The organism is Limosilactobacillus kribbianus (assembly GCF_026413145.1).
GTDB classification, from domain to species: Bacteria; Bacillota; Bacilli; order Lactobacillales; family Lactobacillaceae; genus Limosilactobacillus; species Limosilactobacillus kribbianus.
On record NZ_JAOVYZ010000001.1, the window covers coordinates 57,672 to 113,420 of the forward strand.

64 protein-coding genes, 5 tRNA genes, 2 pseudogenes and 1 riboswitch (2 of these 72 running past the window's edge) are annotated in these 55,749 nt (G+C 50.1%); of the genes and pseudogenes, 65 read left to right on the plus strand and 6 right to left on the minus strand.

Going from position 1 to position 55,749, the window contains the following annotated elements; genetic code table 11:
* Nucleotides 1-149 carry the final stretch of a VIT1/CCC1 transporter family protein gene (locus tag OCT58_RS00260; protein WP_267200816.1) on the plus strand. The gene continues 535 nt to the left of window position 1, outside the view, so the window shows 149 of its 684 coding nt (coding positions 536-684); its start codon lies off the left edge, out of view; its stop codon occupies nucleotides 147-149.
* 14 nt (nucleotides 150-163) lie between these two features.
* Complete coding sequence (locus OCT58_RS00265; RefSeq protein ID WP_267200817.1) at nucleotides 164-850, plus strand: VIT1/CCC1 transporter family protein; 687 nt, start codon at nucleotides 164-166, stop codon at nucleotides 848-850.
* A gap of 58 nt (nucleotides 851-908) precedes the next feature.
* Here the strand turns inward: OCT58_RS00265 and OCT58_RS00270 are convergent, their stop codons facing one another.
* Nucleotides 909-1,847, minus strand: coding sequence for a cation diffusion facilitator family transporter (locus OCT58_RS00270; protein WP_267200818.1), 939 nt, complete (start codon nucleotides 1,845-1,847; stop codon nucleotides 909-911).
* Between the two features lie 201 nt (nucleotides 1,848-2,048).
* Here OCT58_RS00270 and OCT58_RS00275 point away from each other — a divergent pair, with 201 nt between their 5' ends.
* From OCT58_RS00275 to OCT58_RS00340, 15 genes and pseudogenes are all read left to right on the plus strand, one after another.
* Nucleotides 2,049-2,702, plus strand: coding sequence for a metal-dependent transcriptional regulator (locus OCT58_RS00275; RefSeq protein ID WP_267200893.1), 654 nt, complete (start codon nucleotides 2,049-2,051; stop codon nucleotides 2,700-2,702).
* A gap of 89 nt (nucleotides 2,703-2,791) precedes the next feature.
* Nucleotides 2,792-3,547, plus strand: a complete 756-nt coding sequence (locus tag OCT58_RS00280; protein WP_267200819.1) for a threonine/serine exporter family protein — start codon at nucleotides 2,792-2,794, stop codon at nucleotides 3,545-3,547.
* Nucleotides 3,548-3,558: 11 nt separating this feature from the next.
* Complete coding sequence (locus OCT58_RS00285) at nucleotides 3,559-4,026, plus strand: threonine/serine exporter family protein (RefSeq protein WP_267200820.1); 468 nt, start codon at nucleotides 3,559-3,561, stop codon at nucleotides 4,024-4,026.
* Nucleotides 4,027-4,250: 224 nt separating this feature from the next.
* Nucleotides 4,251-5,405, plus strand: a complete 1,155-nt coding sequence (locus OCT58_RS00290; protein ID WP_267200821.1) for an RNA-guided endonuclease InsQ/TnpB family protein — start codon at nucleotides 4,251-4,253, stop codon at nucleotides 5,403-5,405.
* Nucleotides 5,406-5,605: 200 nt separating this feature from the next.
* Complete coding sequence (locus OCT58_RS00295; RefSeq protein ID WP_267200822.1) at nucleotides 5,606-6,280, plus strand: phosphatase PAP2 family protein; 675 nt, start codon at nucleotides 5,606-5,608, stop codon at nucleotides 6,278-6,280.
* Nucleotides 6,281-6,325: 45 nt separating this feature from the next.
* Nucleotides 6,326-6,793 carry a GNAT family N-acetyltransferase gene (locus tag OCT58_RS00300; RefSeq protein WP_267200823.1) on the plus strand — a complete coding sequence of 156 codons (468 nt, stop codon included), beginning with the start codon at nucleotides 6,326-6,328 and terminating at the stop codon, nucleotides 6,791-6,793.
* A 12-nt stretch (nucleotides 6,794-6,805) separates the two neighbouring features.
* Nucleotides 6,806-6,979, plus strand: a riboswitch (Lysine riboswitch).
* Between the two features lie 82 nt (nucleotides 6,980-7,061).
* Entirely contained in the window at nucleotides 7,062-8,546 is a 1,485-nt protein-coding gene (locus OCT58_RS00305) for an amino acid permease (RefSeq protein WP_267200824.1), read from the plus strand.
* 112 nt (nucleotides 8,547-8,658) lie between these two features.
* Nucleotides 8,659-9,300: a deoxynucleoside kinase gene (locus OCT58_RS00310; RefSeq protein ID WP_267200825.1), complete on the plus strand. Its 642-nt coding sequence runs from the start codon at nucleotides 8,659-8,661 to the stop codon at nucleotides 9,298-9,300.
* A 64-nt stretch (nucleotides 9,301-9,364) separates the two neighbouring features.
* Nucleotides 9,365-9,437 (plus strand) — tRNA-Val (locus tag OCT58_RS00315).
* A gap of 3 nt (nucleotides 9,438-9,440) precedes the next feature.
* Nucleotides 9,441-9,522: transfer RNA gene (locus OCT58_RS00320), tRNA-Leu, on the plus strand.
* A gap of 90 nt (nucleotides 9,523-9,612) precedes the next feature.
* Nucleotides 9,613-9,684, plus strand: a tRNA-Gly gene (locus tag OCT58_RS00325).
* A 5-nt stretch (nucleotides 9,685-9,689) separates the two neighbouring features.
* Nucleotides 9,690-9,763 (plus strand) — tRNA-Arg (locus OCT58_RS00330).
* Nucleotides 9,764-9,815: 52 nt separating this feature from the next.
* Nucleotides 9,816-9,889 (plus strand) — tRNA-Pro (locus tag OCT58_RS00335).
* Between the two features lie 295 nt (nucleotides 9,890-10,184).
* Nucleotides 10,185-10,271: pseudogene (locus tag OCT58_RS10440) on the plus strand (KxYKxGKxW signal peptide domain-containing protein); the annotation flags it as partial.
* Between the two features lie 81 nt (nucleotides 10,272-10,352).
* Entirely contained in the window at nucleotides 10,353-11,705 is a 1,353-nt protein-coding gene (locus OCT58_RS00340) for a hypothetical protein (RefSeq protein WP_267200826.1), read from the plus strand.
* A 57-nt stretch (nucleotides 11,706-11,762) separates the two neighbouring features.
* On the opposite strand, the gene OCT58_RS00345 is transcribed toward OCT58_RS00340, so the two are convergent.
* Complete coding sequence (locus OCT58_RS00345) at nucleotides 11,763-12,386, minus strand: histidine phosphatase family protein (protein ID WP_267200827.1); 624 nt, start codon at nucleotides 12,384-12,386, stop codon at nucleotides 11,763-11,765.
* Between the two features lie 290 nt (nucleotides 12,387-12,676).
* Between OCT58_RS00345 and serC the strand changes: the two genes are divergently transcribed.
* Both serC and OCT58_RS00355 read left to right on the plus strand, forming a co-directional pair.
* Nucleotides 12,677-13,750 (plus strand): 3-phosphoserine/phosphohydroxythreonine transaminase, encoded by a 1,074-nt coding sequence (serC, locus tag OCT58_RS00350; protein ID WP_267200828.1) that lies wholly within the window; start codon nucleotides 12,677-12,679, stop codon nucleotides 13,748-13,750.
* Between the two features lie 16 nt (nucleotides 13,751-13,766).
* Nucleotides 13,767-14,939 (plus strand): phosphoglycerate dehydrogenase, encoded by a 1,173-nt coding sequence (locus OCT58_RS00355; RefSeq protein ID WP_267200829.1) that lies wholly within the window; start codon nucleotides 13,767-13,769, stop codon nucleotides 14,937-14,939.
* 51 nt (nucleotides 14,940-14,990) lie between these two features.
* Here OCT58_RS00355 and OCT58_RS00360 read toward each other — a convergent pair whose 3' ends face one another.
* Nucleotides 14,991-15,485: a cupin domain-containing protein gene (locus tag OCT58_RS00360; RefSeq protein ID WP_267200831.1), complete on the minus strand. Its 495-nt coding sequence runs from the start codon at nucleotides 15,483-15,485 to the stop codon at nucleotides 14,991-14,993.
* 161 nt (nucleotides 15,486-15,646) lie between these two features.
* Between OCT58_RS00360 and OCT58_RS00365 the strand changes: the two genes are divergently transcribed.
* Nucleotides 15,647-16,315, plus strand: coding sequence for a matrixin family metalloprotease (locus tag OCT58_RS00365; RefSeq protein WP_267200832.1), 669 nt, complete (start codon nucleotides 15,647-15,649; stop codon nucleotides 16,313-16,315).
* Between the two features lie 257 nt (nucleotides 16,316-16,572).
* Nucleotides 16,573-17,595, plus strand: a complete 1,023-nt coding sequence (gene adhP / locus OCT58_RS00370) for an alcohol dehydrogenase AdhP (RefSeq protein WP_267200833.1) — start codon at nucleotides 16,573-16,575, stop codon at nucleotides 17,593-17,595.
* A gap of 126 nt (nucleotides 17,596-17,721) precedes the next feature.
* On the opposite strand, the gene OCT58_RS00375 is transcribed toward adhP, so the two are convergent.
* The gene (locus tag OCT58_RS00375; protein WP_267200834.1) at nucleotides 17,722-18,492 is read right to left on the minus strand and encodes an SDR family NAD(P)-dependent oxidoreductase; all 771 of its coding nucleotides are present in this window, start codon (nucleotides 18,490-18,492) and stop codon (nucleotides 17,722-17,724) included.
* 291 nt (nucleotides 18,493-18,783) lie between these two features.
* On the opposite strand from OCT58_RS00375, the gene OCT58_RS00380 reads away from it, so the two are divergent.
* From OCT58_RS00380 to OCT58_RS00405, 6 genes are all read left to right on the plus strand, one after another.
* On the plus strand, nucleotides 18,784-19,251 hold the full coding sequence (locus tag OCT58_RS00380; RefSeq protein ID WP_267200835.1) for a CtsR family transcriptional regulator: 468 nt from the start codon (nucleotides 18,784-18,786) through the stop codon (nucleotides 19,249-19,251).
* Nucleotides 19,252-19,264: 13 nt separating this feature from the next.
* The gene (locus tag OCT58_RS00385; RefSeq protein ID WP_267200836.1) at nucleotides 19,265-21,754 is read left to right on the plus strand and encodes an ATP-dependent Clp protease ATP-binding subunit; all 2,490 of its coding nucleotides are present in this window, start codon (nucleotides 19,265-19,267) and stop codon (nucleotides 21,752-21,754) included.
* A gap of 133 nt (nucleotides 21,755-21,887) precedes the next feature.
* Nucleotides 21,888-22,493 carry a TetR/AcrR family transcriptional regulator gene (locus OCT58_RS00390; protein WP_267200837.1) on the plus strand — a complete coding sequence of 202 codons (606 nt, stop codon included), beginning with the start codon at nucleotides 21,888-21,890 and terminating at the stop codon, nucleotides 22,491-22,493.
* 206 nt (nucleotides 22,494-22,699) lie between these two features.
* Entirely contained in the window at nucleotides 22,700-26,305 is a 3,606-nt protein-coding gene (gene rpoB / locus OCT58_RS00395; protein ID WP_267200838.1) for a DNA-directed RNA polymerase subunit beta, read from the plus strand.
* A 49-nt stretch (nucleotides 26,306-26,354) separates the two neighbouring features.
* Entirely contained in the window at nucleotides 26,355-29,990 is a 3,636-nt protein-coding gene (rpoC, locus tag OCT58_RS00400; protein ID WP_267200839.1) for a DNA-directed RNA polymerase subunit beta', read from the plus strand.
* A gap of 185 nt (nucleotides 29,991-30,175) precedes the next feature.
* Complete coding sequence (locus OCT58_RS00405; protein ID WP_267200840.1) at nucleotides 30,176-31,360, plus strand: DUF998 domain-containing protein; 1,185 nt, start codon at nucleotides 30,176-30,178, stop codon at nucleotides 31,358-31,360.
* A gap of 34 nt (nucleotides 31,361-31,394) precedes the next feature.
* Here OCT58_RS00405 and OCT58_RS00410 read toward each other — a convergent pair whose 3' ends face one another.
* Nucleotides 31,395-31,826: a prepilin peptidase gene (locus OCT58_RS00410; RefSeq protein ID WP_267200841.1), complete on the minus strand. Its 432-nt coding sequence runs from the start codon at nucleotides 31,824-31,826 to the stop codon at nucleotides 31,395-31,397.
* A pseudogene (locus OCT58_RS10445) lies at nucleotides 31,827-32,081 on the minus strand (prepilin peptidase); the annotation flags it as partial.
* 253 nt (nucleotides 32,082-32,334) lie between these two features.
* Here OCT58_RS10445 and rpsL point away from each other — a divergent pair.
* From rpsL to truA, 38 genes are all read left to right on the plus strand, one after another.
* Entirely contained in the window at nucleotides 32,335-32,748 is a 414-nt protein-coding gene (gene rpsL / locus OCT58_RS00415; protein ID WP_267200842.1) for a 30S ribosomal protein S12, read from the plus strand.
* A 20-nt stretch (nucleotides 32,749-32,768) separates the two neighbouring features.
* Nucleotides 32,769-33,239 carry a 30S ribosomal protein S7 gene (gene rpsG, locus OCT58_RS00420; RefSeq protein WP_267200843.1) on the plus strand — a complete coding sequence of 157 codons (471 nt, stop codon included), beginning with the start codon at nucleotides 32,769-32,771 and terminating at the stop codon, nucleotides 33,237-33,239.
* Between the two features lie 125 nt (nucleotides 33,240-33,364).
* Complete coding sequence (gene fusA, locus OCT58_RS00425; protein ID WP_267200844.1) at nucleotides 33,365-35,455, plus strand: elongation factor G; 2,091 nt, start codon at nucleotides 33,365-33,367, stop codon at nucleotides 35,453-35,455.
* 169 nt (nucleotides 35,456-35,624) lie between these two features.
* Nucleotides 35,625-36,959 (plus strand): amidohydrolase family protein, encoded by a 1,335-nt coding sequence (locus tag OCT58_RS00430; protein WP_267200845.1) that lies wholly within the window; start codon nucleotides 35,625-35,627, stop codon nucleotides 36,957-36,959.
* 34 nt (nucleotides 36,960-36,993) lie between these two features.
* On the plus strand, nucleotides 36,994-38,325 hold the full coding sequence (locus OCT58_RS00435; RefSeq protein WP_267200846.1) for a uracil-xanthine permease family protein: 1,332 nt from the start codon (nucleotides 36,994-36,996) through the stop codon (nucleotides 38,323-38,325).
* Between the two features lie 322 nt (nucleotides 38,326-38,647).
* Nucleotides 38,648-38,956 carry a 30S ribosomal protein S10 gene (gene rpsJ, locus OCT58_RS00440; protein ID WP_267200847.1) on the plus strand — a complete coding sequence of 103 codons (309 nt, stop codon included), beginning with the start codon at nucleotides 38,648-38,650 and terminating at the stop codon, nucleotides 38,954-38,956.
* 50 nt (nucleotides 38,957-39,006) lie between these two features.
* Complete coding sequence (rplC, locus tag OCT58_RS00445; RefSeq protein WP_267200848.1) at nucleotides 39,007-39,666, plus strand: 50S ribosomal protein L3; 660 nt, start codon at nucleotides 39,007-39,009, stop codon at nucleotides 39,664-39,666.
* A 21-nt stretch (nucleotides 39,667-39,687) separates the two neighbouring features.
* Nucleotides 39,688-40,311 carry a 50S ribosomal protein L4 gene (rplD, locus tag OCT58_RS00450; protein ID WP_267200849.1) on the plus strand — a complete coding sequence of 208 codons (624 nt, stop codon included), beginning with the start codon at nucleotides 39,688-39,690 and terminating at the stop codon, nucleotides 40,309-40,311.
* Entirely contained in the window at nucleotides 40,311-40,607 is a 297-nt protein-coding gene (gene rplW, locus OCT58_RS00455; RefSeq protein WP_267200850.1) for a 50S ribosomal protein L23, read from the plus strand. Before rplD ends, rplW begins: the two co-directional genes overlap by 1 nt.
* Before the next feature lie 25 nt (nucleotides 40,608-40,632).
* A complete protein-coding gene (gene rplB, locus OCT58_RS00460; RefSeq protein WP_267200851.1) occupies nucleotides 40,633-41,478 on the plus strand; it encodes a 50S ribosomal protein L2 in 846 nt (281 codons plus the stop codon).
* A gap of 34 nt (nucleotides 41,479-41,512) precedes the next feature.
* On the plus strand, nucleotides 41,513-41,791 hold the full coding sequence (gene rpsS, locus OCT58_RS00465; RefSeq protein ID WP_267200852.1) for a 30S ribosomal protein S19: 279 nt from the start codon (nucleotides 41,513-41,515) through the stop codon (nucleotides 41,789-41,791).
* Between the two features lie 16 nt (nucleotides 41,792-41,807).
* The gene (gene rplV, locus OCT58_RS00470) at nucleotides 41,808-42,155 is read left to right on the plus strand and encodes a 50S ribosomal protein L22 (protein ID WP_267200853.1); all 348 of its coding nucleotides are present in this window, start codon (nucleotides 41,808-41,810) and stop codon (nucleotides 42,153-42,155) included.
* Between the two features lie 12 nt (nucleotides 42,156-42,167).
* A complete protein-coding gene (gene rpsC, locus OCT58_RS00475; protein WP_267200854.1) occupies nucleotides 42,168-42,833 on the plus strand; it encodes a 30S ribosomal protein S3 in 666 nt (221 codons plus the stop codon).
* A 3-nt stretch (nucleotides 42,834-42,836) separates the two neighbouring features.
* A complete protein-coding gene (gene rplP, locus OCT58_RS00480; RefSeq protein ID WP_003664555.1) occupies nucleotides 42,837-43,271 on the plus strand; it encodes a 50S ribosomal protein L16 in 435 nt (144 codons plus the stop codon).
* A complete protein-coding gene (gene rpmC, locus OCT58_RS00485; RefSeq protein WP_003664552.1) occupies nucleotides 43,261-43,467 on the plus strand; it encodes a 50S ribosomal protein L29 in 207 nt (68 codons plus the stop codon). The genes rplP and rpmC overlap by 11 nt, the downstream gene beginning before the upstream one ends.
* 24 nt (nucleotides 43,468-43,491) lie before the next feature.
* A complete protein-coding gene (gene rpsQ / locus OCT58_RS00490) occupies nucleotides 43,492-43,758 on the plus strand; it encodes a 30S ribosomal protein S17 (RefSeq protein ID WP_057805827.1) in 267 nt (88 codons plus the stop codon).
* A 64-nt stretch (nucleotides 43,759-43,822) separates the two neighbouring features.
* A complete protein-coding gene (gene rplN, locus OCT58_RS00495; protein ID WP_003714461.1) occupies nucleotides 43,823-44,191 on the plus strand; it encodes a 50S ribosomal protein L14 in 369 nt (122 codons plus the stop codon).
* A gap of 33 nt (nucleotides 44,192-44,224) precedes the next feature.
* Nucleotides 44,225-44,533, plus strand: coding sequence for a 50S ribosomal protein L24 (gene rplX, locus OCT58_RS00500; protein WP_267200855.1), 309 nt, complete (start codon nucleotides 44,225-44,227; stop codon nucleotides 44,531-44,533).
* A gap of 28 nt (nucleotides 44,534-44,561) precedes the next feature.
* Nucleotides 44,562-45,104, plus strand: a complete 543-nt coding sequence (gene rplE, locus OCT58_RS00505) for a 50S ribosomal protein L5 (RefSeq protein ID WP_267200856.1) — start codon at nucleotides 44,562-44,564, stop codon at nucleotides 45,102-45,104.
* 15 nt (nucleotides 45,105-45,119) lie between these two features.
* Nucleotides 45,120-45,305 carry a type Z 30S ribosomal protein S14 gene (locus OCT58_RS00510; RefSeq protein WP_003664547.1) on the plus strand — a complete coding sequence of 62 codons (186 nt, stop codon included), beginning with the start codon at nucleotides 45,120-45,122 and terminating at the stop codon, nucleotides 45,303-45,305.
* 31 nt (nucleotides 45,306-45,336) lie between these two features.
* The gene (gene rpsH / locus OCT58_RS00515) at nucleotides 45,337-45,735 is read left to right on the plus strand and encodes a 30S ribosomal protein S8 (RefSeq protein ID WP_267200857.1); all 399 of its coding nucleotides are present in this window, start codon (nucleotides 45,337-45,339) and stop codon (nucleotides 45,733-45,735) included.
* A 28-nt stretch (nucleotides 45,736-45,763) separates the two neighbouring features.
* A complete protein-coding gene (gene rplF / locus OCT58_RS00520; RefSeq protein ID WP_267200858.1) occupies nucleotides 45,764-46,300 on the plus strand; it encodes a 50S ribosomal protein L6 in 537 nt (178 codons plus the stop codon).
* Nucleotides 46,301-46,365: 65 nt separating this feature from the next.
* Nucleotides 46,366-46,731, plus strand: a complete 366-nt coding sequence (gene rplR, locus OCT58_RS00525; RefSeq protein ID WP_368669242.1) for a 50S ribosomal protein L18 — start codon at nucleotides 46,366-46,368, stop codon at nucleotides 46,729-46,731.
* A 22-nt stretch (nucleotides 46,732-46,753) separates the two neighbouring features.
* Entirely contained in the window at nucleotides 46,754-47,263 is a 510-nt protein-coding gene (gene rpsE / locus OCT58_RS00530) for a 30S ribosomal protein S5 (RefSeq protein ID WP_267200860.1), read from the plus strand.
* Between the two features lie 15 nt (nucleotides 47,264-47,278).
* On the plus strand, nucleotides 47,279-47,461 hold the full coding sequence (gene rpmD, locus OCT58_RS00535) for a 50S ribosomal protein L30 (protein ID WP_047767366.1): 183 nt from the start codon (nucleotides 47,279-47,281) through the stop codon (nucleotides 47,459-47,461).
* A gap of 32 nt (nucleotides 47,462-47,493) precedes the next feature.
* A complete protein-coding gene (rplO, locus tag OCT58_RS00540) occupies nucleotides 47,494-47,928 on the plus strand; it encodes a 50S ribosomal protein L15 (RefSeq protein WP_267200861.1) in 435 nt (144 codons plus the stop codon).
* Between the two features lies 1 nt (nucleotide 47,929).
* The gene (gene secY, locus OCT58_RS00545) at nucleotides 47,930-49,249 is read left to right on the plus strand and encodes a preprotein translocase subunit SecY (protein ID WP_267200862.1); all 1,320 of its coding nucleotides are present in this window, start codon (nucleotides 47,930-47,932) and stop codon (nucleotides 49,247-49,249) included.
* Nucleotides 49,246-49,902: an adenylate kinase gene (locus OCT58_RS00550; RefSeq protein WP_267200863.1), complete on the plus strand. Its 657-nt coding sequence runs from the start codon at nucleotides 49,246-49,248 to the stop codon at nucleotides 49,900-49,902. The genes secY and OCT58_RS00550 overlap by 4 nt, the downstream gene beginning before the upstream one ends.
* Before the next feature lie 130 nt (nucleotides 49,903-50,032).
* Nucleotides 50,033-50,251, plus strand: coding sequence for a translation initiation factor IF-1 (gene infA / locus OCT58_RS00555; RefSeq protein WP_003664537.1), 219 nt, complete (start codon nucleotides 50,033-50,035; stop codon nucleotides 50,249-50,251).
* Nucleotides 50,252-50,290: 39 nt separating this feature from the next.
* The gene (gene rpmJ / locus OCT58_RS00560) at nucleotides 50,291-50,410 is read left to right on the plus strand and encodes a 50S ribosomal protein L36 (protein ID WP_003714521.1); all 120 of its coding nucleotides are present in this window, start codon (nucleotides 50,291-50,293) and stop codon (nucleotides 50,408-50,410) included.
* A 30-nt stretch (nucleotides 50,411-50,440) separates the two neighbouring features.
* Complete coding sequence (gene rpsM / locus OCT58_RS00565; protein ID WP_267200866.1) at nucleotides 50,441-50,821, plus strand: 30S ribosomal protein S13; 381 nt, start codon at nucleotides 50,441-50,443, stop codon at nucleotides 50,819-50,821.
* A 27-nt stretch (nucleotides 50,822-50,848) separates the two neighbouring features.
* A complete protein-coding gene (gene rpsK / locus OCT58_RS00570) occupies nucleotides 50,849-51,235 on the plus strand; it encodes a 30S ribosomal protein S11 (RefSeq protein ID WP_267200867.1) in 387 nt (128 codons plus the stop codon).
* Nucleotides 51,236-51,317: 82 nt separating this feature from the next.
* On the plus strand, nucleotides 51,318-52,262 hold the full coding sequence (locus OCT58_RS00575; RefSeq protein WP_267200869.1) for a DNA-directed RNA polymerase subunit alpha: 945 nt from the start codon (nucleotides 51,318-51,320) through the stop codon (nucleotides 52,260-52,262).
* Between the two features lie 32 nt (nucleotides 52,263-52,294).
* The gene (rplQ, locus tag OCT58_RS00580; protein WP_267200870.1) at nucleotides 52,295-52,678 is read left to right on the plus strand and encodes a 50S ribosomal protein L17; all 384 of its coding nucleotides are present in this window, start codon (nucleotides 52,295-52,297) and stop codon (nucleotides 52,676-52,678) included.
* Nucleotides 52,679-52,896: 218 nt separating this feature from the next.
* A complete protein-coding gene (locus OCT58_RS00585) occupies nucleotides 52,897-53,721 on the plus strand; it encodes an energy-coupling factor transporter ATPase (protein WP_267200871.1) in 825 nt (274 codons plus the stop codon).
* Nucleotides 53,700-54,563: an energy-coupling factor transporter ATPase gene (locus OCT58_RS00590; protein WP_267200872.1), complete on the plus strand. Its 864-nt coding sequence runs from the start codon at nucleotides 53,700-53,702 to the stop codon at nucleotides 54,561-54,563. The genes OCT58_RS00585 and OCT58_RS00590 overlap by 22 nt, the downstream gene beginning before the upstream one ends.
* Nucleotides 54,556-55,374 (plus strand): energy-coupling factor transporter transmembrane component T family protein, encoded by an 819-nt coding sequence (locus OCT58_RS00595; RefSeq protein WP_267200873.1) that lies wholly within the window; start codon nucleotides 54,556-54,558, stop codon nucleotides 55,372-55,374. Before OCT58_RS00590 ends, OCT58_RS00595 begins: the two co-directional genes overlap by 8 nt.
* Nucleotides 55,361-55,749 carry the 5' portion of a tRNA pseudouridine(38-40) synthase TruA gene (gene truA, locus OCT58_RS00600; protein WP_267200874.1) on the plus strand. 367 nt of this gene lie beyond the right edge of the window, so only the first 389 of its 756 coding nucleotides appear in the window; it begins with the start codon at nucleotides 55,361-55,363; its stop codon lies off the right edge, out of view. Before OCT58_RS00595 ends, truA begins: the two co-directional genes overlap by 14 nt.

A 55,749-nucleotide genomic window follows, 5' to 3' on the forward strand; every position in this document is an offset into this window, starting at 1 on the left:
CGGCAGTTCTGGTGGCCCTGCTAATTACCGGTTACTGCGCGGCGATCTTGAGCAAGGCTGACCGGGTCAAGTCAATGCTGCGTAACGCCACGGCCGGTTTGCTAACGATGGGCGTGACCTACTTGATCGGTCAGCTCTTTGCGCGCTAAGGGGGTGCAGGTAAATGGCAAAAATTAAACGCCAAAAGCAAACGATGGAGGAAAAACTGAATACTCTTCGTGCCGGGGTGTTGGGATCTAACGACGGGATTTTGACCGTCGTTGGGGTTCTGGTTTCCGTGGCGGCGGCGACCTCCAACCGCTTTACGATTTTTATCGCCGGCCTATCCGACCTGCTCGCCTGTGCCTTTTCGATGGCCTGCGGGGAGTATGCGTCGGTTTCTACTCAGCGGGACACCGAAGAATCCGCCGTGGCCAAAGAAGAACGCCTGCTCAAGACCGACTTTGCCGGTGAGCTAGCGGCGGTCCAGCAGTACTATGTCAATAAGGGGGTCACGCCGGAAACCTCTATGGCGATTGCCAAGGATTTGCTAAACAAAAAGTCACTGCAGACAATGGTCCGGATCAAGTATGACATTGAACTTGGCCACTTCCTGAGCCCCTGGGACGCGGCCTGGTCGTCTCTTTTCAGTGCGGCCGCCGGTGGACTCTTCCCACTGATGGCGATGACCTTTGCACCAGATGCCCTGAAATGGTACGCGGTGATTCTCGCTGTCGTTCTCACCAGCGCTCTGACCGGGTTTATCAGTTCAAAGCTGGGGAACGGTCTGGTAAAGGTGGCGGTGATGCGTAATATCATCATCGCCTTGATTACCGTTGCCATCCACTATGGCGTAGGGAAACTGTTTTAAATAATATTGAAAAAGGGTATCCGTCGAGCAAACGGATACCCTTTTGAGTTGATCTGAATTATTTTTCTGGTTCTGACGAAGCCTTATAGCCGCCCGGCCGGATAACGTGTTCTTCGTCGACCGGGGTGTTGAAGAGCTCCTCGTCCCTTCCCCGTGCACATTCGGCTTGGAGGGTGATATGACAGATCCCGTATTTGTGGCGGAGGATATCCTCAACCTGGGCGTAGATCGGCTCCACCTGGCTTAAGAGCAGGTCTTGGCAGTTGAGGTGGGCGGAGAAAATGATCCGGTGTTCATCGATCATCCAGGCGTGAACGTGGTGGACGGCCTCGACACCAGGCACCTGCTTAATATCTGCGGCGATCTGCTCGTAGTCAAGGTCTGGTGACGACTGCATCAGGATCTTGATGGTCTGGACGATGATCGGCCAGGATTCGTAGCCGATGTAGAGGGCCACACCGATCGTCAGGGCCGGATCGAGCCACGGGACGTTGACAAAGGTCAGAATCACCCCACCGATGATCACGGCTACTGAGGAGAGGGCGTCGCTTAAAACGTGCAGGTAGGTTGCCTTGACGTTCAGACTGTCATGGCTGCCAGAATGCAGTAGGAGGGCGGAGACTAGGTTGGCTACCAACCCGACGATGGCCACCGTCAGCATGATGCCCCCGTTGATGTGCTCGGGGTGCCCAAGTCGTTGAATTGCCTCGCCGATCAGGAAGATGGCGATGATGATCAGGAGAAGACTGTTGGTCAAAGCAGACAAAATTTCCGCCCGCCGGTAGCCATAGGTCCGCTGCTTGGTTTCTGGCCGCGAGCCAAGGTGCTGGGCAAAGTAGCCGAGGACGATCGAAAACGAATCGCCCATGTTGTGGAAGGCGTCCGAGAGCAGGGCTAGACTGCCGGAAACCAGTCCCCCAACGATTTCGACAATGGTAATCAGAACGTTAAGCAGGGTCACCGCTAAGAAGCGTTTCCCGGTGATCTTTTCTTCCATTTTAGTGGTCTCCTTGTTTTAAGAATTGCAATTGTTTACCCAAACGGCTTATAATTACTAAATGTTGCTGAATTAAAAAGTTAGGGTTTCCAAATCACACTTTTATGATATGCTATAATATTCCTAGATTCAACTTAGGACTAAATTAATGTTTTCGTGACCGTTCGCAGGCCAGATTCTTACTGTAGAGGTGAATTAATGTTGACTCCAATGAAGGAAGACTATTTGAAGATCATTTTTGAGCTGGGGGGCAGCTACAAAAAAGTTTCTAATAAAGAAATTTCCCTTGGATTGGGAATTGCTGCCGGTTCCGTGACCGAAATGATTTCCAAGCTGTCTGATGAGGGGCTGGTCATCCATGAACCGTATGCGGGCATTTCACTAACCAAGAAGGGGCAGCGCTATGCGGCCGAATTGGTCCGCAAGCACCGTCTCTGGGAAACCTTTTTGGTTAATAAGCTAAATTATAATTTCGCCGATGTGCATTCTGAGGCTGAGGTCCTGGAGCACCAGACCAGTGACCGCCTGGCAACGGCCCTGGATGACTTTCTCCAGCACCCGAAAACCTGCCCGCATGGTGGGGTGATCCCGGCTGCCAATGGCCACTTTCCAGACGTCAGTCACCGTCTGCTGGCGGACGCCAAGGATGGCGAAGAGGTCGAACTAGAACGTTTCCTAGACAACCACGAGCTGCTGACCTATCTGGAAGAGCTCGGCCTACGTCCCCAGGAACGGGTCACGGTGGTTCGCCACGAACCATTCGAGGGGCCAATCGTGATTAAGAAGGTTGGCCAGGAGGCACCAATCAACGTGTCTTACAAGGCTGCCCACAATATCTTCATCAAGGAAAAATAAAATTAAAAGGTCCAGCAAACGAAAAAATGTTTGCGGGGCCTTTAAAAATTGCTAAAATACCACTTGTAAGTTGAAAAGGGGGCGGCAAAATGCTAACAAAGAAACGCCGGCGCTTGGCCCTGCGCACCTGCTCGCTGGCCGGGCGCCTGCTCATCGAGAACGGGTCGAACATGGACCGGGTCAATGACACGCTCAACCACATGGCCCGCAGTGCGGGGCTCAAGGACTTTCAGGCCTTTACGACCGTCACGGGGATGGTGCTGGGGGCCAACAACCTGCCGAACGCCATCGTCATGAACATTCGCCGGCGCAAAAATGACCTGAGCAAGATTGCCGCCGTCAACGAAATTTCCCGGGAAATGGCCCAGGGGCTGATCACCTTACCGGAGGCCTATGCTCAGTTGAAGTGGGTAGATCGCCAGGGGCCTTATAAGTTCCAAAACCTGGTCGAGGCCCTGGCTGCCGCCGTCCTCAGCCTGGCATTGATGATTGTCTTTACCGGCGACTACCGCGACTGCTGGGCCGGCTTCATCGATGGCGGGATCAGCTATGCCGTCTTTTCCTACATGATCCGCAAGTTTAAGATCCAGTACCTGGGAGAGTTCTGTTCGTCTTTGGTAATCGGCTTCTTGGCTGTGGTGATGGTTAAATTAGGCTGGGCCCACGATATCAATGATATCATCATCGGTGCCGTCATGCCCCTGGTACCCGGAATCCCGCTGACTAACGCCGCCCGTGACCTGGTGTCTGGCAACCTGATCAGCGGACCGACACGAGGAATTGAGGCAATCCTGACGGCGGTGGCGATCGGCAGTGCGATCGTGATTGTTTTGCACTTTGTTTAGGAGGGGAAGAGATGTATTACTGGTTAAACTTATTGCTGCAGTTTTTTCTTTCCTATATCTCAACCATCTGTTTTGGAATCCTGCTTCACATCCCAGTCAAAGCCTATAACATCGCTGGAATTATCGGTGGGGGCTCCTGGGTGATCTATTGGATCATGTACTACCAGCAGGGGGTGGGCCTGTCCTTTAGCAACCTTGCCGCAGCCGTTTTGATTGCCATCTGCAGCCGTTTTGCTGCCCAACACAAGAAAATGCCGACAATCGTCTTCGAGGTTCCCGCCCTGGTGCCGTTTGTGCCCGGGGGCCAGGCCTACAAGATGGTCCGCAACTTTGCGATCGGCAACTACCACCTGGTGACCTTTTACTTCTACCAGGTGGTGGTGATTGTCGGGGCAATTACGCTTGGCTTTGGCCTGGGTGAACTGCTGAACCGGATAATTCATTATCGCCGGTGGCGGAGTGTCAAAAGGACTCGTTGATGTGGTATACTCAATTGAAATCAATATTTGAAAATTAGGAGATGATCAATGATTATCAAATAAATCATTAAATATTATCAAAAATAGTATAATATTACTGGAGGCTAAAACGTGAGGTGATATTATGCTACCGAGAATGATTGAGCCAAAGATGATCGCTGAGCGCACGCCTACCAATTGAAGAGATGCCACAAAATAGTAATCTTTGAAAGGTGGTGAAAATAATGCTCAGAACGGAAAAAGTGCGTCTGTATCCCAACACAACCATGAAAAAAGTTCTTGATGCTTTGTGTGATTATCGACGCTATTGCTGGAACCATGGATTAGCCCTGTGGAATGACATGTACGACGAGTCACTGATTATGGATAACAAGAAACTTCGCCCGAATGCCTATAAGGTCCGAAATGAGTTGGTCGCTAATAAAGCGGACTGGCAATACGGATTATCAGCTCGCTGCTTACAATTGACGATTGCTGACCTGGGGAAAGCCTGGCAAAACTTCTTCGACAAAAGTCAGCCGGATTGGGGCAAGCCGCATTTCAGATCGAAGCGCGCACCCCGCCAAGGTTTTAAAACTGACCGCGCCAAGATCGTCAATGGGAAGTTACGGTTAGATAAGCCTCGTGGAATTAAGGGCAATTACGATCTGCCTTTTAAGGGTGCTCAAAGCATAGAGGGTGAATTAAAAGTCGTTTCAGTTTACCGGGAAAACGGCAAGTACTGGGCTTCCTTACCGTTTGAGGTTCAGAAATCGTCAAAGCCGCAAACTGGTCAAAGCACGGCCGTTGACGTTAACGTGGGGCACTTTAACTACACCGCAGGCGAGGTCAACACCTTGCCGAAGCGATTGCGAAAGCTTTACCAGCGCATCAAGTACTATCAACGGGTATTAGCTCGTAAACGCAAAGTGAATGGCAAGTTAGCTAATCGCAGTAAGAATTACGTGCAGACGAAAGCCAAGCTGCAACGTGATTATCGGCGAGTAACAAACCTTCAAAATGACATTTTACAAAAATTTACGACGAATCTGGTTGATAACTATGACACGATCGTGATTGAAGATCTGGCAGTTAAGCAGATGCAGATGAGCCATGTTGCTTCTAAGGGCTTGCAGCGGTCCCTGTTCGGCAAGTTTCGCCAGATTTTGACCTACAAAACCGAATGGTATGGGAAGCAGTTAGTCCTGGCCGATCAACATTATCCCAGCACCCAGCGCTGTGCTAAGTGCGGTCACGTCAAAACAGGCAAAGACAAGATCACTCTACAAGGTAATGCCAATCACCATACTAAGCATAACGAATATATCTGTTATCAATGTGGTTACCATAATGATCGTGATCAAAATGCAGTGCTCAATCTCTTGGCATTAGTACAGTAATTATCATTATGAGGGTGGGCTACACCCTTCAAGCTATCAGAGCCAGTCAATGCGATTACTCCCTAGTTGGAATACCGGAATACTGGTGTTGACGGTAGTAAATAAAATTAAGAAAGGAAGACTATATTCCTTCACAAATATGATCAAATAAGTAAATGATGATATTTGTTCACGTTTTATATAGCAGATTAAGCACAAAAATGTTTATTGAACGTGACGACCACCGCTTACGGCGTTTTGCCATTGGCGGCGTGTTCTTTCTTATTCTAATGTTGCTGATCATGTTTAACTCGTCAGTGGCGACGATGATCGATGCTGTTTTACAATCACTGTTTACCGGTCAACGAATTGAGGGGGCGGGCTGGTTCCATGCCCTGATGACCCTCCTGTCCTTTTTGGCAAAGCCGACGATGGACATCATCTGGATTCTGATCATTGCCGTGATTCTCTGGCTCAAGCGCTATCAAATTCCGGCGCTGTGGGCGGCCTGTACCCTACTTGGCGGGGACGTCTTTGGTGAGCTCTTTAAGCACATCGTCAAGCGGGCTCGGCCGGCACAGCACCTGGCAGCCGATGATGGCTACAGTTTCCCCAGTGGTCACGTCCTGGGCTTCTTCCTGGTGGCCGCGGTCCTTCTGCTGATCGTGGTTCCACTGATCCGCAAGCATTCGACGCGGACGATCTGCCAGCTGCTGATCGTCTTTGCCGTCTTCTTCCTGGCCGTTTCCCGGGTGTACCTCTACGCCCACTGGCCGTTTGACACGATTGGTGCCATGCTTCTGGCCTACACCTGGCTTCAGGTAGCCGAATGGCTCTACGTGGCCTGGGCACCGCGCCTCTTGCGGATTCCGTTTTTATCGAGTTCTGAAATTTAATTTGATGAGGAGAAAAGCCGTGGCAACGCGGCTTTTTAGTTTGCTATGATTACAACCAAGAGATTATTGATTGAGCGGGCAACCGACGGGGACGCACCTAGCCTGCAAAAATTATTAAGCGATCCGCGGGTGACCGGGCCGAGTCAACTGTTGATCTCGCCCACGCCGGCAGCTAGCCGGTTTCTGATCCAGTCGCGCCATCCCCTGGTCATCCGGCGCCGCACAGCCCCAGATAAGATTATTGGCTTGCTTTTTCTGACGGCGCTGGGATCTAATCGCTGGGAACTCGGCTACCTCCTCCAGGTGGCCGACTGGAATCGGGGGTTGATGACCGAGGCTCTGGCCGGGGTGTTGAATCGCTTAAAGACGGGGATGGCGCTCGAAGCGACGGTCGACCGCACGAACCCGGCTTCGGCGCGGGTTTTAGAAAAGAGTGGCTTTCGGCAAATCGCCGCTGACGCCCGGCAGACGACCTGGCGCTACCAAAAAAGACTTGCGTCAGAAAAAGATTAGAGTATAATTAAAAAATAATGAAGAGGTTGCACTGCTGATTAGTAGCTGCGGTGAGGTGAGTGAGCACCAGAAGCCGCAATGAAAGGGAGCAGTGCCGAAACGGGGTCGTCCTTACTGGCGTCTTTCGTTGGGCCATCGTCAAAGAGGCGGTGGACTGTCGCAATACTGCGGGGCGCTTCCGGAATAGATTCAAATTAACATTGATTGAGTCTTCTTACGGGTGCCCTCGGTAAGAAGGCTTTTAATTTACTATTGGAGGAATGAGTTTATGGCAGATAGCACAGATCACTCGACCGGCCATATTAAGCGGTCCTTGAAGACCCGGCACCTGTCGATGATTGCCCTTGGGGGAACCATCGGGACCGGGCTGTTCATTACCAGTGGGGAGGCAATCTCCACTGCCGGGCCAGGTGGGGCGCTGGTTGCCTACATCGTGATGGGCTTCATGGTCTACTTCTTGATGACCAGTCTCGGGGAAATGGCCACCTACATGCCGCTGACCGGTTCGTTTTCTGCTTATTCAACAAAGTTCGTCGACCCGGCGCTGGGGTTTGCGATGGGCTGGAACTACTGGCTGAACTGGGCGGTGACAATTCCGGTTGAGGCGACGACGGCTGGCATCATCATGAACTACTGGCTGCCGAGCGTTCCGCAATGGATCTTCAGTGTGGCGGTACTGGCCCTGATCTTTATCATCAACTACCTCTCCGTGCGTTCCTACGGGGAAACGGAGTACTGGCTGGCCCTGATCAAGATCGTGACCGTCATTGTCTTCCTGATCATCGGGGTAGCAATCATCCTGGGAATCATGGGTGGTCACGCTGTCGGTTTGAGCAATTTCCACTACAAGAAGGCACCGTTTGTCGGTGGGATTCCGTCAATCATCAGCGTCTTCCTGATCGCCGGATTCTCCTTCCAGGGGACTGAGCTGGTCGGGATTACTGCTGGTGAGGCCAGCGATCCCGAACACTCCGTCTCCAAGGCCATTCACTCGACCTTCTGGCGGATCCTGATTTTCTACATCTGCACGATCTTCGTGATTGCCTGCATCCTGCCGTACACCGATAAGAACCTGCTGAACCAAGACGTTTCCAACGTGACGATGAGTCCATTCACGATCGTCTTCAAGCGGGCTGGTCTGGCAGTGGCCGCCAGCATCATGAACGCGGTTATTCTGACGGCCGTGGTTTCTTCAGCTAATTCCGGGCTCTATGCTTCGACGCGGATGCTCTTCTCCCAGGCGCGGGAAGGCTACGCATGGCGTTTCCTGGGCTACGTTAACAAGCGGGGGATTCCGATCTACGCCCTGCTGGGGACGATGTTGGTCTCCACTTTGATTTACCTGACCCAGTTCATCGGACCTCAGGCCTACAACTACCTGATTAGTGCCTCTGGGCTATGTGGGTTCATTGCTTGGTTGGGGATCGCCGCCTCGCACTGGCGCTTCCGGCGGGCCTATATCGCCCAGGGTCGCGACATCAACGACCTCAAGTACCGGTCGGCCTTCTTCCCGTTTGGCCCGATCTTCGCCTTTATCCTTTGCTTCATCGTTATCTGTGGGCAGAACGTCAACGCCTTCATTAAGCTGGACTGGCAAAACATTGCCATCTCCTACATGAGTGTGCCGATCTTCTTGATCCTGTTCATTTACTACAAGGTGCGCTACAAGACCCACCTGATCCCGCTTGACCAGGTTGACCTGTCACGGAGCACCAAGGGTGAGAAGTACGTACCAGATGATGAGGCTGATTAAACTTTAACCACAAAATATGGCCACTTTTCGGTGGTCATTTTGTTTTTAAATGTTAGAATGGTAATCGTGAATTTTAAACAAAAGATTTTAATGAGAAAGGAACAGTTACGAAATGATTGCTTTAGCAGGAACAATCGGGGCCGGCAAGACCAGCCTGACCCAGCTTCTGGCCAAGCATTTAAACAGCCAGGCCTTTTACGAATCCGTCGACGACAACAAGATTTTGCCACTCTTCTATGAAAACCCAAAGAAGTACGGCTTCTTGTTGCAGATTTACTTCTTAAACAAGCGCCTGGACGAGATTAAGGCCTCTTACAGCAACGACCTCAATGTCTTGGACCGGTCAATCTTTGAAGACGAACTCTTGTTTAAGCTCAATGCCGACATGGGCCGAGCAACGGAGACGGAATCCAATATCTATTCCTCATTGCTGAGCAACATGATGGAAGAACTGCCAGACCAGGCTCATCAGAAGGCGCCAAACCTTCTGATTACGATTAAGGTTTCCTTTGAGACGATGCTGCACCGGATCGAAAAGCGCGGTCGGGCCTACGAACAGATCGCCAATGATCCGTCGCTGTATTCCTACTACAAGAACCTGAACGACCGTTACGACGCTTGGTACGAGAACTATGATGAGAGTCCAAAGATGTTGATTGACGGGGACAAGTATAACTTTGTCGAGAACCCGACGGCGGCCACCCAGGTGTTGGGGATGATTGATCGCAAACTAACTGAATTAAATTTGAAGTAGGATTTGACAAAGCAAACAATCGATGTTATATTAATTAAGCTGATTTGTTTCAGCTTAATTCTTTGGAGGATTAGCTCAGTTGGGAGAGCATCTGCCTTACAAGCAGAGGGTCACAGGTTCGAGCCCTGTATCCTCCATATGCGGATGTGGCGGAATTGGCAGACGCGCAAGATTTAGGATCTTGTATCTTTTGATGTAAGGGTTCAAGTCCCTTCGTCCGCATTCAACTTTTTCTAAAAAGTTGTTGACAATTCCGAGAACATCACGTATAATAAATAACTGTTGATACGGAATGTGTCTAAAAGTTCATATGCGGAAGTAGTTCAGTGGTAGAACATCACCTTGCCATGGTGGGGGTCGCGGGTTCGAATCCCGTCTTCCGCTCTTATGCACCCATAGCGCAATTGGATAGAGTGTCTGACTACGAATCAGAAGGTTGAAGGTTCGACTCCTTCTGGGTGCATCACAAAGCGTGACAGTTATCTCCTTGAGATGGGTGTGACGCTTCTTTTTTTCGGAAATTAGCTCAGCTTGGTAGAGCGCTGCGTTCGGGACGCAGAGGTCGCAAGTTCGAATCTTGTATTTCCGATTTTTTTATTTTAAAGGCTGTCAGCTAACGAAGAGTTGGTTGGCAGCCTTTTTTGTTACTCATAAGCAAGGCAGGTAAAGAAATGTCCATCCATCAATAATTTGGATGGAGCCTTGTGGGTTTGATAGATCCAATCGATTTAAGTTCTTAATCGCTAGCAACTAAAAAATACATTTTTACTGAAAACTGTTATCCTAAAACTGAAATCTAGACATTTTGGTGCCTTAAATTGTGATATTATTACCCCGTAAAAATAACTTGGGAGGGTAATTTTAGTGAGTAAAGAACATAAAAAATATATAAAGCCGGCAAAAAATGGCTAACAACAATTATAGTCGCAGCGATTGCCTTGGTGGGAAGTCTAGCTGTTAGCAACGTTCATGCCGACACAACATCAACAGCTCAAACTACAATAGCATCCCAACAGCGGCAACAGGTTGGAACTGATCAGCAGGGCCAAAATGTGCAACAGAATTTTAGTCAGCAGGATCAGGAAACTACAGATGGTAACCAAGCTCCACAGAGGGAAAACACAACTACCGCTATAAATCAGCCTTCGATAAACACTGCCACACTAACGGTTTCGCAGCCCAAAGCCAACGCTGGCAACCAATGGGTTCACTATGATCAGGGCTGGTCACGTACGGATAATCAGGGCAACTGGGTTTACAGCCAATGGCAGTACATCAATAATAAATGGTACTACTTCAATGATGCTGGTTATGCACAAACTGGCTGGTACCAATCCGGTGCCGGTAACTGGTTCTATTTTGATAATAATAATGCTTGGGCGCTGACCGGCTGGCAAAATATCAATAATCATTGGTACCATTTTGATCCAGACAATGCGTGGGCCAATCGTGGCTGGTACCAATCCGGTGCCGGTAACTGGTATTATTTTGATTGGAATAACGCTTGGGCTTTGACCGGTTGGCAAAAAATTAATAATAGTTGGTATTACTTTGATCCAAATAATGCGTGGGCTGATCGTGGCTGGTACCAATCCGGCGCCGGTAATTGGTATTATTTTGATTGGAATAACGCCTGGGCCTTAACGGGCTGGCAGCGGATTAATGGCAGTTGGCACTACTTCGATCCGACTAATGCTTGGATGCTGACGGGGTGGCAGACAATTAATGGCGTTAGTTACTACTTGAATCAGTCAGGGGCATGGACTGGTGAAAAGGCAGCTACTGGAAAGTGGGTTAAGTTTTATGACGAATGGCAATACCGCTTGGCAAATGGTCAATTGGCTTCTGGCTGGCAAAAAATAGATGGTTACTGGTACTACTTTGGTATAAATGATGCCATCGTTACGGATTTGGTCTTGGACGTTCTTCCACCTTTTGCACAAGCAGACGAAAATCATTGTGTAAACAGTTATTTGGATTCTCAAGGACACTTGGTAACCAATGGTTGGGTCAATAATGGGGGTGCCTACTACTATGCTGACGGTAATGACCATGGAGCTCTTCTTTGCGGCTGGCATAAGATTAATGGTTCCTGGTATCACTTTAATGGTGGAGGTGTCATGACAAATAATATGATTCTAGATAGCCTCCCGGATGGCTGTCCTAGAGATCAAGAACATAGTGAGGCCTGCTATCTTGACAATAATGGGCGGCTTGTAATGAGCGGCTGGATTAACTATGATGGGCTTCGCGGTTACGCGGATAGCCAGGCTAACGGTGCATTATTTGCAGGCTGGCATAAGATTGATGGTTCCTGGTACTACTTTAACGCTGGTGGTGTATTAGAAACCAGTGACACAATCGATGGTCATTATGTTGGCAAGGATGGCAAAGCGGTTAACTAATTAAGATTTTAAAGGCTGACAATCAACGAAGAGCATTGGTTGTCAGCCTTAATAATGTTAAAAATGTGGTTTCGCTGGGCGACTGTAGTACACGAGATGTTGTTCCAGTGTTTGTGGCTCGACGACGATTTTGCTGACGCTGCAATTTTCCGGTTCGAGAATTTCCAAGCCGTGGATGTTGGTCGCATTTGCCGCGAAGGAACGAACCGTGAAGCCGTGGGTGACAATCAGGAGCCGGTCGTTGGGGTGGGTTTTGACGATATCCTTAGTGAATGCAAGCACCCGTTGACGGACGTGATCAAAGCTTTCACCATGCGCCACTTGAGCGTAGTTTGGCCGCACATCATGAATCAGGCTATAGAAAAGTGCGGGATACTGGGCCTCTAGCTTGGCGTTGTCCTGGCCATCCCAGTCGCCATAAGAGATTTCCAGGAGCCGCTGGTCGGTAATGACAGGGAGGTTGAGTTTCTGGTTGAGGATGCGAGCGGTCTGGACAGTGCGCCGCAGGGGTGATTGGTAGAGGGCAGTGAGGTTCAAAGGGTGGAAGACGGCTGCTAGATCTTGAGCCTGTTCAAGCCCTTCAGCGGATAAGAGGGTGCGGTCGTCATTAATCGTTCCCTGCTTGAGCCCAGCGCGGTTGGCAATGGTTTGGCCGTGGCGCACAATATATAATTCAGTCATCGAGTTTTGCTCCTTTATTTTTTTAATTATTATACCGGATATTGACAAAAAATTAAATCAAGGTTAAAATTCAATTAATGATTTGTAATACCTAAAAGGAGGGAGCGCCATGATGAAGAATCTCAAGACAGTATTATTAAGCTCCTCCCAGTCTTCTAGCATTTAGAAGGCTGGCCTTTTGGGGTGGCCTTCACATGGTGGGGGCCACGAACTAGATTAGGATCCTAATCCAATGGTCTCCACGAATGGTGGGGGCCTTTTTTCGTACCAGACGATTTGGAGGGATCAAGATGCCAATTTATAACTACGCCGCCGGTCCGGCGACCTTGCCACGGACCGTTCTCAAACAAGTCCAAGCCGAACTGCTCGATTATCATGGCTCAGGGATGAGCATTGTCGAGATTTCACACCGTTCGCCACTCTTTGATGAGGTGCTCACCCAGGCTCACGATCGTGTCCTCAAGCTGATGCACCTGGGGGACGACTACGAGGCCCTCTTCCTTCAGGGTGGGGGCACCTTGCAGTTTACGATGGTGCCGCTGAACCTGGCCACCAAACATCACCGCGTTGCCTATGCCAATACCGGTCATTGGTCGGAACGGGCGATCGAGGAAGCCGAGAAGATCCCTGGACTGACGGTCGATACGGTCACGGATGCGGGTCCCGATTTTACAACGATTCCGACCGTTCCCGAACTGCCGGCCGCTACTTACGACTACCTGCACATCACCGGAAACAATACGATCTACGGCACGGCCTACCATGAGCTGCCGGAGACGACGGTGCCGCTGGTGGGGGACCTGTCGTCGAACTTCCTGGGGCAAACCTACGACTTCAACCGTTTCGACCTGATCTATGCTGGGGCGCAAAAGAACCTGGCGCCGGCGGGACTGACGATCGTGGTCCTGAAAAAGAAGCTTTTGGATCAGGAAAGTACCCTGCCAAGCATGCTGAACTATCTGGCCCTGGCGAAGAAACATTCGACACTCAACACGCCACCGGTCTTCCAGATTTACGTTGCCAACCTGGTGATGAAGTGGCTTGAGGATCAGGGTGGGGTCGAAGCAATCAACGATCAAAACGTCAAGAAGTCCGACCTGATCTACGACTACTTGGCCGAATCGAAGTTCTTTACCAACAAGGTCGCGCCCAATGCGCGCTCGCTGACCAATATCCCGTTTACGACCGGTGATCCAGACCTGGATGCCGTCTTTGTCCAAGAGGCGGACCAAGCCGGCTTGAAGAACCTCAAGGGCCACCGGCTGGTCGGGGGAATGCGGGCCAGCCTCTATAACGCCATGCCATACGAAGGCGCGGTTGCCCTGCGCGATTTCATGGCTAAGTTTGAACGGGAACACGCATAGATAAGGAGGAAACGCTATGTACAACATTAAAACCTACAACGCCATTGCTCAGGCCGGCCTGGCAGAATTCAACGACGACTACCGAATCAACCAAGACGCTGCCGCCCCAGACGCCTACATGATCCGCAGCGTTGACCTGCACGACCAGGAATTTCCGGCCAGCTTAAAGGTGATTGCCCGCTGTGGCGCCGGCTTTAACAACATCCCCCTTGACCGGGCCCTGGAAGACGGGATCGCAGTCTTCAACACGCCCGGCGGCAATGCCAACGCGGTTAAGGAACTGGTGTTGGCGATCATGATCGATGCCAAGCGGAACCTGATCAACGCGGCCAACTGGAGCGCTTCGGCCGCGCCCGGTGCCGACATTACCCTGCGGACTGAGAAACAGAAAACTCAATTCAGCGGTACGGAATTGCTGGGCAAGAAGCTGGCCATCCTGGGGTTAGGCCACGTTGGCTCGCTGGTGGCCAACGCCGCAATTGACCTGGGGATGGACGTTACCGGCTATGACCCCTACCTGTCGGTTGACTCAGCCTGGCACCTTTCGCCGGCAGTCAAACGGGCGGCGACGATCAAGGAGACGGTTGCCGGGGCCGACTTTATCACGGTCCACGTACCAAAGAATGAGGAGACCACGGGCTTGATTGGCGCCAAGGAGATAGCGATGTTCAAACCGGGCGCGGTGCTGCTCAACTACTCCCGCCTGGGGATTGTCGACAACGCGGCTGTCCTCCCTGCACTAGAAAACGGTCAGCTTGCCCACTACAGCACCGATTTCAGTGACGAGCAGATTTTGGGCAACGACCAGGTCACGATTACACCCCACATCGGCGGCTCGACGAGGGAAGCCACGGCCAACTGCGCCCGGATTGCGGCTCACGAGATCATGGACTACCTGGCTACCGGGAATACCACCAATTCCGTCAATCTGCCGAATGTGAAGGTTCCCTTTGCCGGCCCACACCGCTTTACGATCATTCACCGCAACGTGCCGAACATGCTGGGACAGATCACAACCGTCATGGCCAATAACCAGTTGAACATCGAAAACTTAGTCAACCGTTCACGCGACAAGTATGCCTACACAATCGTCGATATCAGTGATCTTGAGGCGACAACTGTCAAGAAGGTGACCGCCGAACTGGAGAACATCGCTGCGGTCAGTCGAGTTCGTTACATCCAACACTAAAAAATTCCCCGCCTGGTGCTGAAACCGAGCGGGGAATCTTTTAATTAGTCCTTAGGGGATTTCTTGATAGGCCAGGCGCTTGATGACCTTCTGACTCTGCGGATAGCGGTCAAGCAGGGTCGCCTGGTCGAAGACTTCGAAGTCATGATAATCAAAGCCCGGTGCGACCGCGCAGCTGACTAGGCTGAAGCCAGCGGTGTTAACTTCCGAGCCAAAGATCGTTCCGGCGGGGACACGGTACTGCAGCTGCTCGCCCTTGTCTAGTGCCGGGCCTAAGACAACCTGGCTGGCGGAACCGTTGGGGAACAGCAAGTGGATGGTAATGGCGTCACCGGCGTGGTAATACCAGAACTCATCATGCTTTAAGCGGTGAAAGTGTGATGGCGAGGATTGGTCCAGCAAAAAGTAGATCGAGGTGTAGTAATAGCGTTCCTGGTTGACGCTGGCCGGACAAAAGGTGGTGGCACTGTGATAAACCTGCCGGTACCAGCCGCCTTCCGGGTGCGGCTCAAGATGCAGATAGCTGATGTAGTCTTGCTTGTTCATTGGCGGGAACCTCAACTTTCTTGGATTAAAAATATTATAGCATGTGGATGGGCGGGAAATGCTCATGTCTCCATGCCCAAATTTAACTGGCAACAGTGCTTCTTAATTGCCCTGGAAAGATCAATCGGCTAGTATGGACAGAGACGAAAGGAGGGAGCTCGGTGCGACGATTAGTTCTAATTTGTTTCATTACAATTTGGGGATTCTTCCTTGCCCTGCCAGCCAGTGCCGACCAGTTACCGACGACTCCCTTTAGTGATTCAAGTGCAACGACCACGAACCAGTCTGGGCTGACCTTTAGCAGTTCAACTACCCAAAAGCGTCATCACTATGTAATTCCACAGAACACGCCGGTGCCTCTGGAAGGTGTTCGTTGGCCTAGTAAGCAGGTGACCATCTGCATGCAGACGGATGATCCGCACATTCAACAGGCCTTTCGGGACGCTGTTAAACGGTGGAATCGGACCAAGGCAATTCGCTTTCGTTGGATCAAGAATCCTAATAAGGCGGAGGTAATTGCCCAGACGGGGGATCTCGATGATTCACAATCGGCCACGGTGGGAATTGTCACTTCACAATTGGGCGCGACCGAGACGGAATTTAATCCAGATACTCATACCCTCACCCGGGCCACGTCAACCCTGGATTCAGCGGAGCTAGACTATACGAGCCGGCAATTTCGCAGCAGGGTGGCCCAACACGAGCTGGGCCACGCAATCGGGCTAGCCCATGCCCCGTCCTATGCCCATAGTGTCATGATCCCGCGGAATATCCAGACCGGGATTACAAAGAACGACATTAAGAGCGTCCGGATGCTCTACCACGATTAAAAATTTACTAAACTTTAGTAAGCGATTGTGACGGCTTGCGCAAATTTAGATTGTTTCGAGATTATTGCGAGAAAAAATTGGTGATTGGTTTGATATGCGGGGATGGCTTGTGAAAGGGTCTTTCCCGCAATAACAGCGAATGGTATGGCTTTCGAAATAAAATTGTTGGCGATTTCACTTTAAATTCCAGCGGAGATCTGCTACTATAGAAAATGTGAAATGTATAACATGTTGATGAGAAAAGGAGAGTTTACCTTATGAAAGCTGCTTGTATGAACGATCCAGTTGATGGATATGTTACTGTTAAGGATGTTAAGCTTCGTGACCTCAAGCCTGGTGAAGCTTTAGTTGACATGGAATACTGTGGTCTTTGCCACACCGACCTGCACTGTGCTGCCGGTGAATTTGGCAAGTACCCTGGCCGGATCATCGGTCACGAAGGTGTCGGCCGTGTTTCCAAGGTTGCCCCTGGCGTTACCAGCTTAAAGGTTGGCGACCGGGTATCAATTGCTTGGTTCTTCAAGGGCTGTGGCCACTGTGAATACTGCCTGACCGGCCGTGAAACTCTTTGCCGTAACGTCTTGAACGCCGGCCTGACTGCCGATGGTGCGATGGCTGAACAATGTATCGTCCCAGCTGACTACGCTGTTAAGGTTCCAGAAGGCCTGGACCCAGTTGAAGCTACTTCACTGACCTGTGCCGGTGTTACTATGTACAAGGCTCTGAAGGTTGCTGACATTAAGCCTGGTCAATGGGTATCCATTGTTGGTGCCGGTGGTCTGGGTAACCTCGGGATTCAATTCGCTCACAACGTCTTCGGTGCTCACGTTGTTGCCGTTGATGGTAACGAAGACAAACTGAAGGCTGCTAAGGAAAACGGTGCTGAAGTATGCATCAACCGTCACGATAACAACGTTGACGAACAGATCCAAGAAAAGGTTGGCGGGGTTCACGCTGCTGTTGTTACTGCCGTTACGACCGCTGCTTTTGACCAAGCCGTTAACTCCCTGCGCCCAGATGGCAAGTTAGTTGCCGTTGCTCTGCCACAGGGTGACATGAAGCTGAACATTGCCAAGACTGTTCTGGACGGCATCATCGTTGCTGGTTCCCTGGTTGGTACTCGTCAGGACCTGGCAGAATGCTTCCAATTCGGTGCTGAAGGCAAGGTTCACCCAATCGTTCACACACGGAAGCTCTCCGAAATCAATGACATGATCCAAGAACTGAAGGACAACAAGGTTGTTGGTCGGAACGTTGTTGACTTCTCATTAGAAAAGTAATTTAACCAATTAAAGCAGCGATTGCCTAATCGCTGCTTTTTAATACCTTCCAAATAAAAATGGACGAATTACGTGGGCAACCACGTAATTCGTCCATTTGCCTCTCCTTGTAAATTGTGATTATGATTAGCCCCGTACGGACTGGCCGCCATCAACGACAATTTCCGTCCCGTTGACGAAGCGGGCCTCATCGGAAGCCAGGAAGAGGACCGCGTAACCAACATCTTCGGGATTACCCAGGTAGCCCATCGGAATGCCGGCGATCAAATCATCCAGCAGCTTCTTGCTGAGGGTGAATTGCTGCATCATTGGGGTAACAATCCAGCCCGGTAGAACCGCGTTGACCCGGATGTTGAACTGCCCGAGATCCCGCGCGGCCCCCTTGGTAAGGGCCCGGGATGCCCCTTTCGAAGCAGTATATGGGGAGGCCCCGGCAATTCCCTGAACACTGGCCAGGGACGAAACGTTAATGATGGAGCCCTTGCCGTTTTTCTTCATGTATGGAACGACATACTTCATTCCCAAAAAGTGTGACATGGCGTTGATGTCCATGAAGTGGTGCCAGTCATCGACCGTTGAGTCCATTAGGCCACTGGTCGTGTCGGTATTACCAATTCCTGCGTTGTTGACCAGGATATCAATTTTGCCGAACTTTTCCATTGCTTGATCGACAACCTTTTGCCAGTCGCTTTCCTTTGTAACGTCCTGGATGATTGGCAGGATGCGGTCACCAAACTTTTCCGCAAATTTATTGGCCTGCTTCTTCAGGAGGTCAAACTGGACGTCGGTAGCGACCACGTAGGCTCCTTCTTGCAGGAAGAGGCGGGCTTCAGCGGCACCCTGACCACTTGCAGCACCAGTGATAATCGCAACTTTATCTTTTAAACGATCTGTCATCTTGAAAGTCTCCTTTAATTGATTGACGTTGTTTGTCCAGCCAAAAGGCCTTTATTATAAAAATTATAAAGGAAAGCTGCGCGGTAGTTCAAGAGCTTCCAAGGCAAAATTCAGAACTTTTACTTTTTTACCGACAATAAAAAAGAATTCATAAGTTCGATTGGACCAAATAAACTCTAATCAAGGAAAATGGCTTGATTTTTCACTATTCTGCGAGGCTTTTCGGCGGAGTTTTGGCCTAAAATATGGTAAAATTTGGTCAGAATTAGTCAAACGATGGAAGGTGATAAGGTGGAAAATCGAAGTATTTCGGATATTATTGAAGACTACCTCAAGGGAATTTTTGGTGATGATACTCAAATTGAGATCCGTCGCGCAGAGATTGCCGACCATTTCAATGTCGTTCCATCGCAGATTAACTACGTAATTAAGACCCGGTTTACCATCCAAAATGGCTACCTGGTCCAGAGTAAGCGTGGTGGGGGCGGCTATATCCGCATTGAACGAGTTAATTTACTTGGCGACGTCGATGTGTTAGACTCACTAGTCCAGGCAATTGGGGACTCGATTCGCGAACGTGATGCCTTTGCGATCGTGCAGACCCTATATAATGAAGACCTGATTTCGCAACGTGAGGGGGACTTGATGCTGGTGGCCTTGTCCAAGCAAACCCTGGCGGTGGACGACGCCAACTTGGAGAACAAACTTCGCGCCCGAATCTTAGTTTCGTTTCTCAATCGGCTACGGTATGAAAGTTAGAGGATGATTGTTGATGGATAACATGTTTACACCAAGCGCCAAACATGTCTTAGAAATTGCGCATGAACAGGCAAAATACTTTAAACACCAAGCTGTCGGCACTGAACACCTCCTGCTGGCTCTTTCCATGGATAAGGATGGAATTGCTAACAAGATCTTTGAGCAGTTCTCAATCACCAGTGACGACATTCGTGAAGAAATTGAACGACTGATCGGCTACGGAACGATGGACGATCTGGGCCCGGCGGATTACCTGCCATACTCGCCAAAGGCAAAGCAGGTACTGGCCATGGCCGGTCAAGAGGCCCAACAGATGCACACTTTAAAGATCGGGACTGAGCACCTTTTGCTGGCATTGATTGCTGACGACGGCGTGCTGTCGTCACGGATCCTGTACAGTCTCGATGTCCTGCCGCGTCAGGTTCGTAAGGTGACGCTGCGGCGGCTGGGAATTGCCGAAAGTCAGGTTCGCCAGCAACCGAATCAGCAGGGCAACAATGCGGCTGCTGCGGGGACACCGACCCTCGATAAACTGGCTCGGGACATGACCCGGCTGGCGCGCAGCCACAAACTTGATCCGGTAGTTGGCCGGAACAAGGAGATCAAACGGGTCATCCAGATTCTCAGCCGGCGGACCAAGAACAATCCGGTCCTGATTGGTGAACCGGGTGTCGGCAAGACCGCGATTGCCGAGGGTCTCGCTCAGCGGATGGTGGCCGGGACGGTTCCGGAAGAACTGGCTAATAAGCGGTTGATGGTCCTGGACATGGGCTCGCTGGTTGCGGGCACCAAGTACCGGGGCGAATTTGAAAACCGGCTGAAGAAGGTTATCGAGGAAATCCAAAACGACGGTCACGTGATCCTCTTTATCGATGAACTCCATACCTTGATCGGGGCCGGGGGTGCCGAAGGGGCGATTGATGCCTCCAACATCCTCAAGCCGGCCCTGGCCCGGGGAGAGTTGCAGACCATCGGGGCCACGACCCTGGATGAATACCAAAAGTACATCGAATCTGACGCGGCTTTGGAGCGGCGGTTCGCAACGGTTCAGGTTGACGAGCCAACCCCCGAAGACACTTTAAAGATTCTGAAGGGCTTGCGGCCAAAGTATGAGGAGCATCACCATGCTCAGATTACTGACGAGGCCTTAGAGCAGGCCGTTAAGCTTTCCGACCGTTACATCTCGGACCGTTTCCTGCCCGATAAGGCCATCGATTTGATGGATGAAGCGGCAGCCATGGTCCGGATCGACGCCGAGGAACGGGACGAACGCAAGCCATCCCTTGAAGATAAGCTGGATCAGCTGCGCTCTAAGAAGGAAGCGGCCATTGAAAACCAGGACTTTGACCAGGCGGCCCAGCTGCGTCAGGATGAATTAACCTTAAAGGCGGAACTGAATCGCCAAGCCAAACGGTCGGCCAAGGCGGATCAAAATGGTTACCAACTCAAGGTTACCGGCGAGGATGTGGCCCAGGTTGTTTCCGAATGGACCGGGGTACCGCTGACCCAACTGAAGAAGAGTGAAAGTGAGCGGCTGGTCAACCTGGAGCGGGTTCTCCACCAGCGGGTGATTGGCCAAGATGAGGCCGTCAGTGCGGTGGCCAAGGCGATTCGGCGGGCCCGGAGCGGGCTCAAGAACCCGAACCGGCCGATTGGTTCCTTCATGTTCCTGGGACCGACCGGGGTCGGGAAGACCGAACTGGCTAAGGCCCTGGCCGAAGCAATGTTTGGTTCGGAGGACAACATGATCCGGATCGACATGTCGGAATACATGGAAAAGTACAGCACTAGTCGGCTGATCGGGGCTGCCCCGGGCTACGTCGGCTACGACGAAGGGGGACAGCTGACCGAAAAAGTTCGTCAGCACCCGTACTCCGTTGTTTTACTGGATGAAGCCGAAAAGGCCCACCCGGACGTCTTTAACCTCTTGCTGCAGGTCTTGGATGATGGCTACCTGACCGATGCCAAGGGACGGAAGATTGATTTCCGTAACACCATCATCATCATGACTTCCAATCTAGGGGCCACCCAGCTCCAGGATGAAAAGGAGGTTGGCTTCGGTGCCAAGGACCTCAGTCAGGATTACAATGCGATGGCGGCGGCCATTAAGCAGCAGCTGAAGCTTCACTTCCGGCCCGAATTTTTGAACCGGATTGACGAGACAATCATTTTCCACTCCCTCAACAAGAAAGAGTTGCATCAGATTGTCAAATTAATGGCAAACGAGCTCAGCGAACGGATTGCCGGCCAGGGGATTGACCTCAAGATTACGCCGGCGGCCATGGATGAGATTGCTAAGCTGGGCTACAACCCGGCATACGGTGCCCGGCCGTTGCGGCGCTCCCTGCAGGATCATGTTGAGGATGGTCTCAGCACGGCCTTGCTGGCGGGCCAGATCAAGGCTGGCGACGAGGTAACGATCGGTGCCAACCATGGTAAACTGACAATGAAGGTTAAGAAACCGGCAGATGCCAAGCCGGTTTTGGTAAAACTCAGTGATTAGAATGAACGAGGGGAGCAGCCATGAAAATGGGCTTGCTCCCCTCGTTCAGTGCCGAATTCTGTGAAATCGTTGTCATAACAGCTGATTCGGCATTATAATAGATTAATACGTGAATGAATGAGGAGTGAATTAAATGCGACGTACGGAGCAGCTTGAGAAGACCCGGCAGACGATCTTACGGACCGCTACCCGTCTTTTCTTGCAACGGGGGTTTGGTCAAACCTCAACTCGGGATATTGCTAAGGAGATTGGGATTACCCAGCCAGCTTTATACCATCATTTTAGTGATAAGGAAGTTCTTTTTCTGGAAGTAATGACGCGCTTTTCATCGAAGGTGCGCCAGGATATTAACAAGGCCCTGCGCAAGCACGATTTGTCACCGGAAGATCAACTGTATGAAATTGTGAAGGCCTTGCGCCGCCACCACCCAATCAGTATTTATGAACAATACAATCAGGCGATGCGGCTCCTCTCCAAGAGTGCCCAGCGGAAATTCAACATGATTTTCATGATGGATTACCTGGACCCGATTGGTGATTACTTCAAGCAGCCCGAGGTGCACCTGCGTGGCGACCTGCTGCCCAAGGAGGCAGCGGAGTTATTCTTGGCCAGCCTTACTCCAGTTTTTGGAACCTACCAGATGATCGGTGGGCACGCTATTAACAATGAGCAGCGAACCAAACTAATCCTAGATTGCATTATCAACGGCATGACGAAGAAACCCGAAGTTAACGATTGACAATTGAAGAACACACGGTTATACTAATAAAGTATGTAATTTGTGAGTTCATTTGAGCGCGATGATCTATTGTCCATCGTGCTCTGCAATAAAACCAAAGACAGTTCATGACTGTTTTTGGATTTTTTTTGCCCAAAAGTTGGATTTTGGTGAAATTGTAATCAAAATGTAATATTTGGAAATGGCTCACCCAACAAATTAGAGAGGTGAACAGTTTGGCCGGACATTTAGTAAAATACGGTAAGCACCGTACCCGTCGTAGTTACTCCCGGATTAAAGAAGTTCTCGAGTTGCCTAACCTGATTGAAATCCAGACCGACTCTTACAAGTGGTTCATGGATAAAGGGCTGCGGGAAATGTTTGATGACATTATGCCAATTGATGACTTCCAAGGAAAGCTTTCCCTGGAATTCGTCGACTATCAACTTTTAGAACCAAAGTACACGATTGACGAAGCGCGTGAACACGATGCAAACTATTCTGCACCACTGCACGTGACCCTGCGTCTTACTAACCACGAAACTGGCGAAATCAAGTCCCAAGACGTCTTCTTTGGGGATTTCCCACTGATGACTGATCAGGGGACCTTCATTATCAATGGTGCCGAGCGGGTAATTGTTTCCCAATTAGTTCGTTCCCCAGGTGTCTACTATAATGAAGAGACCGACAAGAACGGCCGGCCAAGTTACGGGGCAACCTTTATTCCAAACCGTGGTGCATGGCTGGAATACGAAACCGACGCCAAGAACGTTTCCTACGTCCGGATCGACCGGACGCGGAAGCTGCCAATGACCGAACTGGTTCGGGCATTGGGCTTCGGTTCCGACGATGAAATCATCGACATGTTCGGTGGTGACAGCGAAACCCTGTCACTGACCTTGGACAAGGATGTCCACAAGAACGCTGAGGATTCCCGGGTTGAGGAATCCTTAAAGGACATTTACGAACGTCTGCGTCCAGGTGAACCAAAGACCGCTGACTCCGCTCGGAACCTTCTGACGGCGCGGTTCTTTGATCCAAAGCGTTACGACATGGCTCCGGTTGGCCGTTACAAGACCAACAAGAAGCTGATGCTCAAGTACCGGCTGCTGGGTGAAACCCTGGCAGAAACTCTGGCGGACCCAGACACTGGTGAAGTGCTGGCACAAAAGGGCGACACGGTAACCAAGGAAGTTCTGAAGAAGCTGGAACCATACCTGGACCGCGATGACTTCAAGATGGTTACCTACACGCCATCCGACGAAGCTGTTGTAACCGACCCGGTTAAGCTGCAGAAGGTCCTGGTTTACTCCAAGACTGACCCTGACCGCGTTGTGCCAATCATCGGCAATGGTCACATTCCATTGGAATACAAGCACATCGAACCAGCCGATATTCTGGCTTCTTTGAACTACTTCTTCAACTTGCAAGAAGGCATTGGTTCCACCGATGATATCGACCACTTGGGTAACCGGCGGATTCGTTCCGTGGGTGAATTGCTGCAAAACCAATTCCGGATTGGGCTTGCCCGGATGGAACGGGTAGTTCGTGAACGGATGTCAATTCAAGATCCTGACACCGTGACGCCACAGCAGCTGATCAACATTCGGCCAGTGGTAGCTTCCATCAAGGAATTCTTCGGTTCATCCCAGCTGTCCCAGTTCATGGACCAGACCAACCCGCTGGGTGAATTAACCCATAAGCGGCGTCTGTCCGCCCTGGGTCCTGGTGGTTTAACTCGTGACCGGGCCGGCTATGAAGTCCGGGACGTGCACTACACCCACTATGGCCGGATGTGCCCAATCGAAACGCCTGAAGGTCCAAACATCGGTCTGATCAACAGTCTGTCTTCCTACGCCCGTGTTAACAAGTACGGCTTCATTGAAACCCCATACCGGCGTGTTTCCTGGAAGACCCACAAGGTTACTGACAAGATCGATTACTTAACGGCCGACGAAGAAGATAACTTCGTGATTGCTCAGGCCAACTCGCCATTAACTGATGATGGTTCATTTGTTGACAAGCAAGTTATGGCCCGTGACAAGGATGAATACGTTGAAACTAGTGTTGAAAACGTCGATTACATGGACGTTTCTCCAAAGCAAGTTGTCTCCGTCGCTTCCGCATGTATTCCATTCCTTGAAAACGATGACTCCAACCGTGCCCTGATGGGTGCTAACATGCAGCGGCAGGCGGTTCCTCTGATTAACCCGCACGCGCCACTGGTAAGTACCGGGATTGACTACAAGGCAGCCCATGACTCTGGGGTAGCCATGATTGCCAAGAAGCCAGGAACGGTTGAATACGTTGATGCCCGTGAAGTACGGGTTCGTGAAGACGATGGCTCCTTAGACACTTACAAGCTGATGAAATTCCGTCGTTCTAACGGTGGTAAGAACTACAACCAGCGGCCAATCGTCAAGGTCGGCGAGCACGTTGACGCTGATGACGTTTTAGCCGATGGTCCATCAATGGAACAGGGTGAACTGGCCCTGGGTCAAAACCCACTGATCGCCTTCATGACTTGGCAAGGATACAACTTCGAAGATGCCATCGCTATTAGCGAACGCCTTGTTAAGGATGATGTTTACACGTCCATTCACATCGAGTCCTACGAGTCCGAAGCTCGGGAAACCAAGTTGGGGCCTGAAGAAATGACTCGTGAAATTCCAAACGTCGGTGACGACGCTTTGAAGGACCTGGACGAAGACGGAATTGTTCGTGTCGGTGCTGAAGTGCACGACGGCGACATCCTGGTTGGTAAGGTGACGCCAAAGGGAATGACGGAACTGTCCGCAGAAGAACGGCTGCTCCACGCCATCTTTGGTGAAAAGTCCCGTGAAGTTCGTGATACCTCACTGCGGGTTCCTCACGGCGGTGGCGGAATTATCCAGGACGTTAAGATCTTTACCCGTGAAAACGGGGACGAACTGTCACCAGGTGTTAACACCATGGTTCGGGTCTACATCGCCCAGAAGCGGAAGATCCAGGTTGGTGACAAGATGTCCGGTCGTCACGGTAACAAGGGTACTGTTTCCATCGTTGTGCCTGAAGAAGATATGCCATACATGCCAGACGGGACGCCAATTGACATCATGCTGAGTCCAATGGGTGTGCCATCCCGTATGAACATCGGGCAGCTGCTCGAATTGCACTTGGGGATGGCTGCTAAGCGTCTTGGTATTCACATGGCAACGCCAGTCTTTGATGGTGCCACCGACAAGGATGTTTGGGACGCCGTTCGTGAATCCGGGTTCCCTGAAGACGGGAAGACCGTGCTTTACGATGGCCGAACCGGTGAACCATTTGAAAACCGGGTTGCCGTTGGTTCCATGCACTACCTGAAGCTGGCTCACATGGTTGACGATAAGATCCACGCCCGTTCAACTGGTCCTTACTCACTGGTTACGCAACAGCCACTGGGTGGGAAAGCCCAGTTCGGTGGTCAGCGGTTTGGTGAAATGGAGGTTTGGGCCCTCGAAGCTTACGGGGCTGCCTACACTCTCCAAGAAATTCTGACTTACAAGTCCGATGATACCGTTGGTCGTGTTCGGACCTACGATGCGATCATCAATGGTCAGCCAATTCCAAAGCCGGGTGTTCCAGAATCATTCCGTGTGCTGGTCAAGGAACTGCAAGCACTTGGTCTGGACATGAAGGTCTTGGATGGTGACCACAAGGAAGTTCAATTAAAGAACATGGATGAAGATGACTCTGAAGTTGTCAGTGTCGATGCCTTGGCTAAGTATGCCGAGCAGCATAATGCCGACAGTCAGAAGAAGGACGCTGCAAAGGCCTCATCTGCATCAAAGACTGAAGATAAAACAAAGTAAGACTAACCGTTCTTCAACCGAGATTTACTGAAATAAGGAGGAACATCCTTTGATTGATGTCAATAAATTTGAAAGCATGCAGATCGGTCTGGCTTCTCCAGATAAGATCCGTAGCTGGTCGTATGGTGAGGTCAAGAAGCCAGAAACGATCAACTATCGGACCTTAAAGCCGGAAAAGCAGGGTCTGTTTGACGAGCGAATCTTTGGCCCAACTAAGGACTACGAGTGTGCTTGTGGTAAGTACAAGCGGATTCGTTACAAGGGTCGGATTTGTGACCGTTGTGGTGTCGAAGTTACTAGTTCCAAGGTTCGTCGTGAACGGATGGGCCACATCGAATTAGCTGCCCCGGTTTCCCACATCTGGTACTTTAAGGGAATCCCAAGCCGGATGGGTCTGGTATTGGACATGAGCCCACGTTCCCTGGAAGAAGTTATCTACTTCGCTTCCTACGTTGTTTTGGATCCTGGTGACACTCCACTGGAAAAGAAGCAATTGCTTTCCGAAGCGGACTACCGTGAAAAGAAGCAGGAATACGGCAACCGCTTCACTGCTGAGATGGGTGCCGCTGCGGTTAAGAAGCTTTTGGCCGACGTTGACCTGCAAAAGGAAGCTAATGAACTGAAGGAAGAGCTCAAGGAAGCCACGGGTCAAAAGCGGACCCGGGCCATCCGGCGTCTGGACATCCTGGAAGCCTTCATTAAGTCCGGCAATAAACCGGAATGGATGGTCATGGACGTTATTCCAGTTATGCCACCGGACCTGCGTCCAATGGTTCAGCTGGAAGGTGGCCGGTTCGCTACTTCCGACTTGAACGATCTCTACCGGCGGGTTATCAACCGGAACAACCGGTTGAAGCGCCTGCTGAAGTTGCAAGCTCCTGGAATCATCGTTCAAAACGAAAAGCGGATGCTGCAGGAAGCCGTTGACGCCCTGATCGATAACGGTCGGCGGGGTCGTCCAGTGGCCGGTCCTGGTAATCGTCCGCTCAAGTCCCTGTCCCACCTGCTCAAGGGTAAGCAAGGTCGGTTCCGTCAAAACCTGCTTGGGAAGCGGGTTGACTACTCTGGTCGTTCCGTTATCGATGTTGGTCCATCCCTGAAGATGAACCAAATGGGTCTGCCGGTTCCGATGGCTCTGGAACTCTTCAAGCCATTCATCATGCACGAACTGGTTAAGCGGGGCCTGTCCGCTAATGTTAAGGCTGCCAAGCGCAAGATTGACCGCCGGGACGACGATGTCTTCGATGTTCTGGAAGACGTCATCAAGGAACACCCAGTACTGCTGAACCGGGCACCTACTCTGCACCGGCTTGGTATTCAGGCCTTTGAACCAATCCTGGTTTCCGGGAAATCAATGCGTCTGCACCCGCTGGTATGTACCGCCTACAACGCCGACTTCGATGGTGACCAGATGGCCATTCACGTGCCGCTGTCCGACGAAGCCCAGGCGGAAGCACGTCTCTTAATGCTGGCTGCCCACCACATTCTGAGTCCGCGTGACGGTGAACCAATCGTGGCCCCATCTCAGGATATGGTTATCGGTAACTACTACATGACCACTGAAGATAAGGGTCGTGAAGGTGAAGGAATGATCTTCAAGAACACCGACGAAGCCGAAATGGCCTACCGGAACGATTACGTTTCCCTGCAGACCCGGGTTGGTGTTCAGGTTTCCTCATTCCCTGACAAGCCATTTACTGACGAACAGCGGAACAAGATCATGGTAACCTCCGTTGGTAAGCTGATCTTCAACCGGATCATGCCAAAGGACTTCGCCTACATCAACGAACCAACTGACGCTAACATTCACGACGGTGTGGATGATAAGTACTTCTTAAACCCTGGTGAGGACATTCACGAATACTTGGAGAATGCTCCACTGGTTCCACCATTCAAGAAGGGCTTCTTATCCGACCTGATTGCCGAAGTTTACAAGCAATACAAGGTTACGAAGACCTCCCAGTTCCTGGACCGGATCAAGGACCTTGGTTACTACGAATCCACTATTTCTGGCCTGACGACCGCGATGTCCGATATTCACGATCTGCCTGAAAAGCCAGCAATCCTGGACAAGGCCCAGAAGCAGGTTGACCTGATCACCAAGCAGTTCCGCCGTGGTCTGATTACGGACGACGAGCGGTACGAACGGGTTATCGGTGCTTGGAACGACGCCAAGGACGAGGTTCAAAACAAGCTGATTGAGCACATGGATATCCACAACCCAATCAACATGATGTCCGACTCCGGTGCCCGTGGGAACATCTCCAACTTTACCCAGCTGGCCGGAATGCGTGGTCTGATGGCCGCACCAAACGGTAAGATCATGGAACTGCCTGTTAAGTCCAACTTCTATGAAGGGCTGTCCGTCCTGGAAATGTTCCTGTCCTCACACGGTGCTCGTAAGGGGATGACCGATACCGCCCTGAAGACCGCCAACTCAGGTTACCTGACCCGACGGCTGGTTGATGTTGCCCAGGACGTGGTTGTTCGTGAAAAGGACTGTGGGACTGACCGTGGTCTAGAAGTAACCGCCATTACCAATGGGAACGAAATGATCGAACCACTGTACGACCGGATCATGGGTCGTTACACGATGAAGTCCGTCTTTGATCCAAAGACTGGCGAAAAGATCGTCGGCAAGAACGTTCTGATTGACGAAGAAATGGCACAGAAGATCGTTGATGCTGGTGTCAAGAAGGTGACGATTCGTTCTGTCTTTACTTGCAACACTGAACACGGTGTTTGTGAACGTTGCTACGGCCGGAACGCTGCTACCGGTGACCGGGTTGAAATGGGTGAAGCCGTTGGGACAGTTGCCGCTCAGTCAATTGGTGAACCAGGTACCCAGCTGACCTTACGGAACTTCCACACTGGTGGTGTTGCCGGCAACGAAGATATCACTCAAGGTCTCCCTCGTGTGCAGGAAATTGTTGAAGCCCGGAATCCAAAGGGTCGTGCAACGATTACCGAAGTTACCGGGGCAGTTGAATCGATCGAAGAAAACCCAGCTGAACGGACTAAGGACATTACCATCAAGGGTGAAACCGACACGCGGACTTACACCCTGCCAATTACGGCCCGGATGGAAGTCGCTGAAGGTGACTTTGTTCACCGTGGAACCGCACTGAACGTTGGTTCCATTGATCCAAAGGAACTGATTCAGGTTCGTGACGTTCTGTCTACTGAAACCTACCTGCTGGCTCAGGTTCAGGGCGTTTACCGGATGCAGGGGATTGACCTGCTGGATAAGCACGTTGAAATCATGATTCGGCAGATGATGCGTAAGGTTCGGGTCATGGATCCTGGTGACACCGATCTGTTGCCTGGTCAGACGATGGACATTGGTCAATTCCGTGATGCCATCAAGAAGACTCTCTACGCCGGTGGAATTCCGGCCACGGCTCGTCCACTGATCCTCGGAATCACCAAGGCGGCTCTGGAGACCAACAGTTTCCTGTCTGCTGCTTCGTTCCAGGAAACCACGCGGGTCCTGACCGATGCTGCCATTCGTGGCAAGAACGATCCACTGGTCGGCCTGAAGGAAAATGTTATCATTGGGAAGATCATTCCTGCTGGGACAGGGATGCCAACTTACCGGAACATTAAGCCAAAGGAAGTTAGTGTTGCTGCTTACTCCATCAAGGACTTAGAAGCCAAGATGAAAGAGGAAGACAAGCAAAACTAAGCTTGTGGACAAGTAAAGAGGCTGGGGAATTATCCCAGCCTCTTTTTTTGATAACGTGGAAAATAACCGTGGGACTAGTGCCTAGCTACGGACGAAAGCCGACGCCTTCAGCGCCGACTCCCGTCCTAGGCTAGGGTCCCACTTTGATGGTTATTTCCCACTCACTTATAACGTGAGGTGTTTCTTTGACTAAAAAATATCAAATTGAGATTCCTGAGTCAGCTCTGGAACAAACGGATTTTAAACCTGGTGATCAGCTGGCCCTGAGCGTTAACCACAAGCAGCTCGATCTGCGTCCGGCACGGGTGATTGACCAGCTGCCCCAGATCAGCTTTTGGTGGTATGCCCTCCCGGCGGCCATCATGACGGTAGTCTTCTACCTGTTTTTCCGCTCGATTAACTATCATGGTGCGGTGCCACTGACCGGCAGTGACTATTCACTGGCCAACGGTGCCCTGGTCCTGGGGGTCGTCTCTGGTTTAGTAACCTTTGTGGCGACCTTCGTGATCGAAAAGCTGCGTAAAACGGGACCGGCCAAGGATTTTTACTGGCGGAGCCTGCCGCCGCTGGCAATTGCCTGTGGATTGATCATGCTGTTCTCTTTTACGGCGGTCTTCTGGCTGCTTGGGCAGATGTTTATGGATGCCCGCTTTGACCTCTACACGTCGACCTTCTTTCTCTTCGTAATTGATGCCGGGGTCAATTACATCATGATCAATCTGGCCATGACCCTGACCTCGGGCGTGGTAACCAACCTGCTTACGATCATGATCATCGGGGGGATGCTCTTTTCGATGCTGACGAATTCGTCACGGGACTGGTGGAAGCACAACTTCAGCTTCCTGGGAACGGCGCAGAATTCGGCTAATCTTCAATTCAACGTCACCCTGATCTTCTCCGGCTTGCTGATGATGGTGTTAGTAGACTATCTATTCGTTAACGTTCAGAAGCACTACAAGGGCAAGCGAGTCCTGGTGCTCCGCTGGCTGCTCTATATGCTGTCGGCTTGCGTAGCCGCGATTGGTCTTTTCCCTAATGACCCGCAGTACCACGTTCTTCACGATCGGATCTCGATGTGGTTGGTCTACATTATGCTGATCATTATCGTGTTGGTACGCTGGATTTTGCCGGAAGTAACCCGCCAGTTTCTGATCCTGTCCTACATCATGGGCGCTTTGATGGGCCTAGGCTACATCTTCTTTAAGCTCAGCGACTATCTTTCGCTGACTGCTTTTGAGCTTTTGGAATTCGGCCTGGCCTTTTCCTGGCTCCTCTTATTATTGCAAAACATTGAAAACCTGGCCCGCTTTGGGCATAACCTCTTCCTGGTGAAAATCGTGCCGGATGAGGATGAAACAAAGGACCAATAGGACTAACCGCTCCGCTTGTGGGGCGGTTTTTTCTTCATGGGCTAAAAAGCAAGACGAGAATGGTAGCCAGACAAAGGGCTGGTAAAAAAGGAAGACGGATTGAAGCACGGGCAAGAGCAAAGCAGGGAAGAATTAGCAAACAGGCGCTCAGTAAGAGAAGCGCACCTTGATACCAGCCAAAGAAAAAGAAGATAACGGCCAGGTACATCAAGTCGCCGCTGCCCATCCCGTGGCGGGGCAGGGTCAGTAAACCGATCAGGATGAGAAAGCAGGTACCAATCAGGATGTCGCTCAATGCTAGCCAGTGCCAATCCGGCAACAGACCTGCCAGGGGAGTGAGACCGAGCAAACTGAGTGGGTAGAGAACCTGGTAGAGGAGGTCAGTGGTGGCGATGAAGAGCAGCGTCATCAGAAAAATGAGGACGAGGGCGTTGTGGAGGATGCCCGTACCGCTGCAGCAAAACATTAAGAGACCGCACCCGGCTTCGCTAAGTGGCCAATAGGGATTGATCGCCTGGCGACAAAAGCGGCAGCGTCCAACCTGAAAAAGATAGCCAAGGATCGGAAGCAGCTGCCACCAGGAAAGTTCACGTCGACAGTGCTCACAATAAGAACGGTGAGGTGAGAGCGGAGACTGCCCTTGGCCCAGCCGGTAGGCGCAGAGATTAACAAAGGATGCCATACAAGTCGCAAGGACAATAAAAAGTGATTGGATAAGCATAAAAATTCCTCCTACTAGATTAGTACGGCAAAAAGCGCCAAAAGCATTAAATTAAATTTTGCTGTCTCGCGTTGACATTCCCCAGGGGACGTGATAGTCTATTGAAGGTGCTTTTTTAGCAACGGAGTGTCTGTCGTTGGGCAGACTGTGCGTCAATGAAGGCACGACAATCTAATATTCATCCAGTCATTTTTTTATTTTCAAAAAAGAACCGCCTGGATGTGTGGACTTAAATCAAGGAAGGGGAAAAATTATGCCAACCATTAACCAATTGGTACGTAAGGGCCGTAAGAGCCACCGTGGCAAGTCAAAGTCACCAGCTCTGGGCTATGTTTACAACACTTTTAAGAAGGAAGAAGTTAAGACTCCATCACCGCAAAAGCGTGGGGTTGCTACCCGTGTCGGAACGATGACTCCTAAGAAGCCTAACTCAGCTCTGCGGAAGTACGCCCGTGTACGTCTTTCCAACCTGATCGAAGTTACTGCTTACATTCCTGGTATTGGTCACAACCTGCAGGAACACTCAGTTGTCTTAATCCGTGGTGGTCGTGTTAAGGACTTGCCTGGGGTTCGTTACCACATCATCCGTGGTACCCTGGATACTGCCGGTGTTGAAGGCCGGATGCAGTCACGGTCCAAGTACGGTGCCAAGAAGCCGAAGAAGTAATTTTAAGGAGGAGTTAAGTAATGCCACGTAAAGGACATGTACAAAAGCGTGAAATTTTACCAGATCCAGTGTACAACTCAAAGCTGGTTACGAGCTTAATCGACCACTTGATGGTTGATGGTAAGCGCGGAACTGCTACCAAGATTCTGTACGCTGCCTTTGACCAAATCAAGGAAGAAACTGGCAACGATCCAGTTGAAGTTTTCCAACAAGCAATGGAAAACGTTATGCCTGTACTGGAAGTTAAGGCTCGTCGTGTTGGTGGTTCCAACTACCAAGTTCCGATCGAAGTTCGTCCAGACCGGCGGACTACTTTAGGTCTTCGTTGGATTGTTCAATACGCACGGCTGCGTGGGGAACACACGATGGTAGAACGGCTTTCCCGTGAAATCATCGATGCTTCCAACAACACTGGTGCTTCTGTTAAGAAGCGTGAAGACACTCACCGGATGGCTGAAGCTAACCGGGCCTTCGCACACTACCGCTGGTAATCACTGTCGATTGAAACCAGCTGCTTAGCAGGTTACAATTAAGGGGTGACGTTATTACTGAATGATCGTCATCCCTTTTTCTAAAAATGACGATTTAATTGTACGGAAGGAGATACACTTACAAGATGGCTAACAAGCGTGAATACCCTCTTAATAAGACCCGTAACATCGGGATCGTAGCCCACATTGATGCCGGTAAGACGACTGCTACTGAGCGGGTTCTTTACTACACTGGTAAGATTCACAAGATTGGTGAAACCCACGATGGTGCTTCACAAATGGACTGGATGGATGAAGAAAAGGAACGTGGTATCACTATCACGTCCGCTGCCACCACTGCCGTTTGGAAGGATTACCGGATCAACATTATCGATACCCCAGGACACGTTGACTTCACTGTCGAAGTTGAACGTGCACTCCGGGTGCTGGATGGTGCGATCGTTATCCTGGACGCCCAGGCCGGGGTTGAACCACAGACCGAAACTGTTTGGCGTCAGTCCGACGACTTCAACGTTCCGCGGATCATCTTCGCTAACAAGATGGATAAGATTGGTGCGGACTTTGATTACTCCGTTCAAACGATCAAGGATCGTCTGAACGTTACTCCGCTGCCAATCCAAATGCCAATTGGTGCTGAAGACGACTTCAAGGGTGTTGTTGACCTGGTTAAGATGTGCGCCTACGTTTACGACGAAGATAAGCTGGGGACTAACTGGGACACCGATGAAATCCCAGCTGACATGAAGGATGAAGCCGAAAAGCGTCATGACCAACTGCTTGAAACACTGGCTGACGTTGACGACACCATCATGGAAAAGTACCTGAACGGTGATGAAGTTTCCGTTGATGAAATGAAGGCTGCTATCCGTAAGGGTACCCTGAACGAAGACTTCTACCCAGTTCTGGCTGGTTCTGCTTACAAGGATAAGGGTATCCAGATGCTGCTGGACGCCGTTATCGACTACCTGCCATCACCACTGGACGTTAAGCCATACGTTGCCCACGATGAAGATGGGAACGAAGTTGAACTGAAGGCCGACGACAAGGCACCATTCGCTGCCCTGGCCTTCAAGATTGCTACCGACCCATTCGTTGGTCGTCTGACCTTCCTGCGGGTTTACACTGGTTCTCTGCAATCTGGTTCTTACGTTCTGAACGCTACCAAGGGCAAGCGTGAACGTGTTGGTCGTCTGCTGCAGATGCACTCCAACCAGCAACACGAAATTCCAGAAGTATTCTCTGGTGATATCGCCGCTGCCATCGGTCTGAAGAACACCGGTACTGGTGACTCCCTGACCGACCCAGATCACCCACTGCAACTTGAATCCATGGACTTCCCTGACCCAGTTATTCAGGTTTCCGTTGAACCTAAGTCCAAGGCCGACCAGGACAAGATGGACCGTGGTCTGCAAAAGCTGGCTGAAGAAGACCCAACCTTCAAGGCTGAAACCAACCCTGAAACTGGTGAAACGCTGATCGCCGGGATGGGTGAATTGCACTTGGACATCATTGTTGAACGTCTGCGTCGTGAATTCCACGCCGAAGTTACTGTTGGTAAGCCACAAGTTTCCTACCGTGAAGCATTTACCAAGACGGCTAGTGCCCAAGGTAAGTTCGTTCGGCAGTCTGGTGGTAAGGGTCAATACGGTGATGTATGGATCGAATTTACGCCACTGGAAGAAGGTAAGGGCTTCGAATTCGAAGACGCCATTGTCGGTGGGGTTGTTCCACGTGAATTTATCCCAGCTGTTGAACAAGGTCTGAAGGAAGCTATGCAAAACGGTGTGCTGGCCGGTTACCCACTGGTTGACATGCATGCTAAGCTTTACGATGGTTCTTACCACGAAGTCGACTCTAGTGAAGCAGCCTTCAAGGTTGCCGCATCCCTCGCTCTGAAGAATGCTGCTAAGAAGGCTGACCCAGTAATCCTTGAACCTATCATGAAGGTTGACATTGTTGTTCCAGAAGACAACATGGGTGACGTTATGGGTCAGGTTACTGCTCGTCGTGGGACCATCGAAGGGATGGAAGAACGTGGTAACGCTCAACAGATCCACTCCTACGTTCCACTGTCAGAAATGTTTGGTTACGCTACTGCTCTGCGGTCTGCTACCCAGGGTCGTGGTACCTTCACGATGTCCTTCGACCACTACGCACCAGTGCCGAAGTCAATCCAAGAAGATATTATTAAGAAGAACGGTAAGGGCAACGACTAATCTGGTTGCTTAAACCGTTAAAAAAGATCGGTGAATGCCGGTCTTTTTTCTTTTAAAAAATAGTTGAACCTTTTACCTCCTTGGGGACTTAAAAAGCAATTATTAACGAATAAATGATTATTTACATCATCTAATGTTCGTGTTAGACTACAGAAAATGAAACGAGGGAGTGAAGCAATTGATTATTCACGGACCGGCCTTTACCGCTTTGGATGTCGATCACGTTCAGGCGTTGGCGGACTGCTTGGTGGTCATCGATGAGCACGGCTGGATCGAGCGGGTGCTGACCCCGGACGACCAGGACTTCGAGCGGGTTCGGCAAGCAGCCAAGGGGGCGGACCAGCTAAGAGAGCTTGCCAAGGGCGAGTACCTTTTGCCCGGCTTTATTGACCTTCACGTTCACGTACCCCAGTGGCCGCAGGCGGGGTTGGCCTTGGATCGGCCACTAGAGGAGTGGCTCAACCACTACACCTTTCCCCTGGAGGCCAAGTTTAGCGACCGTGACTTCGCGGCGCGGGTCTACCAGGACTTTGTTCACACCCTGTTGGCTCACGGGACCACAACGGCAATGATGTTTGGCACCATCCACGTGGCCGCCAACCTAGAGCTGGCGGCCCAGTGTCGTCGGCAGGGGTTGCGAGGCTTCATCGGACAGGTGACCATGGACAATCCTGAAGAGACGCCGGAATACTACCGCGATGCTTCACCGGCGGCGGCCTTGCGGGCGAGTGAAGACTTTATTCAGCATGTTCAAGAAACGGCCAGGGCCGACGAACTGGTGACGCCGGTAATCACACCACGCTTCGTGCCCAGCTGTACGGCTCAAACACTGGCGGGCTTGGGGAGACTGGCAGCCAAGTACGACCTGCCGATCCAATCCCACGTGAGCGAGAGTAACTGGGAGAGCCAGTACGCCATCGATCACTTTGGTATGCACGATGCTGCGACGCTGGATTACTTTGGCTTGCTGACCCATCGGGCGGTGATGGCCCACGGTACTCAGTTAACACATGAAGACATGGAGCTATTGAAAGAACGACAGACCGCGCTGACACATTGCCCGATCTCAAATGCCTATTTTGGCAATGGAGTTTTGCCAGTACATTACCTATTGAAAAATGGGAATCGGCTAGGACTGGGATCTGATATTTCAGGTGGTTACACACCGAGTCTCTACCATAATATTCGTCAGGCAGTGAAGTCTTCCCGGATGCTAGAGGATGGTGTTGATAGCAATCAACCGGCAAGCGAGCGGGGCGTTGCTACATCCCGGATCACGGTAACTAACGCCTTTTACCTGGCTACGGTCGGCGGGGCCAGGGCCCTTAACATCAAGAGCGGGCAGATCAAAGCCGGCTATCGGGCGGACTTACAGGTTGTTCGCGCACACCCTAGTTTTACTGCGCTTTCGACGCAGGATGTCTTTGAACGGCTGCTTTATCAGACGGAGGCGGCCGATGTTCAAGACGTCTATGTCAATGGTCACCTAGTTTACGAGAATTAATTTTGATAATGGCACAGGAGGAATTTTAGAAATAATGGATGAAAAAGCACATTTGTTGATCGGACCGGACGAAAAGGTGCCGGCCGGTGAAGCCGCTTTGCTCGGCTTGCAGCACGTTCTAGCGATGGACGTCTATGTTCCACCGATTATCCTGGCGGGTCTTCTGGCGATGGGTTCCGCCGATTCCACGGCACTCTTGCAGGCAACCTTCTTAGCGGCTGGGATTGGAACGATCCTGCAGACGGCCTACTTTATGAAGATGCCCGTTTCTCAGGGGCCGTCCTTCGTTCCACTGACGGCGGCCGCGGGGGTGGTTCTTGCCAGTGGCGGCGTTCACGGCGGCGGGATGGCGACCTTAATGGGTTCACTCCTGATCGGGGCCTTGCTTTTGATCCTCTTAGGATTGAGTGGGGTCTTTCAGAAGATCATTAACCACCTGGTACCCGCGGTAGTTGGTGGAACGATCATCACTTGCGTGGGCTTATCACTGATTCCCTCGGCCTTAAACGATAATATCTTTGAGGCCAAGGGGAACGTCTATCAGAACATGGAGCTGGCCGCCGTTACGGCCCTGGTCTTGCTGGTCTGCGTTGCCATCAGCATTCGCTTTCCACGGGTACAAAAGATCTTTAAGACCGGTTCGATCGTGATTGCTCTCCTGGTCGGCACGGCCTTGAGTGCAACGATGGGCCGCCTTGATGCCAGCTCGGTTGCGGCAGCACCGTGGTTCAGCTTGCCGCAGCGGACCGTCTTCTACTGGGGAATGCACTTTAACGGCACAGCAATCCTGACTTTTATCATCATCTATGCCATCCTGACAACGGAAACCACCGGGACCTGGTTCGCGATGGGAGCCGTCACCAACCACCAGATCACCAAGAAGCAGTGGAATCGTGGGATCATCGGTGAGGGGCTGAGCTGCCTGGTCGCCACGATTACCGGAACGACGCCAGTGACCGGTTACTCGACCAATGCCGGGATCATTTCGATCACTGGGGTGGCTAGTAAGCGGGTCTTCATCTCGGCTGGCTTCTGGTTCATCGTCCTCGGCTTCTGTACAAAGCTGTCGGCCTTTCTGGCTGCCATTCCGGCACCGGTGATCGGCGGTGTCTTTGCAATCATTACCGTGACGATTATGCTTAACGGGCTAAACGTTATCCGCAACATTAAGACTGGCGAGAGCGATCTTTATGTCATTGGGTTACCAATCATCCTGACGATTGCCCTGGTACTGATTCCTAAGAAGATCACTGCTGCGGCTCCCCAGGTGGTCCAATACCTGCTCGGTTCTCCAATTGCGGTTGCGGCCTTGACGGCGATCATTCTGCACCTCTTGATGCCAACCAAGCAGACCAAACTTTCCTAATATAATATATAGAAGAAACAAGAAAAATGCGCGTGAAAAAAATTTCGCGCATTTTTTTCTTGCCATTTTTGAAACCGATTTTCGTTACAAAAATATTTCAGTCGAAATTAATTGCTTTAAAGACTTGATCTGACGGCGATTCTTTAGTATTATGGATAGGTGCTTGAGCGTTGGCGGGTAGTTTTGCCCTACCCCCATAGAAGTTTAAGCTGCGAAGCGTTGATGCGGAAGGTTGCGACACACCCGGCCGCTTTGCCACAGGATGTGGCGGTAATTTCCGCGGAGCTAGTCAAATTTTAAATCTGACGAAGGAGGGAACATAATGGCAAAACAAAAGATTCGTATTCGGTTAAAGGCTTATGAACACCGTATTCTCGATGAATCTGCTGATAAGATCGTGAATACCGCTAAGCGGACAGGTGCTCAAATCTCAGGTCCAATCCCGTTACCAACTGAACGGACTATCTACACGGTTATCCGTTCACCACACAAGTACAAGAAGTCTCGGGAACAGTTTGAAATGCGGACCCACAAGCGTTTGATCGACATCATCGACCCAACGCCAAAGACGGTTGACTCATTAATGAAGCTTGACCTGCCAAGTGGTGTTGATATCGAAATCAAGCTGTAATTATTTCTTATCAGATTAAAAATCAAAACAATTAAATTGGAGGTGTACTCATGGCCAAAGGAATCTTAGGTAAAAAGGTTGGTATGACTCAAATCTTCACTGACAACGGTGAATTGGTACCAGTTACTGTTATCGATGTAACGCCAAACGTTGTTATGCAAATCAAGACCGTTGAAAACGATGGTTACAACGCTGTTCAACTTGGTTTTGACGACAAGCGCGAAATCTTGAGCAACAAGCCTGAACAAGGTCATGCAGCAAAAGCAAATACGACCCCTAAGCGCTTCATCGGTGAAATCCGTGACGCTGAATTAGGGGATATCAAAGTCGGCGACGAAGTCAAGGCAGACGTCTTCTCTGAAGGTGAAACTGTCGACGTTACGGGTACTACCAAGGGTCATGGTTACCAAGGTAACATCCACAAGGATAACCAATCTCGTGGACCTATGGCGCACGGTTCTCGTTACCACCGTCGTCCTGGTTCTCTGGGTGCCATCATTAACCGGGTATTCAAGGGTATGAAGCTCCCAGGTCGGATGGGTAACAAGACCGTTACGATGCAACACTTACAAGTTGTTAAGGTCGACTTAGACAACAATGTTCTGTTGATCAAGGGTAACGTTCCGGGCGCTAACAAGTCTTACGTTACGATCAAGAACTCTGTGAAGGCTAACACCAAGAAGAGCCTGAGCAAGCAACACAACAAATAATCAGAAAGGAGGAAGAAATAAATGACTAGCGTTAATTTGTACAAGCAAGATGGTAGCCAAAACGGCACCATTGAACTGAACGCCGCTGTATTCGGCATCGAACCTAACCAAAACGCTGAATTCGATGCTATCCTGCGTCAACGCGCTTCACTGCGTCAGGGTACTCACGCCGTTAAGAACCGTTCTGCCGTTAGCGGTGGTGGTAAGAAGCCATGGCGTCAAAAGGGTACCGGTCGTGCTCGTCAGGGATCCATTCGTTCACCACAATTCCGTGGTGGTGGTATTGTCTTCGGACCTACTCCACGTTCCTACAAGTACAGCCTGCCACGCAAGGTTCGCCAACTGGCTATCAAGTCTGCTCTTTCCCAGAAGGTTCTGGACGACAGCCTGGTAGTTGTTGATGCTCTGAACTTTGATGCACCAAAGACCAAGGAATTCGCAGCTGCAATGAGCAACTTAAACGTTGCCGAAAAGGCATTAGTTGTTGTTACTGATGATGACAAGAACGCCGCTTTATCTGCTCGCAACTTGGCTAACGCAACCGTTGTTACTCCAGCCGGTGTTAACATCTTAAACGTTGCTGATGCACAGAAGGTTGTCATCACCAAGTCAGCTCTTTCTCAAGTAGAGGAGGTGCTCGCATAATGGAAGCACGTGACATTATTTTACGTCCAGTTGTTACCGAAGCCTCAATGGCCGGCATGGACGACAAGCGTTACACGTTCGATGTTGATTTACGAGCAACCAAGACGCAAGTTAAGAACGCCGTTGAAGAAATTTTCGGTGTTAAGGTTGTCAAGGTTAACATCATGAACCTGAAGGGTAAGAAGAAGCGTCAAGGCCGTTACGTTGGCTACACGAAGCGTCGTCGCAAGGCAATCGTTACGCTCTCTGCTGATTCAGATGAAATCAAGCTGTTCAACGACAACAGTGAAAACTAATCATTAAAAAAAGGAGGAAAACACAGTGGGAATTCGTAAGTACAAACCTACTACTAACGGTCGCCGGAACATGAACGGCTACGACTTCGCGGACATCACGAAGACGACCCCTGAAAAGTCATTACTGGCCCCATTAAAGCATACCGCCGGCCGTAACAGTTACGGACACATTACTGTTCGTCACCGTGGTGGTGGTGTTAAGCGTCAATACCGGATCATTGACTTCAAGCGGATCAAGGACGATGTTCCAGCAACCGTTAAGGCCATCGAATACGACCCTAACCGGACTGCTAACATTGCGCTCCTGGTTTACGCTGACGGTACTAAGTCATACATCATCGCTCCTAAGGGCTTAAAGGTTGGCATGACCGTTCAGTCAGGTCCAGATGCTGATATCAAGGTTGGTAACGCTCTTCCATTGAAGAACATTCCAGTTGGTACCATCATTCACAACATTGAATTAAAGCCAGGCAAGGGTGGCCAAATCGCCCGTTCAGCTGGTGCCTCCGCACAGCTGCTTGGTAAGGAAGAAAAGTACGTTCTGGTTCGTCTTTCTTCTGGTGAAGTTCGGATGGTTCTGTCCACTTGCCGTGCTACTATCGGTACTGTTGGTAACGACGAACACGCCCTCTTAATCAAGGGTAAGGCTGGTCGGACCCGTTACGCTGGTCAACGTCCACACGTTCGTGGTTCTGTTATGAACCCTAATGATCACCCACATGGTGGTGGTGAAGGTAAGCAACCAGTTGGTTTACCATCTCCTCTGTCTCCATGGGGTAAGAAGACCGTTGGTAAGAAGACCCGTTCACACAAGGCTCGTTCAAACAAGTTCATTGTTCGTGGTCGGAAGCGCGGTCCACATACTCGTTAATTGACGTTTTAATACCCGAGAGGAGGTACACTAAATGGGTCGTAGTTTGAAGAAGGGACCTTTCGCTGATGCTTCACTGCTGAAGAAGGTTAAGGCTCAAGAAGGTTCTGAAAAGAAGACTGTCATCAAGACTTGGTCACGTCGTTCCACCATTTTCCCTAGTTTCATCGGCTACACGTTTGCTGTTTACGATGGTCGGAAGCACGTACCAGTTTACGTACAAGAAGACATGGTTGGCCACAAGTTAGGTGAATTCGTACCAACGCGGACTTTCCGTGGTCACGCCACTGATGACAAGAAGACTGGTAAGTAAGGAGGGGAATTAAGAAATGGCTGAAAACATCACATCTGCTAAGGCAACCGCCAAGATGGTGCGGGTTGCTCCCCGGAAGGTTCGTCTGGTTTTAGACGCAATCCGTGGTAAGAGCGTTGCCGAAGCATTCGCTATTCTGAAGTTCTCCACCCGTGGTGCCGCTTCAGATGTTCAAAAAGTATTAAATTCTGCTGTTGCAAACGCTGAAAACAACTTTGACTTAGACCGGGCTTCATTGGTTGTTAGCGAAGCTTATGCGAACGAAGGACCAACCTTAAAGCGGTTCCGTCCACGTGCAAAGGGTTCTGCTTCACCAATTAACAAGCGGACTAGTCACATCACAGTGGTTGTTACAGAACGATAGGAGGAATGAATAGTGGGTCAAAAGATCAATCCTAATGGTTTTCGTGTCGGAGTCATTCGCGATTGGACCGCAAAGTGGTACGCTGACCAAAACTTTGCCGACTACCTGAACGAAGACCTTCGGATCCGTAAGTACATTGAAAAGCGACTTGCTGAAGCCTCTGTATCAACCGTTGAAATTGAACGTGCCGCAAACCGCGTCAACGTTTCAATTCACACTGCCAAGCCAGGAATGGTAATTGGTAAGGGTGGTTCAGAAGTTGAAGCACTTCGGAAGGAATTAAACAAGTTAACTGGCAAGCGTGTCCATATCAACATTGTGGAAATCAAGAAGCCAGACTTGGATGCACACCTGGTTGGTGAAAGCATCGCTCGTCAACTGGAAGCACGGATTGCTTTCCGTCGGGCAATGCGTGGAGCTATGCAGCGGGCAATGCGTGCCGGTGCCAAGGGTATCAAGACCCAGGTTGCTGGTCGTCTGAACGGTGCCGACATGTCTCGGGTTGAATCATACTCAGACGGGACTGTTCCGCTTCACACTCTTCGTGCAGATATTGACTACTCTTGGGATGAAGCACACACCACTTACGGTGTCTTAGGTATTAAGACCTGGATCTACCGTGGTGAAGTTCTTCCTACCAAGAAGGAAGCTAACGATGATGAACAAGGAGGGAAGTAAAACATGCTAGTACCAAAGCGAGTAAAGCACCGTAAGGTTCAACGTGGTCACATGCGTGGTGAAGCTAAGGGTGGCAAGACTGTTACCTTTGGTGAATTTGGTTTGCAAGCCCTTGATTCTCATTGGATCAGTAACCGTCAAATCGAAGCTGCCCGTATTGCTATGACCCGTTACATGAAGCGTGGTGGGAAGGTTTGGATTAAGATCTTCCCTCAACTCTCCTACACCAGCAAAGGTGTCGGTGTCCGGATGGGTAATGGTAAAGGTGCTCCAGAAGGCTGGGTTGCTCCAGTTAAGCGCGGCAAGGTAATGTTTGAAGTAGGGGGCGTTTCTGAAGAAGTCGCTCGTGAAGCTTTACGTCTTGCCGGTCACAAGTTGCCAGTTCGCACTAAGATCGTACAACGTGAGGAAGTAGGTGGACAATCTAATGAAAAGTAAAGATTACGTACAAGAACTGAATGGATTAACCACTGACAAGCTACTTGACCGTGAGAAGGAATTGAAGGAACAATTGTTTAACTTACGTTTCCAATTAGCAACCGGCCAATTGGAAAATACTGCAAGTCTGAAGCAAGTACGTAAGGACATTGCACGGGTTAAGACAGTTCTTCGTCAACAAGAATTAAACAAATAAGAATACGAAAAGGAGGATTAGCGCATGAGTGAAGAACGTAATGCACGTAAGGTTTACCAAGGCCGCGTTGTTTCTGACAAGATGGACAAGACCATCACTGTCGTAGTTGACACTTACAAGAGTGCTCCTGTCTACGGCAAGCGTGTACGTTACTCAAAGAAGTACTACGCTCACGATGAAAACAACGAAGCTAAGACCGGCGACACTGTACAAATCATGGAAACTCGGCCTCTGTCAGCTAAGAAGCGTTTCCGTCTTGTAAAGATTGTCGAAAAGGCTGCTACCCTTTAATTAGCAGATAACTCTTAAATTCGTATTCTTAATTCTTATTTGTAAATGGAAGGAGGACCTAACCGTGATTCAACAGGAAAGTCGGTTGAAAGTCGCTGACAACTCCGGTGCGCGTGAAATCTTGGTTATCAAGATCTTGGGCGGTTCCCGAGTTAAGACTGGTAATATTGGTGACATTATTGTTGCTACTGTAAAGCAGGCAACACCAGGTGGCGTTGTTAAGAAGGGTGACGTTGTTAAGGCCGTTGTCGTACGGACTAAGCATGGTCTGCACCGTAAGGATGGTTCATACATCAAGTTTGACGAAAACGCCGCTGTTCTGATTAACAATGACAAGAGCCCTAAGGGTACCCGTATTTTTGGCCCAATCGCTCGTGAGCTCCGTGGTGACGACTTCATGAAGATCGTTTCACTTGCTCCAGAAGTTCTGTAAAGATTACCAAAAATAAGGAGGTGCACAATCAACATGTTCATTAAGACAGGTGACAAAGTTCGCGTTATCGCCGGTAAGGACAAGGGTAAGGAAGGTAGCGTTAAGCAAATTTTCGCTGCTGACAACCGTGTCATTGTTGAAGGCATTAACAAGATTAAGAAACACCAGAAGCCAAACAACGCTAACCCAAACGGTGGGATTATCGACACGGAAGCCCCAATCAACGCTTCTAACGTTATGCTGATTGATCCTTCAACTAACGAACCAACCCGCGTCGGTTACAAGTTCGTTGACGGCAAGAAGGTTCGCGTTGCCAAGAAGTCTGGCAAGACCCTCGACTAATTTTGAAGGAAAGGAGGAAAAATAACTAATGGAAAACCGTTTGAAAGCTAAATACGAAAGTGAAATTCGCCCAGCTTTAATTGAAAAGTTCAACTACTCTTCAGTTATGCAAGCACCTAAGGTTGACAAGATCGTTCTGAACATGGGTGTTGGTGATGCTACTACCAATTCCAAGAACCTGGATGAAGCCGTTGAAGAACTTGGCCTGATCGCCGGTCAAAAGCCACTGATCACCAAGGCTAAGAAGTCCATCGCTGGCTTCCGTCTGCGTGAAGGAATGCCAATTGGTGCCAAGGTTACCCTGCGTGGTGAACGGATGTACGATTTCTTGGACAAGTTAATCAATGTTGCTCTGCCACGGGTTCGTGACTTCCATGGTGTTTCAAACAAGGCCTTTGATGGTCGTGGGAACTACACCCTCGGTATTCATGAACAATTAATTTTCCCAGAAATCGATTACGACAAGGTAAACCGTGTTCGTGGTCTGGACGTTGTCATCGTTACAACTGCCCAAAGTGATGAAGAATCACACGAATTACTTGCCCAACTCGGCATGCCATTTGCTAAATAAAGGAGGTTCCACAAATTGGCTAAAAAATCAATGATTGCTAAGTGCAACCGTCCCGCTAAGTTCTCAAGTCGTGAATACACGCGTTGTGCACGTTGTGGACGTCCGCACTCAGTTTACCGTAAATTCCACCTATGCCGGATTTGCTTACGAGAACTTGCCCACAAGGGACAAATTCCTGGTTTGAAGAAGGCTAGCTGGTAAACAAATCACCGACAAAAGGAGGAAAACATCGATGTCTATGAGTGATCCAATTGCAGATTTCTTAACGCGGATTCGTAACGCCAACATGGCTCACCACGAATCAGTTGAGGCGCCTGCATCAAAGATGAAGAAGGACATCGCTGAAATCTTAAAGAACGAAGGTTTCATTCGCGATGTTGAATATGTTGACGATAACAAGCAAGGCATCATCCGTGTATTCTTGAAGTACGGAAAAGACGGCCAACGTGTTATTTCCGGCTTAAAGCGGATTTCTAAGCCTGGTTTACGCTCATACGTTAAGGCTGATGCTGTGCCGAAGGTTCTTAACGGTTTAGGAATTGCCATCATCTCCACTTCTGAGGGCGTTGTAACCGACAAGGTTGCTCGTGCGAAGAACGTTGGTGGCGAAGTTATCGCTTACGTTTGGTAATATCAATTAAAAGTTAGGAGGTGTACGTATGAGTCGTATTGGTTACAAGGAAATTGACCTGCCAAAGGGCGTTGAAATTTCCCAAGACGGTAACGTTGTAACTGTTAAGGGTCCTAAGGGTACCTTATCCCGTGAAATCTCACCACTGATCAAGATGACTGTTGAAGACAACGTTGTTAAGTTTGATCGTGACGAAGATACCAACAAGGTTAAGATGCTGCACGGTACTACCCGGGCAAACGTTAACAACATGGTTGAAGGGGTTGTTAATGGTTACAAGAAGGTTCTGAAGCTGGTCGGTGTTGGTTACCGTGCTCAATTCAAGGGCACTAAGTTGATCCTGACTGTTGGTTACTCCAACCCAGTTGAAATGGACAAGCCTGAGGACATTGACATCAATGTGCCTGACAACACTACCATCGAACTGAGCTCCATCAACAAGGAACACCTTGGTGATTTTGCTGCCCAAGTTCGTGCTGTTCGCTCACCTGAACCATACAAGGGTAAGGGTATTCGTTACGAGAACGAACACATCATCCGTAAGGAAGGTAAGACTGGTAAGTAATCTTTTCAAATTATTTAGTGGTTTTCTCAATCAAATTAAACAACAATTAAAATATTCAATAAGAGGTGACTATTGTGATTTCTAAACCAGATAAGAACAAGATCCGTCAACGCCGTCACATGCGCGTTCGCGGTAAGATTTCTGGTACTGCGGAGCGCCCACGCTTAAGTGTTTACCGTTCAAACAAAAACATTTACGCTCAATTAATTGATGACGTAAAGGGTGTGACGCTCGCTAGTGCCTCCACAATGGACAGTGAAGTTAGTGGCAAGACGAAGACTGAGCAAGCTGGTGGTGTTGGTGCATTGATCGCCAAGCGCGCTGCTGCTAAGAACATCGAAAATGTTGTCTTTGACCGTGGTGGCTACCTTTACCATGGTCGTGTTGAAGCCTTAGCTGACGCTGCTCGTGAAAACGGACTTAAATTCTAAGAAGAAGGAGGAATAACCTGCAATGACATCATCAGAATTCATTGATCCAGCAAAGTTGGACTTAGACGATCAAGTTGTTGCCATCAACCGGATTACCAAGGTTGTTAAGGGTGGTCGTCGGATGCGTTTTGCTGCCTTAGTTATCGTTGGTGATCGTAAGGGTCACGTTGGTTTCGGTACTGGTAAGGCGCAAGAAGTTCCGGAAGCCATTCGGAAGGCCCAAGCTGCTGCTGAAAAGAACCTGATTGAAGTGCCAATCGTTGGTACGACGATTCCACACGAAGCAATTGGTGTTTACGGCGGTGGCCGCATTATGCTGAAGCCAGCCGTTGAAGGTTCCGGGGTTACTGCCGGTGGTGCGGTACGTAACGTCATGGACCTGGCCGGGATCGCCGATGTTACTTCCAAGCGTCTTGGTTCAAATACTCCTATTAACGTTGTTCGTGCAACGTTCGAAGGTTTGAAGCAATTGAAGAGTGCTGAAGAAGTTGCTCAACTTCGCGGCGTTTCAGTTGACCACTTAGCAAAATAAGGAGGGGCACTTAATATGGCTAAAGTTAAAGTTACCTTAATCCACAGTGTTGCCCACCGCGAACCAACTCAGCGGAAGACTGTTAAGGCTTTAGGCCTTGGCAAGATTGGCAGTTCTAACATTCTGCCAGACAACGCCGCAACACGTGGTCAAATTTTCAAGGTTGCACACTTAGTTTCCATTGAAGAAGTTAAGTAATCACAATTAAATAACAAGGAGGTGCCTACTAAATGAAGTTAAATGAATTGAAGCCTGCAGCAGGTTCTCGTTCAAAGCGTCTTCGCAAGGGTCGTGGCCTTTCTTCAGGTCATGGTTTCACTTCTGGACGTGGTACGAAGGGTCAAAAGGCTCACGGTAAGACTCGTCTGGGCTTTGAAGGTGGCCAGATGCCACTCTACCGGCAGATTCCAAAGCGTGGTTTCACCAACATCAACCGCAAGGAATACGCCATTGTTAACTTAACCGCTCTGAACAAGTTCGATGACGGTACTGAAGTTACTCCACAAGTACTTGTTGAAAGTGGTCTGGTTAAGAACCTGAAGAGTGGTATCAAGGTTCTTGGTAGCGGCAAGCTCGAAAAGAAGTTAACTGTTAAGGCTAACAAGTTTTCTGCTTCTGCAGTTTCTGCAATTGAAGCTGCCGGCGGTAAAACTGAGGTGATGTAATTTGTTCACAGCCGTCAAAAACGCATTCAAGATTAAGGATATCCGTAAAAAGATCTTCTTTACCTTGTTTGTGTTGATCGTCTATCGGATTGGGGCGGCTATCACTGTTCCTGGAGTTAACGCTGCAGCTTTGCAGGAAATTTCCTCGACCGGTTTAGCATCGATCCTCAATACGTTTAGTGGTGGTGGTTTGGAAAACTACTCGTTGTTTGCAATGGGGGTTTCGCCATACATCACTGCCCAAATTGTTGTTCAACTGCTGCAGATGGATATTGTCCCGCGGTTTGTTGAATGGAGCAAACAGGGTGAAGTCGGACGGCGGAAATTGAATCAAGCGACCCGGTGGTTAACGATTGTGCTCGGCTTTATTCAGTCGATCGGGATCACTGCCGGTTTTAATGCATTGAGCTCGATCCACCTGGTTGATCATCCAAACGTTCAGACTTATCTAACGATTGGGTTGATCCTAACCGCGGGGACGATGTTCGCTACTTGGATGGGTGATATGATCACGGAACGTGGCCTTGGTAACGGGGTTTCCGTCATCATCTTTGCCGGGATTGTTGCGGCGATGCCGTCTGGTATTCGGCAGCTCTGGGATGATCAAATTGCTGGTGAATCCGGTGCCAATCTTTGGATGGGGATCGGTTTCATCGCCTTAGTAGTTGTTGCATTAATCATCATCGTGGCTTTCGTCACTTGGGTTCAACAAGCTGAGCGGCGGTTGCCAATTCAATATACTCGTCGGACGACCACTTCACCATCGAGTAGTTATCTGCCACTGAAGATTAACGTTTCTGGAGTTATTCCAGTGATCTTCGCCGGTTCCTTTATCTCGACACCACAAACTATTTTGATGGCGTTCCAACAGAATCACGGTGGAGATACCTGGTATCAAGTTTTGTCAACAATCTTTAACATGCAGTCTGGTCCAGGGATTACCCTCTACACTCTGCTGATTGTTGTCTTTACCTTTTTCTACGCCTTTGTTCAGGTTAATCCCGAAAAACTTGCTGAGAATCTTCAGAAGCAAGGAAGCTATATTTCCGGTGTTCGTCCTGGAAAAGGAACGCAGGATTATGTTTCGGCATTACTGATGCGTTTAAGTACAGTTGGTTCACTTTTCTTAGGATTGATTTCACTGATCCCACTGGTTGCCAGCATCGTCTGGAACCTGCCACAATCAATCGGTCTTGGTGGGACCAGCCTGTTGATCGTCGTTCAAATTGCACTGGATGTTGTTCGGCAATTAAATGGTTTGACTATGAAACGTGAATACATTGGATTTATTCGTGAACCTGAAGGAGGAAATGGCAAATGAGTATGAACCTTGTTTTAATGGGTTTGCCAGGTGCCGGTAAGGGTACCCAAGCGCAAAAGATCGTAGAAGACTTCGATATTCCTCACATCTCAACCGGGGATATTTTCCGTGCGGCAATCAAGAATGAAACGCCGATGGGACTTGAAGCCAAGAAGTACATCGATAAGGGGGAACTGGTTCCGGACGAAGTTACTAATGGCATCGTCAAAGAACGGTTGGCCCAGGATGATACCAAGAATGGTTTCATGCTTGATGGTTTTCCACGTAACCTGAACCAGGCAGCAGCCCTGGATAAGATGTTAGCTGAGAGTGACCGGCAGCTGGACGCAGTTATCAATATTCATGTTCAACCAGAAGTATTGGTAGAACGGTTGAGTGGTCGGTATATCTGTCGCAACTGTGGAGCAACTTATCACAAGATCTACAACCCAACCAAGGTTGAAGGAACCTGTGATGTTTGTGGCGGCCACGAATTCTACCAACGGGAAGACGACAAGCCGGCAACGGTTAAGAATCGTCTGGACGTTAACATCAAACTGAATACACCACTGGTAGATTACTACCAAAAGCAAGGCGTTTTGCACACGATCGATGGTCAACAGGACATCGATAAGGTCTACGCTGACGTCAAGGAAGTGCTGAATAGCCTTTAATGAGGTTATGCCTTGCGAAGTGCGGTTAGTTATGCTAAACTAGGCAAGGTTTATCTAGCTGACAGTGGAAAGTAGTACGCTTTCCACCGTTTTTACGTAATTTCTTGATTAGGCAAGGAGGAACCAATCCGTGGCAAAAGCCGATGTGATCGAAGTAGAGGGTAAAGTTACCGAAACTTTGCCTAATGCGATGTTTAAAGTTGAACTGGAAAACGGCGCGGAAATCCTGGCCCACGTTTCCGGTAAGATTCGGATGCACTACATCAAAATCTTACCTGGTGACCGGGTAAAGGTTGAAATGTCCCCGTACGACCTGACAAAGGGTCGGATTACGTTCCGGTTCAAGTAAGTAGTAATTGTTACAGGAACTCTCTAGGAGGATTTAAGAATGAAAGTAAGACCATCAGTCAAGCGGATGTGCGAGCACTGCAAGATCGTTAAGCGTCATGGACGTGTTATGGTTATTTGCTCTGCAAACCCAAAGCACAAGCAGCGTCAAGGTAAGTAATTACATTAAATAAGAACGGAGGTGCAATAAATGGCTCGTATTGCAGGTGTCGATTTACCTCGTGACAAGCGAATCGTAATCGGCTTAACATATATTTATGGTATTGGTGACTCACGTGCAAAGAAGATTCTTGAAAACGCCGGTGTTTCAGAAGACATCCGGGTTCGTGATCTGACTCCAGATCAAGAAGAAAAGATTCGTGCACAAGTCGACCAAATCGAAGTTGAAGGTGACTTACGTCGGGAAGTTTCCATGAACATCAAGCGGCTCCAAGAAATTGGTTCATACCGTGGTATGCGTCACCGTCGTGGTCTCCCAGTTCGTGGTCAACACACTAAGAACAACGCCCGGACTCGGAAGGGGAAGGCCGTTGCAATTGCTGGTAAGAAGATCAGCAACTCACCAAAATAATATATAGCGAAGGAGGTTAGTTAGTTTATGGCTAAAAAGGGTACGCGTAAGCGTCGTGCAAAAAAGAACGTTGAAACCGGTGTTGCTCACATTCACTCAACGTTCAACAACACTTTGATCATGATTACTGATGTTCAAGGTAACGCTGTTGCTTGGTCATCAGCCGGTGTTTTAGGCTTCAAGGGTTCACGTAAGTCCACCCCATTTGCTGCCCAAATGGCATCTGAAGCTGCTGCTAAGCAGGCTATGGAACACGGTATGAAGACCGTTGAAGTTGAAGTTAAGGGTCCAGGTTCCGGTCGTGAATCTGCTATCCGTGCTCTTCAAGCAACTGGTTTGGAAGTTACTGCCATCCGTGACGTAACTCCAGTTCCACATAATGGTTCTCGTCCTCCAAAGCGTCGTCGTGTTTAATTGACATTGGTGGATGTATTTTCCATCAGTTGCCTTTTCGTCTCAAATGCGAACCACGTTTTGAAAGGGGTACGGGGATAGAATGATCGAATTTGAAAAGCCAAACATTCACAAAGTTGAAGAGACTGATAACTACGGCAAGTTTGTTGTAGAACCACTTGAACGCGGTTATGGAACCACTCTTGGTAATTCATTACGACGCGTACTGCTGGCTTCACTTCCGGGTGCAGCAATTACCAGCATGCAAATCGACGGGGTTTTACATGAATTCAGTACCGTTGAAGGGGTCACTGAAGATGTAACCCAAATTATCTTAAATCTTAAGAAGGTTTCCCTGAAGATCAACTCTGAGGACGCTAAGGACCTGGAGCTGGACGTGAAGGGACCTGCAGAAGCGACCGCCGGTGATATCCAGGGTGATGGTGATGTAACGATCCTGAATCCTGACCTGCACATTGCAACTGTTGCCGATGGTGCGGAATTACACATCAAGCTGACAGCTGACAAAGGTCGCGGTTACCTTTCTGCTACCGATAATAAGGCCCGGATGGATGATCTGGCCATTGGTGTTTTGCCAATTGACTCCATCTATACCCCAATTGAACGTGTAAACTACACTGTCGAAAATGCACGGGTTGGTCAACGTAACGATTACGACAAGTTAACTTTGGATGTTTGGACTGACGGTTCATTAACACCAACCGAGGCGGTAAGTCTGGGTGCTAAGATCCTGACCGAACACCTGGCCATGTTTGTCGACCTGACTGAGGAAGCACAAAATGCCCAAGTGATGGTTGAAAAGGAAGAAACCCACAAGGAAAAGATGTTGGAAATGACGATTGAAGAACTGGACCTCTCCGTTCGTTCTTACAACTGTCTAAAGCGTGCTGGCATCAATACCGTCAAGGAACTGACTGATCGGACTGTTTCGGACATGATGAAGGTTCGGAACCTTGGTCAGAAGTCATTAGAAGAAATTAAGCTTAAATTAAGCGATCTTGGCCTCTCATTCCGCCAAGATGACTAACAAACACCAATTGCAAAGGAGGGAACCACTTCATGAGTTACCGTAAATTAGGACGTACTAGTTCACAACGTAAAGCTTTATTACGTGATTTAACTACTGATTTAATTGTTAATGGTCAAATTACCACTACTGAATCCCGGGCAAAGGAAGTTCGCAAGACTGCCGACAAGATGATTACGCTTGCCAAGCATGGCGACCTTGCTTCTCGTCGGAAGGCTGCTGCCTTTCTGCGGAACGTCGTTGCTGACGTTAAGGAAGATGGCGACAACATTCGGATTCAATCTGCTCTTCAACACCTGTTTGAAGACCTGGCACCAAAGTTTGCTGACCGCAACGGTGGTTACACGCGGATTTTGAAGACGATGCCTCGTCGTGGTGACGGTGCACCAATGGTTATTTTGGAATTCGTTGACTAATTATTTAGCCGAGCGAAAACTAAATACGTAATAAAGAATCACTATCATCGATGGTATAGAGCGTTACGATGGTGGGAGCAATCCCTAGTCTAGCTCGAATGCGGAAACCCCGCGCGCCCCGGTGGTAAGTGATTTTTTAGTTTAAAGCTATTTTTGCTGTTTAGCGACAGATTCTTTGCTAAAATATAAATATTAGACACAAGGGGGCCATCAAACTCGTGAATGCGGTGACGTTAACAGATCTTCAATATCAATATCCAGATACCAAGAAGCCAGTGCTGGACGGGATCAACCTGAATTTTCCGGCTGGTAAATGGACAGCGCTAATCGGTCGCAACGGGAGCGGGAAGAGCACCATGGCGCGGTTGATTGATGGCCTCTTGATTGCTCGGCGTGGGCAGATTACTGTGAACGGCATCCCCGTGACCGAAGACAACCTAACCAAGATTCACCAGCACGTGGGGATCGTTTTCCAAAACCCTGACAATCAGTTTGTCGGGGCGACCGTCGCCGATGACGTGGCCTTTGGGCTGGAAAATCGCCAGGTTCCTCGGGAAGAGATGCCTTCTCGAATCCAAAGGGCCCTGGAAGCGGTCGACATGGCTGGCCTGTCGGAGAGTGAACCGACGATGCTCTCCGGCGGGCAAAAGCAGCGGGTGGCTATTGCCGGCATCCTGGCCCTGCGTCCTCAGGTGATCATTTTGGACGAGGCTACCAGTATGCTAGATCCGGCTGGTCGGGAACTGGTCTTGGCGTTGCTAGAGCGGCTTCGGGACCAGCAGCAGTTTACGATTATTTCAATTACCCACGATCCGGCCGAAATGGCCATGGCCGATCGAGTAGTGGTGTTGGATCAGGGGAAGATTGTCTGCCAAGGAACCACGGCGGAAGTATTACGCGACGTGGCCCTGCTAGAAAAAATCGGTGTTGGTATTCCGGCTGGCCAGCAGCTGCGTCAAGAATTGGCCGACCGGGGTATCGCGGTGCCCGACCGGTACTTTACGGTGGAGGAGATGGTGAAATGGCTCAGTCAGCAATTGTAATTAAAAACGTCGGCTTTACCTATTCTGCCATTGCCGCTCACCCAGCGTTAAAGGACCTTAACCTGACGATTGAAGCCGGCAGCTTTGTCGGCATCGTGGGTCATACCGGGAGCGGGAAATCGACCCTCGTTTCCCTAATTGATGGCCTGACCCGGCCAACCAGTGGCACAATTCAGGTAGGGCCGGTCGTCGTCAGCGCCAACTCGTCGGCCAAGGAGCTAGCTGCATTGCGTCAACACGTCGGTTATGTTTTCCAGTTTCCTGAGCAGCAGCTTTTTGCCGAAACCGTCGCTGAAGATATCGCCTTTGGGCCCACTAATCTCGGCTGGTCGGACGACCAAATTCAGCAGGCAGTTCACGACGCCCTCGACCTGGTGGGGCTGCCCCAATCGATGGCCCAGCGATCGCCCTTTGCCCTTTCTGGTGGCCAGATGCGACGGGTGGCGATCGCCGGGGTGCTGGCGATGCGGCCCGCAATCCTGATTTTGGATGAACCGACGGCCGGCCTGGATGCGGCCTCGACCAATCAGCTCCTGGCAAATGTGGCTCAGTTGCACGCCCAGGGGACGACGATTCTATTGATTACCCACCAGATGGATCAGGTAGCCCAGTATGCCGATCAGGTGGTGGTAATGAATCAGGGGCACCTGGTCAAGGCGGCCCCACCACAGGAGATCTTTGCTGATCCCGATTTCCTGGTCGCCAACCACTTGAATCTGCCGGCAGCGGTGGAGATTAATCGCCAGTTGCGCCAGGTGGGCGTTGAATTGCCACCGACGATGAAGATGGCTGATCTGGCCGATCGACTGGCGGCGCGCTTAGGGGGGCAGAAGAATGAATAAAGTTGTTTTTGGTTCCTATGTCCCGGTCGATTCTGTCCTGCACCGCCTGGATCCGCGGATGAAGCTCTTGATGTGCGTCTGGTACGTCATCTTGGTGTTCTTTGCCAACAGTTTGTGGACCAGTCTGTGGCTTCTGCTCGGCCTCGGCTTTGCCATGGTGCTCAGCCGGGTCAGCTTCCGGCAGTATTGGCAGGGGATTCGGCCCCTGGCCTGGGTGATCGTTATCACGGTCGTCTTTCAGATTCTCTTCAGCAGTGGCGGCCGGGTTTACTGGCACTGGTGGATTATGTCGATCACCCATGACGGCCTGGTCAATTCGTTGATCATCTTCTACCGGTTTATGGTGATCATTACAGCCTCGACGGTCCTGACGGCGACGACCCCGACCCTGCGGATTGCCGACGGGCTGGACTGGTACATGCAGCCCCTGAAGGCGATTCACGTGCCGGTCAACCAGCTGACCTTGATGCTATCGATCGCCTTGCGCTTCATTCCGACAATCATGGACGAGGCGGGGAAGATTACCAACGCCCAGCGGTCGCGGGGGATGAATTTTCACCAGGGAAATCTCTTCCAACGGGTCAAACATCTGGTCCCAGTTTTGATCCCGCTCTTCGTCAATTCGTTTAAGCGGGCCGAGGATCTGGCAACGGCCATGGAGGCTCGAGGATACGATCCTGATTCACCACGGACTCATTACCGGCAGCTGCACTGGCACGGTGCCGATAACATCACGCTGGGGCTCATGGTGGTCTTGACCGTGATTCTATTTCTAATCAGAGGAGGCGTTTTTGCGCTTGTATCGTTATAAAATCACTTTTGCCTACGACGGCACAAACTTTTTTGGCTTTCAGATTCAGCCTCACAAACGGACGGTGGAGCAGACATTAAAGACTGCCGTCAATAAAATCGCCAAGAATCCGGAGCCAGCGATCCCCGTGATCGGCTCGGGGCGAACCGATGCCGGTGTCCACGCGCTCAACCAGGTAGCGCACTTCGATATCCCATACAAATTGAGCAATGATTCGATGCGCAAGGCCTTAAACAGTCTCCTGCCGCTCGACATCCTGGTCAAAAAAGCCGAGCTGGTCGATGACTCCTTTCACGCCCGTTATAGTGCCCACCGCAAGACCTATCGTTACCGGGTTGACCAAGGCGAATTCGTCAATCCCTTCAAGCGCAACTA

What these genes read in the sequence shown, in the direction of transcription:
- OCT58_RS00265 (WP_267200817.1), top strand. Translation starts at nt 164, where the DNA reads ATGGCAAAAATTAAACGCCAAAAGCAAACGATGGAGGAAAAACTGAAT.
- OCT58_RS00270 (WP_267200818.1), bottom strand. Translation starts at nt 1,847, where the DNA reads ATGGAAGAAAAGATCACCGGGAAACGCTTCTTAGCGGTGACCCTGCTT.
- OCT58_RS00280 (WP_267200819.1), top strand. Translation starts at nt 2,792, where the DNA reads ATGCTAACAAAGAAACGCCGGCGCTTGGCCCTGCGCACCTGCTCGCTG.
- OCT58_RS00285 (WP_267200820.1), top strand. Translation starts at nt 3,559, where the DNA reads ATGTATTACTGGTTAAACTTATTGCTGCAGTTTTTTCTTTCCTATATC.
- OCT58_RS00290 (WP_267200821.1), top strand. Translation starts at nt 4,251, where the DNA reads ATGCTCAGAACGGAAAAAGTGCGTCTGTATCCCAACACAACCATGAAA.
- OCT58_RS00295 (WP_267200822.1), top strand. Translation starts at nt 5,606, where the DNA reads ATGTTTATTGAACGTGACGACCACCGCTTACGGCGTTTTGCCATTGGC.
- OCT58_RS00300 (WP_267200823.1), top strand. Translation starts at nt 6,326, where the DNA reads ATGATTACAACCAAGAGATTATTGATTGAGCGGGCAACCGACGGGGAC.
- OCT58_RS00305 (WP_267200824.1), top strand. Translation starts at nt 7,062, where the DNA reads ATGGCAGATAGCACAGATCACTCGACCGGCCATATTAAGCGGTCCTTG.
- OCT58_RS00310 (WP_267200825.1), top strand. Translation starts at nt 8,659, where the DNA reads ATGATTGCTTTAGCAGGAACAATCGGGGCCGGCAAGACCAGCCTGACC.
- OCT58_RS00345 (WP_267200827.1), bottom strand. Translation starts at nt 12,386, where the DNA reads ATGACTGAATTATATATTGTGCGCCACGGCCAAACCATTGCCAACCGC.
- serC (WP_267200828.1), top strand. Translation starts at nt 12,677, where the DNA reads ATGCCAATTTATAACTACGCCGCCGGTCCGGCGACCTTGCCACGGACC.
- OCT58_RS00355 (WP_267200829.1), top strand. Translation starts at nt 13,767, where the DNA reads ATGTACAACATTAAAACCTACAACGCCATTGCTCAGGCCGGCCTGGCA.
- OCT58_RS00360 (WP_267200831.1), bottom strand. Translation starts at nt 15,485, where the DNA reads ATGAACAAGCAAGACTACATCAGCTATCTGCATCTTGAGCCGCACCCG.
- adhP (WP_267200833.1), top strand. Translation starts at nt 16,573, where the DNA reads ATGAAAGCTGCTTGTATGAACGATCCAGTTGATGGATATGTTACTGTT.
- OCT58_RS00375 (WP_267200834.1), bottom strand. Translation starts at nt 18,492, where the DNA reads ATGACAGATCGTTTAAAAGATAAAGTTGCGATTATCACTGGTGCTGCA.
- OCT58_RS00385 (WP_267200836.1), top strand. Translation starts at nt 19,265, where the DNA reads ATGGATAACATGTTTACACCAAGCGCCAAACATGTCTTAGAAATTGCG.
- OCT58_RS00390 (WP_267200837.1), top strand. Translation starts at nt 21,888, where the DNA reads ATGCGACGTACGGAGCAGCTTGAGAAGACCCGGCAGACGATCTTACGG.
- OCT58_RS00410 (WP_267200841.1), bottom strand. Translation starts at nt 31,826, where the DNA reads ATGTTTTGCTGCAGCGGTACGGGCATCCTCCACAACGCCCTCGTCCTC.
- rpsL (WP_267200842.1), top strand. Translation starts at nt 32,335, where the DNA reads ATGCCAACCATTAACCAATTGGTACGTAAGGGCCGTAAGAGCCACCGT.
- rpsG (WP_267200843.1), top strand. Translation starts at nt 32,769, where the DNA reads ATGCCACGTAAAGGACATGTACAAAAGCGTGAAATTTTACCAGATCCA.
- fusA (WP_267200844.1), top strand. Translation starts at nt 33,365, where the DNA reads ATGGCTAACAAGCGTGAATACCCTCTTAATAAGACCCGTAACATCGGG.
- OCT58_RS00435 (WP_267200846.1), top strand. Translation starts at nt 36,994, where the DNA reads ATGGATGAAAAAGCACATTTGTTGATCGGACCGGACGAAAAGGTGCCG.
- rpsJ (WP_267200847.1), top strand. Translation starts at nt 38,648, where the DNA reads ATGGCAAAACAAAAGATTCGTATTCGGTTAAAGGCTTATGAACACCGT.
- rplC (WP_267200848.1), top strand. Translation starts at nt 39,007, where the DNA reads ATGGCCAAAGGAATCTTAGGTAAAAAGGTTGGTATGACTCAAATCTTC.
- rplD (WP_267200849.1), top strand. Translation starts at nt 39,688, where the DNA reads ATGACTAGCGTTAATTTGTACAAGCAAGATGGTAGCCAAAACGGCACC.
- rplW (WP_267200850.1), top strand. Translation starts at nt 40,311, where the DNA reads ATGGAAGCACGTGACATTATTTTACGTCCAGTTGTTACCGAAGCCTCA.
- rpsS (WP_267200852.1), top strand. Translation starts at nt 41,513, where the DNA reads ATGGGTCGTAGTTTGAAGAAGGGACCTTTCGCTGATGCTTCACTGCTG.
- rplV (WP_267200853.1), top strand. Translation starts at nt 41,808, where the DNA reads ATGGCTGAAAACATCACATCTGCTAAGGCAACCGCCAAGATGGTGCGG.
- rplP (WP_003664555.1), top strand. Translation starts at nt 42,837, where the DNA reads ATGCTAGTACCAAAGCGAGTAAAGCACCGTAAGGTTCAACGTGGTCAC.
- rpmC (WP_003664552.1), top strand. Translation starts at nt 43,261, where the DNA reads ATGAAAAGTAAAGATTACGTACAAGAACTGAATGGATTAACCACTGAC.
- rpsQ (WP_057805827.1), top strand. Translation starts at nt 43,492, where the DNA reads ATGAGTGAAGAACGTAATGCACGTAAGGTTTACCAAGGCCGCGTTGTT.
- rplX (WP_267200855.1), top strand. Translation starts at nt 44,225, where the DNA reads ATGTTCATTAAGACAGGTGACAAAGTTCGCGTTATCGCCGGTAAGGAC.
- rplE (WP_267200856.1), top strand. Translation starts at nt 44,562, where the DNA reads ATGGAAAACCGTTTGAAAGCTAAATACGAAAGTGAAATTCGCCCAGCT.
- rpsH (WP_267200857.1), top strand. Translation starts at nt 45,337, where the DNA reads ATGTCTATGAGTGATCCAATTGCAGATTTCTTAACGCGGATTCGTAAC.
- rplF (WP_267200858.1), top strand. Translation starts at nt 45,764, where the DNA reads ATGAGTCGTATTGGTTACAAGGAAATTGACCTGCCAAAGGGCGTTGAA.
- rpsE (WP_267200860.1), top strand. Translation starts at nt 46,754, where the DNA reads ATGACATCATCAGAATTCATTGATCCAGCAAAGTTGGACTTAGACGAT.
- rpmD (WP_047767366.1), top strand. Translation starts at nt 47,279, where the DNA reads ATGGCTAAAGTTAAAGTTACCTTAATCCACAGTGTTGCCCACCGCGAA.
- rplO (WP_267200861.1), top strand. Translation starts at nt 47,494, where the DNA reads ATGAAGTTAAATGAATTGAAGCCTGCAGCAGGTTCTCGTTCAAAGCGT.
- OCT58_RS00550 (WP_267200863.1), top strand. Translation starts at nt 49,246, where the DNA reads ATGAGTATGAACCTTGTTTTAATGGGTTTGCCAGGTGCCGGTAAGGGT.
- rpmJ (WP_003714521.1), top strand. Translation starts at nt 50,291, where the DNA reads ATGAAAGTAAGACCATCAGTCAAGCGGATGTGCGAGCACTGCAAGATC.
- rpsM (WP_267200866.1), top strand. Translation starts at nt 50,441, where the DNA reads ATGGCTCGTATTGCAGGTGTCGATTTACCTCGTGACAAGCGAATCGTA.
- rpsK (WP_267200867.1), top strand. Translation starts at nt 50,849, where the DNA reads ATGGCTAAAAAGGGTACGCGTAAGCGTCGTGCAAAAAAGAACGTTGAA.
- OCT58_RS00575 (WP_267200869.1), top strand. Translation starts at nt 51,318, where the DNA reads ATGATCGAATTTGAAAAGCCAAACATTCACAAAGTTGAAGAGACTGAT.
- rplQ (WP_267200870.1), top strand. Translation starts at nt 52,295, where the DNA reads ATGAGTTACCGTAAATTAGGACGTACTAGTTCACAACGTAAAGCTTTA.
- OCT58_RS00590 (WP_267200872.1), top strand. Translation starts at nt 53,700, where the DNA reads ATGGCTCAGTCAGCAATTGTAATTAAAAACGTCGGCTTTACCTATTCT.
- OCT58_RS00595 (WP_267200873.1), top strand. Translation starts at nt 54,556, where the DNA reads ATGAATAAAGTTGTTTTTGGTTCCTATGTCCCGGTCGATTCTGTCCTG.